This window comes from Aminobacter sp. 01T433 (assembly GCF_056398585.1).
Genome location: NZ_JBFTPR010000011.1, coordinates 1 through 54,747 on the forward strand (window position 1 = coordinate 1; position 54,747 = coordinate 54,747).

The 54,747-nt window shown below is 62.3% G+C and carries 55 protein-coding genes, 1 tRNA gene and 2 riboswitches (1 of these 58 only partly in view); of the genes, 39 read left to right on the forward strand and 17 right to left on the reverse strand.

All coding sequences use genetic code 11. From position 1 onward, the window contains the following. A partial coding sequence (locus AC1DLV_RS19060; RefSeq protein ID WP_476799832.1) for a formate--tetrahydrofolate ligase occupies positions 1 to 149 on the forward strand: 149 nt, incomplete at its 5' end. Between the two features lie 71 nt (positions 150 to 220). Here the strand turns inward: AC1DLV_RS19060 and AC1DLV_RS19065 are convergent. Further along, positions 221 to 1,342: an acyl-CoA dehydrogenase family protein gene (locus AC1DLV_RS19065; protein ID WP_476801662.1), complete on the reverse strand. Its 1,122-nt coding sequence runs from the start codon at positions 1,340 to 1,342 to the stop codon at positions 221 to 223. A gap of 187 nt (positions 1,343 to 1,529) precedes the next feature. On the opposite strand from AC1DLV_RS19065, the gene AC1DLV_RS19070 reads away from it, so the two are divergent. Continuing rightward, positions 1,530 to 2,222: a winged helix-turn-helix transcriptional regulator gene (locus AC1DLV_RS19070; RefSeq protein ID WP_476801497.1), complete on the forward strand. Its 693-nt coding sequence runs from the start codon at positions 1,530 to 1,532 to the stop codon at positions 2,220 to 2,222. Here AC1DLV_RS19070 and AC1DLV_RS19075 read toward each other — a convergent pair. The 3 genes from AC1DLV_RS19075 to AC1DLV_RS19085 all read right to left on the reverse strand — a co-directional run bounded on the left by AC1DLV_RS19075 (position 2,219) and on the right by AC1DLV_RS19085 (position 4,150). After that, positions 2,219 to 2,686, reverse strand: a complete 468-nt coding sequence (locus AC1DLV_RS19075) for a GFA family protein (protein ID WP_476801498.1) — start codon at positions 2,684 to 2,686, stop codon at positions 2,219 to 2,221. The two genes, AC1DLV_RS19070 and AC1DLV_RS19075, sit on opposite strands and share 4 nt — an antisense overlap. A 154-nt stretch (positions 2,687 to 2,840) precedes the next feature. After that, positions 2,841 to 3,314 (reverse strand): 6,7-dimethyl-8-ribityllumazine synthase, encoded by a 474-nt coding sequence (locus AC1DLV_RS19080; protein WP_476801499.1) that lies wholly within the window; start codon positions 3,312 to 3,314, stop codon positions 2,841 to 2,843. A gap of 76 nt (positions 3,315 to 3,390) precedes the next feature. After that, positions 3,391 to 3,537, reverse strand: a riboswitch (FMN riboswitch). Between the two features lie 58 nt (positions 3,538 to 3,595). Continuing rightward, positions 3,596 to 4,150: a sugar O-acetyltransferase gene (locus AC1DLV_RS19085; protein WP_476801500.1), complete on the reverse strand. Its 555-nt coding sequence runs from the start codon at positions 4,148 to 4,150 to the stop codon at positions 3,596 to 3,598. A 179-nt stretch (positions 4,151 to 4,329) separates the two neighbouring features. On the opposite strand from AC1DLV_RS19085, the gene AC1DLV_RS19090 reads away from it, so the two are divergent. Both AC1DLV_RS19090 and AC1DLV_RS19095 read left to right on the forward strand, forming a co-directional pair. Then, a complete protein-coding gene (locus AC1DLV_RS19090) occupies positions 4,330 to 4,791 on the forward strand; it encodes a DUF4126 domain-containing protein (protein ID WP_476801501.1) in 462 nt (153 codons plus the stop codon). Next, positions 4,788 to 6,173 carry an FAD-containing oxidoreductase gene (locus AC1DLV_RS19095; protein WP_476801502.1) on the forward strand — a complete coding sequence of 462 codons (1,386 nt, stop codon included), beginning with the start codon at positions 4,788 to 4,790 and terminating at the stop codon, positions 6,171 to 6,173. Before AC1DLV_RS19090 ends, AC1DLV_RS19095 begins: the two co-directional genes overlap by 4 nt. 47 nt (positions 6,174 to 6,220) lie before the next feature. Here AC1DLV_RS19095 and AC1DLV_RS19100 read toward each other — a convergent pair whose 3' ends face one another. Together AC1DLV_RS19100 and AC1DLV_RS19105 are read right to left on the reverse strand one after the other, a co-directional pair. Continuing rightward, the gene (locus AC1DLV_RS19100; protein WP_476801503.1) at positions 6,221 to 6,988 is read right to left on the reverse strand and encodes an isocitrate lyase/PEP mutase family protein; all 768 of its coding nucleotides are present in this window, start codon (positions 6,986 to 6,988) and stop codon (positions 6,221 to 6,223) included. A gap of 104 nt (positions 6,989 to 7,092) precedes the next feature. After that, positions 7,093 to 7,548 carry a MarR family winged helix-turn-helix transcriptional regulator gene (locus AC1DLV_RS19105; protein ID WP_476801504.1) on the reverse strand — a complete coding sequence of 152 codons (456 nt, stop codon included), beginning with the start codon at positions 7,546 to 7,548 and terminating at the stop codon, positions 7,093 to 7,095. 232 nt (positions 7,549 to 7,780) lie between these two features. Here AC1DLV_RS19105 and AC1DLV_RS19110 point away from each other — a divergent pair, with 232 nt between their 5' ends. Further along, positions 7,781 to 10,222: a membrane-bound PQQ-dependent dehydrogenase, glucose/quinate/shikimate family gene (locus AC1DLV_RS19110; RefSeq protein ID WP_476801505.1), complete on the forward strand. Its 2,442-nt coding sequence runs from the start codon at positions 7,781 to 7,783 to the stop codon at positions 10,220 to 10,222. Between the two features lie 59 nt (positions 10,223 to 10,281). Here AC1DLV_RS19110 and AC1DLV_RS19115 read toward each other — a convergent pair whose 3' ends face one another. Continuing rightward, on the reverse strand, positions 10,282 to 11,172 hold the full coding sequence (locus AC1DLV_RS19115) for a DMT family transporter (protein WP_476801506.1): 891 nt from the start codon (positions 11,170 to 11,172) through the stop codon (positions 10,282 to 10,284). A gap of 101 nt (positions 11,173 to 11,273) precedes the next feature. Here AC1DLV_RS19115 and AC1DLV_RS19120 point away from each other — a divergent pair, with 101 nt between their 5' ends. The 8 genes from AC1DLV_RS19120 (at position 11,274) to AC1DLV_RS19155 (ending at position 20,404) form a co-directional block, all read left to right on the forward strand. Beyond that, positions 11,274 to 12,131: a LysR substrate-binding domain-containing protein gene (locus tag AC1DLV_RS19120; protein WP_476801507.1), complete on the forward strand. Its 858-nt coding sequence runs from the start codon at positions 11,274 to 11,276 to the stop codon at positions 12,129 to 12,131. A gap of 128 nt (positions 12,132 to 12,259) precedes the next feature. Beyond that, on the forward strand, positions 12,260 to 13,426 hold the full coding sequence (locus AC1DLV_RS19125; protein WP_476801508.1) for an MFS transporter: 1,167 nt from the start codon (positions 12,260 to 12,262) through the stop codon (positions 13,424 to 13,426). Between the two features lie 32 nt (positions 13,427 to 13,458). After that, a riboswitch (cobalamin riboswitch) is annotated at positions 13,459 to 13,670 on the forward strand. A gap of 111 nt (positions 13,671 to 13,781) precedes the next feature. Next, positions 13,782 to 14,597 (forward strand): ABC transporter ATP-binding protein, encoded by an 816-nt coding sequence (locus AC1DLV_RS19130; RefSeq protein ID WP_476801509.1) that lies wholly within the window; start codon positions 13,782 to 13,784, stop codon positions 14,595 to 14,597. A gap of 27 nt (positions 14,598 to 14,624) precedes the next feature. After that, positions 14,625 to 15,572, forward strand: coding sequence for an ABC transporter substrate-binding protein (locus AC1DLV_RS19135; RefSeq protein WP_476801510.1), 948 nt, complete (start codon positions 14,625 to 14,627; stop codon positions 15,570 to 15,572). A 53-nt stretch (positions 15,573 to 15,625) separates the two neighbouring features. Then, entirely contained in the window at positions 15,626 to 16,633 is a 1,008-nt protein-coding gene (locus tag AC1DLV_RS19140; protein ID WP_476801663.1) for a FecCD family ABC transporter permease, read from the forward strand. A 242-nt stretch (positions 16,634 to 16,875) separates the two neighbouring features. Next, a complete protein-coding gene (locus tag AC1DLV_RS19145; protein ID WP_476801511.1) occupies positions 16,876 to 19,065 on the forward strand; it encodes an anthranilate synthase in 2,190 nt (729 codons plus the stop codon). Positions 19,066 to 19,112: 47 nt separating this feature from the next. Next, positions 19,113 to 20,066 (forward strand): cation diffusion facilitator family transporter, encoded by a 954-nt coding sequence (locus tag AC1DLV_RS19150; RefSeq protein ID WP_476801512.1) that lies wholly within the window; start codon positions 19,113 to 19,115, stop codon positions 20,064 to 20,066. Positions 20,067 to 20,104: 38 nt separating this feature from the next. Continuing rightward, positions 20,105 to 20,404 carry a putative quinol monooxygenase gene (locus tag AC1DLV_RS19155; protein ID WP_476801513.1) on the forward strand — a complete coding sequence of 100 codons (300 nt, stop codon included), beginning with the start codon at positions 20,105 to 20,107 and terminating at the stop codon, positions 20,402 to 20,404. A 51-nt stretch (positions 20,405 to 20,455) separates the two neighbouring features. Here AC1DLV_RS19155 and AC1DLV_RS19160 read toward each other — a convergent pair whose 3' ends face one another. Further along, positions 20,456 to 21,445, reverse strand: a complete 990-nt coding sequence (locus AC1DLV_RS19160; protein WP_476801514.1) for a Bug family tripartite tricarboxylate transporter substrate binding protein — start codon at positions 21,443 to 21,445, stop codon at positions 20,456 to 20,458. Positions 21,446 to 21,670: 225 nt separating this feature from the next. Here AC1DLV_RS19160 and AC1DLV_RS19165 point away from each other — a divergent pair, with 225 nt between their 5' ends. Continuing rightward, positions 21,671 to 22,753, forward strand: a complete 1,083-nt coding sequence (locus AC1DLV_RS19165) for an AbrB family transcriptional regulator (RefSeq protein ID WP_476801515.1) — start codon at positions 21,671 to 21,673, stop codon at positions 22,751 to 22,753. Positions 22,754 to 22,761: 8 nt separating this feature from the next. On the opposite strand, the gene AC1DLV_RS19170 is transcribed toward AC1DLV_RS19165, so the two are convergent. After that, positions 22,762 to 23,805: a helix-turn-helix domain-containing protein gene (locus AC1DLV_RS19170; protein WP_476801516.1), complete on the reverse strand. Its 1,044-nt coding sequence runs from the start codon at positions 23,803 to 23,805 to the stop codon at positions 22,762 to 22,764. A 155-nt stretch (positions 23,806 to 23,960) separates the two neighbouring features. On the opposite strand from AC1DLV_RS19170, the gene AC1DLV_RS19175 reads away from it, so the two are divergent. From AC1DLV_RS19175 to AC1DLV_RS19195, 5 genes are all read left to right on the forward strand, one after another. Further along, positions 23,961 to 24,668: a hypothetical protein gene (locus AC1DLV_RS19175; protein ID WP_476801517.1), complete on the forward strand. Its 708-nt coding sequence runs from the start codon at positions 23,961 to 23,963 to the stop codon at positions 24,666 to 24,668. A 320-nt stretch (positions 24,669 to 24,988) separates the two neighbouring features. Then, on the forward strand, positions 24,989 to 26,701 hold the full coding sequence (gene leuA / locus AC1DLV_RS19180) for a 2-isopropylmalate synthase (protein ID WP_476801518.1): 1,713 nt from the start codon (positions 24,989 to 24,991) through the stop codon (positions 26,699 to 26,701). Positions 26,702 to 26,836: 135 nt separating this feature from the next. Beyond that, the gene (locus tag AC1DLV_RS19185; RefSeq protein ID WP_476801519.1) at positions 26,837 to 28,597 is read left to right on the forward strand and encodes a tetratricopeptide repeat protein; all 1,761 of its coding nucleotides are present in this window, start codon (positions 26,837 to 26,839) and stop codon (positions 28,595 to 28,597) included. A 131-nt stretch (positions 28,598 to 28,728) separates the two neighbouring features. Next, entirely contained in the window at positions 28,729 to 29,529 is an 801-nt protein-coding gene (locus AC1DLV_RS19190; RefSeq protein WP_476801520.1) for an alpha/beta fold hydrolase, read from the forward strand. Between the two features lie 154 nt (positions 29,530 to 29,683). Next, on the forward strand, positions 29,684 to 30,292 hold the full coding sequence (locus tag AC1DLV_RS19195) for a hypothetical protein (protein WP_476801521.1): 609 nt from the start codon (positions 29,684 to 29,686) through the stop codon (positions 30,290 to 30,292). On the opposite strand, the gene AC1DLV_RS19200 is transcribed toward AC1DLV_RS19195, so the two are convergent. After that, entirely contained in the window at positions 30,282 to 31,214 is a 933-nt protein-coding gene (locus AC1DLV_RS19200; protein WP_476801522.1) for a metallophosphoesterase family protein, read from the reverse strand. The two genes, AC1DLV_RS19195 and AC1DLV_RS19200, sit on opposite strands and share 11 nt — an antisense overlap. A 38-nt stretch (positions 31,215 to 31,252) precedes the next feature. On the opposite strand from AC1DLV_RS19200, the gene AC1DLV_RS19205 reads away from it, so the two are divergent. After that, the gene (locus AC1DLV_RS19205) at positions 31,253 to 31,768 is read left to right on the forward strand and encodes an NUDIX domain-containing protein (RefSeq protein ID WP_476836209.1); all 516 of its coding nucleotides are present in this window, start codon (positions 31,253 to 31,255) and stop codon (positions 31,766 to 31,768) included. A gap of 230 nt (positions 31,769 to 31,998) precedes the next feature. Here AC1DLV_RS19205 and AC1DLV_RS19210 read toward each other — a convergent pair whose 3' ends face one another. Further along, on the reverse strand, positions 31,999 to 32,988 hold the full coding sequence (locus AC1DLV_RS19210; protein WP_476801524.1) for a glutathione S-transferase family protein: 990 nt from the start codon (positions 32,986 to 32,988) through the stop codon (positions 31,999 to 32,001). A gap of 273 nt (positions 32,989 to 33,261) precedes the next feature. Here AC1DLV_RS19210 and AC1DLV_RS19215 point away from each other — a divergent pair, with 273 nt between their 5' ends. The 5 genes from AC1DLV_RS19215 to AC1DLV_RS19235 all read left to right on the forward strand — a co-directional run bounded on the left by AC1DLV_RS19215 (position 33,262) and on the right by AC1DLV_RS19235 (position 36,853). Next, positions 33,262 to 33,798 (forward strand): GNAT family N-acetyltransferase, encoded by a 537-nt coding sequence (locus AC1DLV_RS19215; RefSeq protein WP_476801525.1) that lies wholly within the window; start codon positions 33,262 to 33,264, stop codon positions 33,796 to 33,798. A gap of 93 nt (positions 33,799 to 33,891) precedes the next feature. After that, entirely contained in the window at positions 33,892 to 34,653 is a 762-nt protein-coding gene (locus AC1DLV_RS19220) for a 3-hydroxyacyl-CoA dehydrogenase (RefSeq protein ID WP_476801526.1), read from the forward strand. A 146-nt stretch (positions 34,654 to 34,799) separates the two neighbouring features. Continuing rightward, a complete protein-coding gene (locus tag AC1DLV_RS19225) occupies positions 34,800 to 35,564 on the forward strand; it encodes a HugZ family pyridoxamine 5'-phosphate oxidase (protein ID WP_476801527.1) in 765 nt (254 codons plus the stop codon). A 131-nt stretch (positions 35,565 to 35,695) separates the two neighbouring features. Further along, positions 35,696 to 35,992 carry an ArsR/SmtB family transcription factor gene (locus AC1DLV_RS19230; RefSeq protein ID WP_476781522.1) on the forward strand — a complete coding sequence of 99 codons (297 nt, stop codon included), beginning with the start codon at positions 35,696 to 35,698 and terminating at the stop codon, positions 35,990 to 35,992. 57 nt (positions 35,993 to 36,049) lie between these two features. Beyond that, the gene (locus AC1DLV_RS19235; protein WP_476801528.1) at positions 36,050 to 36,853 is read left to right on the forward strand and encodes a TrmH family RNA methyltransferase; all 804 of its coding nucleotides are present in this window, start codon (positions 36,050 to 36,052) and stop codon (positions 36,851 to 36,853) included. Between the two features lie 6 nt (positions 36,854 to 36,859). Here the strand turns inward: AC1DLV_RS19235 and AC1DLV_RS19240 are convergent, their stop codons facing one another. Beyond that, entirely contained in the window at positions 36,860 to 37,987 is a 1,128-nt protein-coding gene (locus tag AC1DLV_RS19240) for a coiled-coil domain-containing protein (protein WP_476801529.1), read from the reverse strand. Between the two features lie 207 nt (positions 37,988 to 38,194). Further along, a complete protein-coding gene (locus tag AC1DLV_RS19245; protein ID WP_476801530.1) occupies positions 38,195 to 38,776 on the reverse strand; it encodes a DUF1134 domain-containing protein in 582 nt (193 codons plus the stop codon). A 343-nt stretch (positions 38,777 to 39,119) separates the two neighbouring features. Between AC1DLV_RS19245 and chpT the strand changes: the two genes are divergently transcribed. Beyond that, entirely contained in the window at positions 39,120 to 39,749 is a 630-nt protein-coding gene (chpT, locus tag AC1DLV_RS19250) for a histidine phosphotransferase ChpT (RefSeq protein WP_476836210.1), read from the forward strand. Between the two features lie 321 nt (positions 39,750 to 40,070). Continuing rightward, positions 40,071 to 40,439 (forward strand): response regulator, encoded by a 369-nt coding sequence (locus tag AC1DLV_RS19255; protein WP_476801532.1) that lies wholly within the window; start codon positions 40,071 to 40,073, stop codon positions 40,437 to 40,439. 133 nt (positions 40,440 to 40,572) lie between these two features. Here the strand turns inward: AC1DLV_RS19255 and ctrA are convergent, their stop codons facing one another. Beyond that, positions 40,573 to 41,268, reverse strand: coding sequence for a response regulator transcription factor CtrA (gene ctrA, locus AC1DLV_RS19260; protein ID WP_476787921.1), 696 nt, complete (start codon positions 41,266 to 41,268; stop codon positions 40,573 to 40,575). 451 nt (positions 41,269 to 41,719) lie between these two features. On the opposite strand from ctrA, the gene AC1DLV_RS19265 reads away from it, so the two are divergent. Next, positions 41,720 to 42,097, forward strand: coding sequence for a flagellar export protein FliJ (locus AC1DLV_RS19265; RefSeq protein ID WP_476801533.1), 378 nt, complete (start codon positions 41,720 to 41,722; stop codon positions 42,095 to 42,097). Between the two features lie 87 nt (positions 42,098 to 42,184). Here AC1DLV_RS19265 and AC1DLV_RS19270 read toward each other — a convergent pair whose 3' ends face one another. Next, a complete protein-coding gene (locus AC1DLV_RS19270; protein ID WP_476836211.1) occupies positions 42,185 to 42,595 on the reverse strand; it encodes a winged helix-turn-helix transcriptional regulator in 411 nt (136 codons plus the stop codon). Positions 42,596 to 42,691: 96 nt separating this feature from the next. Between AC1DLV_RS19270 and AC1DLV_RS19275 the strand changes: the two genes are divergently transcribed. Then, entirely contained in the window at positions 42,692 to 43,618 is a 927-nt protein-coding gene (locus tag AC1DLV_RS19275; RefSeq protein ID WP_476801535.1) for an NADP-dependent oxidoreductase, read from the forward strand. Positions 43,619 to 43,698: 80 nt separating this feature from the next. Here AC1DLV_RS19275 and sciP read toward each other — a convergent pair whose 3' ends face one another. Then, positions 43,699 to 43,974: a CtrA inhibitor SciP gene (gene sciP / locus AC1DLV_RS19280; RefSeq protein WP_013529904.1), complete on the reverse strand. Its 276-nt coding sequence runs from the start codon at positions 43,972 to 43,974 to the stop codon at positions 43,699 to 43,701. Between the two features lie 268 nt (positions 43,975 to 44,242). On the opposite strand from sciP, the gene mnmA reads away from it, so the two are divergent. Beyond that, complete coding sequence (mnmA, locus tag AC1DLV_RS19285; protein WP_476801536.1) at positions 44,243 to 45,433, forward strand: tRNA 2-thiouridine(34) synthase MnmA; 1,191 nt, start codon at positions 44,243 to 44,245, stop codon at positions 45,431 to 45,433. Between the two features lie 11 nt (positions 45,434 to 45,444). Beyond that, the gene (locus AC1DLV_RS19290) at positions 45,445 to 45,828 is read left to right on the forward strand and encodes a YkvA family protein (protein WP_476801537.1); all 384 of its coding nucleotides are present in this window, start codon (positions 45,445 to 45,447) and stop codon (positions 45,826 to 45,828) included. A 48-nt stretch (positions 45,829 to 45,876) separates the two neighbouring features. Here AC1DLV_RS19290 and AC1DLV_RS19295 read toward each other — a convergent pair whose 3' ends face one another. Beyond that, positions 45,877 to 46,830 (reverse strand): Gfo/Idh/MocA family protein, encoded by a 954-nt coding sequence (locus AC1DLV_RS19295; protein ID WP_476801538.1) that lies wholly within the window; start codon positions 46,828 to 46,830, stop codon positions 45,877 to 45,879. 383 nt (positions 46,831 to 47,213) lie between these two features. Between AC1DLV_RS19295 and AC1DLV_RS19300 the strand changes: the two genes are divergently transcribed. The 8 genes from AC1DLV_RS19300 to AC1DLV_RS19335 form a co-directional block, all read left to right on the forward strand. Beyond that, positions 47,214 to 47,290, forward strand: a tRNA-Met gene (locus tag AC1DLV_RS19300). A 169-nt stretch (positions 47,291 to 47,459) separates the two neighbouring features. After that, positions 47,460 to 48,410 (forward strand): sugar-binding transcriptional regulator, encoded by a 951-nt coding sequence (locus tag AC1DLV_RS19305; RefSeq protein WP_476836212.1) that lies wholly within the window; start codon positions 47,460 to 47,462, stop codon positions 48,408 to 48,410. 235 nt (positions 48,411 to 48,645) lie between these two features. Continuing rightward, on the forward strand, positions 48,646 to 49,956 hold the full coding sequence (locus tag AC1DLV_RS19310; RefSeq protein WP_476801540.1) for an ABC transporter substrate-binding protein: 1,311 nt from the start codon (positions 48,646 to 48,648) through the stop codon (positions 49,954 to 49,956). A gap of 89 nt (positions 49,957 to 50,045) precedes the next feature. Beyond that, positions 50,046 to 50,918: a carbohydrate ABC transporter permease gene (locus tag AC1DLV_RS19315; RefSeq protein ID WP_476801541.1), complete on the forward strand. Its 873-nt coding sequence runs from the start codon at positions 50,046 to 50,048 to the stop codon at positions 50,916 to 50,918. 10 nt (positions 50,919 to 50,928) lie between these two features. Further along, positions 50,929 to 51,753 carry a carbohydrate ABC transporter permease gene (locus AC1DLV_RS19320; protein WP_476784587.1) on the forward strand — a complete coding sequence of 275 codons (825 nt, stop codon included), beginning with the start codon at positions 50,929 to 50,931 and terminating at the stop codon, positions 51,751 to 51,753. Between the two features lie 21 nt (positions 51,754 to 51,774). Continuing rightward, positions 51,775 to 52,773, forward strand: coding sequence for an ABC transporter ATP-binding protein (locus AC1DLV_RS19325; RefSeq protein ID WP_476801542.1), 999 nt, complete (start codon positions 51,775 to 51,777; stop codon positions 52,771 to 52,773). Next, positions 52,770 to 53,546 carry an L-iditol 2-dehydrogenase gene (locus tag AC1DLV_RS19330; protein ID WP_476801543.1) on the forward strand — a complete coding sequence of 259 codons (777 nt, stop codon included), beginning with the start codon at positions 52,770 to 52,772 and terminating at the stop codon, positions 53,544 to 53,546. Before AC1DLV_RS19325 ends, AC1DLV_RS19330 begins: the two co-directional genes overlap by 4 nt. Before the next feature lie 179 nt (positions 53,547 to 53,725). Further along, positions 53,726 to 54,747 carry the 5' portion of a mannitol dehydrogenase family protein gene (locus AC1DLV_RS19335; protein ID WP_476801544.1) on the forward strand. The gene runs 457 nt beyond the window's last position, so 1,022 of the gene's 1,479 nt are visible here — the first part of the coding sequence; its start codon is at positions 53,726 to 53,728; its stop codon lies beyond the right edge, outside the window.

Genomic DNA, 54,747 nt, shown 5'->3' on the forward strand with positions numbered 1-54,747 from the left:
TGTCGGTACGCGAGGTCAGGCTTTCGGCGGGTGCCGGCTTCATCGTCGCCATCTGCGGTGAGATCATGACCATGCCCGGCCTGCCCAGGGCACCCTCGTCGGAAAAGATCTTCCTCAACGAACAGGGCCAGATCGAAGGCCTGTTCTAGGCTCTTCGGGGATTTGCCATGAACAGCTTCGGCCGCCGCGACATCGCGGCGGCCGATTTCGTTTGCGGGGCTCAGAAGATCGCGTTCACCGGCAGTCCCAGCGCCATGGCGCCGGCATAAAGCGCCTGCGGGCCGGCCTGGAGCGGGTGGAAACGTGCGCCCTGCATGTCGCGGAAGCGGCGTTCGAGCCCCTTTTCGCGGTAGAAGGACGTACCACCAGCAAGCTCCATCGCAAGATCAACGACCTCGAGCCCATGACGCGCGACCAGCGAACGGCCCATCATCACGTCGTTGACGCTTTCGGCCGAGGGCGTGTTGCGCTCGACCGTCTCGACCATCGAACGGTGTGCCAGCTGCGCGGCACGCAAGGCCGTGTCCATCCGTCCGGCGAGGTTGAGCACGCCCTCGCTTTCAGGCTTCTTCTTCGCGATCTCGATGGCGATGTCGCGCGCGCTTTCGGCGACGCCGAGATAGACGGCGTAGATCAGCGGGAAGGCAAGGGTTGCGATGATCTGGAAGACGGGGTGCCATAACCGCGGCTGCCGAGAGAAGCTGACTGCGGTATCGGGCACGAAAAGCCCGTCGATGACGACGTCGTTGGAGCCGGTGCCGCGCATGCCAAGCGTGCGCCAATTGTCCATGACGCTGACTTCCGGCGCCCGCATCGGCATGCCGAAATGGATGACATGCTCCTTGCCGTCGTCGCTTTGGTGGATGGCTCCCGTCATCAGGATGTCGCCCGCGACAGCGCCCGAGGTGAAGACCTTGCGCGCGGTGATGCGGTAGCCGCCATCGACCTTTTCGGCCTTGCCCGAACCGCCGATCCAGTCGGACCCGCCGCTGGACAAAAGGATCAGGTTTTCGGCAGCGACCCGCTTCAGCAGCGGCTCGACGGCAGCGACATTCTGATGCCGCCAGCGCCAGGCGGGTATCGCCACCTGATGCGTGTGCATGGCAAAGGCGAGTGCGGTCGAGCCGCAGGCCCGCGCCATGATACGCAGCATTTCGCAAAGTTCGGCGGTTTCAGCACCACCGCCGCCGATTTCAAGCGGAACGGCCGCCTTGGCGAGGCCGGCCTCTTTCAAAAGCACGTAGTTTTCAGCAACGAAGCGATCGCTTTCATCGAATTTCCGGGCCCGTTCGGCGAGAGCGGGCGCCAGGTCATGCGCGGCCGCTATGACGTCGGCCGGCATGACGCCTGTCACGTCGGCAGTTGCCAGCGCAGCGTTTTCAAGACTTCTCATCAAGTCGTCTCCTGGTTGACCGGCAGGTCGGGCGCAAACATCCTCCCAGGAAGCGCTGCGGTCCAGTTCAGGAAGTGAACCGGTGCGCAAAAGCAGCTTTTGCGCTATAAGAGCACAGTCCCAGCTGGTGATGCAGATGAGCGATCGCGGCGGATACAGCCAGTTTTGCCCTGTTTCGATGGCGTCCGAGGTGCTTTGCACGCGCTGGACGACGCTTGTCGTGCGCGAAATGCTGATGGGTTCGAGCCGTTTCAACGACTTGCGGCGCGGCGTGCCGAGAATGTCGCCGGCATTGCTGTCCAAGCGGCTGAAGGAACTGGAGCGCGCCGGCGTGGTGATCGCAGACCGGGGCGCCTCAGGCAGCGTCGAATATCACCTCACCGAAGCCGGTGAGGATCTGCGCCCGATCATCCTCGGCCTTGGCGACTGGGGCCATCGCTGGGTCGAATCCCAGCTAACCCTTAGAAATCTCGACCCTTCCCTGCTGATGTGGGACATGCGCAGGAACCTCAATCCGCAGCCGCTGCCACCAAGGCGCTGCACGATTCACTTTCTGTACCCCGAATTGCCGCAGGCTCAGCAGAACTGGTGGCTGGTGGTCGATGACGGCGCGGTTGACCTGTGCAATTCCGATCCGGGCTTCGATGTCGACCTCAGGGTCATGGGCTCCTTGCGCAGCATGACTTCGGTGTGGATGGGCCTGAGCGGCCTGCGCCAGGAAATCGATTCCGGGCAATTGGAACTCGATGGCGACGACAAGATCGCACGCGCGATGCAGGCCTGGCTCGGCCTCAGCACCTTCGCATCCATCGCGCGACGCGTGCCCTAATTCGAGGCTCCCGCCCAGGCTCGGTACTCGTTCATCAGCGGCTCGAGCTCTTCCATTTCAGGGAATTCGTGGAAGCTTCTGACCGCGCCCGTTTCGGCAAACGGCATCCTCGTCTTGGTGAAGGTTTCCATGAACGGCCGGAACCAGGCCGTTTGCTCCAGCATCGTCGGCCGCACGTTGACGAACCAGTCGACGCCCGCGATGCGCGTGAACATCCACGTCTTGCAGTGGTCGCAGAAATGGTGGTGCAGGTCCGCCCCATGCAACCCGCCAATGACAGTCTCGCCCTTGGTCACGGAAAAGCCGTCTGCCGGCACCATCGCCGTCAGGGAATAGGCCGAAGACGACATCTTCTTGCAGCCCGGGCAATGACAGGCAGCGGTGCAGATTGGCGGCTTGGACACCTCGATCTCAACCTGGCCGCAGCGGCACGCGCCTTTGAGCGGAAGCGGAATGGACGACATTGCTGGCTCCTTGTCTGACACGCCGCGATCATGCGATCCCGGCGCGTCGACGCATAGGGCCAAGACTAAATATCGACAAGGCGTGAAGGCCAGAAGCCGGCCGGTTGGGGGGGCGGCCCTCCCCTACGGGGAGAGCCAAGTTCGTCCGATGGCGTCAGGCAACGACCAATTCGCGTGCCCTGAGCAGCTCGACGCAGGCATGGGCCGCTTCCTTGCCCTTGACCTTGAAGTGGTCGAAGAAGAAGCGGTGATGCTCGGCGCTGTCGTGATAATTATGCGGTGTCAGCACCGCCGACAGAACCGGCACGCCTGACGAAAGCTGCACGTTCATCATGCCGTCGAGCACCGCCTGCGCCACGAATTCATGGCGGTAGATGCCACCATTGACGACGAAGGCAGCGCCGAGGATCGCGGCATAACGACCGGTCTCGGCAAGTGTCTTGGCAAATAGCGGGATTTCGTAGGCGCCAGGCACGTCGAAGATGTCGACAGCGATGCGGCCGCCGCCCAGCGTCTCGATGTCGGCGACGAAGGCGTTGACGCATTGGTCGACGATGTCGGCATGCCAGCGTGCACGGATCACGGCAACGCGGCGGGTAGAAAAGTCTTTCGGGGATTGCTGATTCATGGGTCCATCCTTCCGTTTCGAACCAGAATCAGGACGCACGAGACGGAATCCCGGCAGCTCGCGCCACCGCTTTCCCGTTCGTTCTCTTCCATCCGGACTATGACCGTCGGCTCCGGAGTTACACCGGATCTGCTGACCCTCCCGTTGCCGGGAAGCGCTCGCGGGCTTGGATCCGAGGACCCTTACCGCCGGTGGGGACTTTCACCCCGCCCTGAGAACATTAACACCTTCGATATGGCGGTGGCGAAGCGGCCTGTCAATCACAGGAATAATAGTTTCCGCTATCTGGCAATCGGCCGGGCCGGGTTGCCGACCACGGTTGCATTGGCCGGCACATCTTTCGTGACCACCGAACCCGCGCCGACTATGGCGTTGTCGCCAATGGTGATGCCACCGAGCAGGATGGCACCGCCGCCGATCCAGACATTTTCGCCAATGATCACCGGCCGGCCGATCTCAAGGCCGGCGCGCCGTTCGGCAGCACCCTTGTGATGCTCCGGGCAGTAGATCTGCACATTGGGTCCGAGCATCGCCGCTTTGCCGATGCGCACCGGCGCGGTGTCGAGAATGGTGCAGCCGGCATTGATGAACACGCCCTCGCCGAGATGAATGTTGAAGCCATAGGCACAGTGGAACGGCGCTTCGATGCGAGCGCCATCACCTGCCGATCCGAGCAATGCCCTGATGTTGGGAGCCATGTCGCCGCGCTCAGCCGGCGAAAGCGCGCGGTGCTCGAACACGGCATCGGCCGCCACCGCACGCATGGCGTCGAGTTCCGAGTCGACGCAATTGTACCACTCGCCCGCCGCCATCTTTTCGCGTTCGCTCGAAGCCATGACCCGATCCTCTATGTTGGCTTAAAGCCAAATCACAAAACAGGACATGCTGCAAAGGTCGGAGAGCCAGACACTGGCCAAACAGGCTGGCTGTGCTAGCCTGACGATCTGGCGGCGAGCCGGCGACTGGCGGACCACAAGAGCACTTTCGGACCAGCTTCATCCAAGGGGGACAACGGATGATCTACCTGCTCGCGCTTCTCATCGGACTTGTTGCTGGCTTGAGAGCCATGACAGCACCCGCGGCGGTTGCCTGGGGCGCGTATCTCGGCTGGCTGCCGCTCGCGGGCACCTGGGCCAGTTTCATGGGCCACTGGATAACGGTCGCGATCTTCACGGCACTGGCGCTCGTCGAACTCGTCACCGATCAATTGCCGTCGACGCCAAGCCGCAAGGTGCCGCAGCAGTTCGGCGCCCGCATCCTCATGGGTGCCTTCTGCGGCGCGATCCTCGGCACCGCCGGCGGCGCGATGATCGGCGGGCTGGCTGCCGGCGTGATCGGCGCGATCCTCGGCACGCTTGGAGGCGCTGAAGTGCGGGGCCAACTCGCGGCTGCCTTTGGCAAGGACCTGCCGGCTGCGCTCATCGAGGACGTGGTCGCCATCCTTGGCGCGCTGCTGATCGTGAGCGCTGTGACATGACGGCGGCTAAAAAATTCGACGCCATCATCATCGGTGCCGGACAGGCCGGACCGCCCCTGGCCGGGCGGCTGACGGCGGCGGGGCTGACGGTGGCGCTGATCGAGCGCAAGCTGGTCGGCGGCACATGCGTCAACACCGGCTGCAAGCCGACAAAGACAATGGTGGCAAGTGCTTATGCCGCCCACCTCGCCCGCACCGGCGCCGACTATGGCGTCATGTCGGGTGGGCCCATCACCGTCGACATGAAGATTGTGAAGGCGCGCAAGGACAAGGTGACCATCGACTCCCGAAGCAGCCTCGAAAGCTGGATCGCCGGTATGAAGGGCTGCACGCTCTATCGCGGCCACGCCCGTTTCGAGGGACCGCACCAGGTGCGGGTCGGCGACGAGGTGCTGTATGGCGAACGCATTTTCCTCAATGTTGGCGGTCGCGCCAACATCCCCGACATGCCGGGCGTCAACGACATCGACTATCTGACCAACACCTCGATGATGGAGGTCGATTTCCTGCCCAAACATCTCGTCGTCGTCGGCGGCAGCTATATCGGGCTCGAATTCGCCCAGATGTTCCGCCGCTTCGGCTCAAAGGTGACGGTCGTGGAAAAAGGCCCACGGCTGGTCTCGCGCGAGGACGAAGACGTGTCCGAGGCGGTGAAGGGCATTTTGGAGAATGAGGGCATTGGGCTCAGGCTGAACGCCGAATGCATCAGCTTCGCCCCTCACTCCGACGGCGTGCAGGTGGGCGTCGATTGCACCAGCGGCGACCGCGCGGTCGTTGGCTCACATGTGCTTTTGGCCATCGGCCGCAAGCCCAACACCGACGACCTCGATCTCGACAAGGCCGGCGTCGAACTGGACAAGCGCGGTTATGTCGTGGTCGACGATCAGCTCAGGACCAGCGTGCCGCATATCTGGGCGATGGGCGACTGCAACGGCAAGGGCGCCTTCACACACACCTCCTACAACGACTTCGAAATCGTTGCCGCAAACCTGCTCGACAATGACAAGCGCAAGGTTTCCGACCGCATCGAGGCCTATGCTCTCTACATCGACCCGCCGCTCGGCCGCGCCGGCATGACGGAGACTGCGGCACGCAAATCGGGCCGCAAGGTGCTGGCGGGCGAACGTCCGATGACGAGAGTGGGACGCGCCGTCGAGAAAGGCGAGACCCAGGGCTTCATGAAGATACTTGTCGACGCCGACACCAGGGAGATCCTCGGTGCAGCTGTGCTCGGCACCGGCGGCGATGAGGCAATCCACGCCGTGCTTGACCTGATGTATGCCAAGGCGCCGATCGAAACGCTGCAGCGCGCCGTGCATATCCATCCAACGGTGTCGGAACTTTTGCCGACAATCGCCATCGAGCTGAAACCGCTGGCATAGGATCGCCCATCCCGATGGCGCCGGGATGGGTCTGTTTGCTTGCGAGGCTACTCGAAGGCTGCCCTCGCCTTGGCCTCGAGCCATTCGGCCATCTGGCGGTACGGCACTGGACCATAGCTGATGCGGCCGACGCCAAGCTCAGCCAGCCTGGCTTTCGCAGGTACATAGGCAAACGCCATGATGTTGACCGGCAGCTCCACCTCCCTGCACAGCCGACCGATCAGCGCCTCGCTGCCGAGACCGGGTGCGAAGAACCCATGCGCACCGGCCTTGGCATAGGCCCGGGCGCGCTCGACGGCGTCGTCGAGATGCTTGTCGGTATGGGTGTCAGGCTTGTTCTTGAGGAAGATGTCGGTGCGGGCGTTGATAAAGGCTGGAATGCCCGACGCCTTGACCGCAGCAGCAGCTGCTGCCACGCGTTCGGCCTGAAATGCGATATCGTGCAGCCCCTCGCCGCCAACGACCTGATCTTCGAAGTTGAAGCCGATGGCGCCAGCCTCGATGGCCCGCGCCACCGTCTTTGCGACCTTTTCGGGTTCGACGCCATAACCGCTTTCAATATCCATGGTGACTGGAAGTTCGACGGTGGCGACGATGCGGCGGATGTTGTCGAGAGCAACATCAAACGGGATCTTTTCCCCATCCGCAAAGCCGAAGGCTGCGGCCACCGGCCAGCTTCCCGTAGCGATGGCCTTGGCGCCGGCCTTGGCGATGATCGCCGCACTGCCGGGATCCCAGGCGTTGTACAGCACCACCGGATTGCCCTTCACATGCAGGGCGTGGAAGGCTTTCGCCTTTTCGATCTGGCTGGTCATGAGCTTGTCCTCGTGGATGGGAAATAGGCAAGCAGCCTAGCAGCGCTTCGCCGGTTCACCATGGCGCACAGTGCGATTTCAGAGCAGCCAGCAACTCTGCGCCCTCACTCCCCGTCGGGATCGGCCGCCAGCAGGCGTTCTTCGAGCCGCGCCAGCAGTCCGACAGCGGCCGTCACTTCGACAGCATCCTCGTCGGCCAGAAGCTCGGTGCGCAAACGCTCGAGGATGCGCTCGATTTCATCGACACGGGCGCGGCCGGCATCGGTCAAGGACAGTATCTTGGCCCGCCGGTCGCCTGGATCGCCAGTGCGGATGATAAGGCCGTCGGCAACGAGCAGATCGACGATCCTCACCAATGACGGCCCCTCGAAACCGAGGTGATCGGCGATCAGGCCCTGGCGGATATTGTCGCCAAGTCGCGACAGCGCGACGAGCGGCATGGCGGTGGCGTGCGACAGGCCGCAATCGTCGAGCGCGCGATCAGCTGCACGCCGCCACAGCCGCGCGACGGACAGCAGGCTCTTTCCGAAATTCGCTTGAACGACGGCCCTATTGGACATTCGGGAAAGATAACATACTATCTATTAGGATGCGATCAGATTCTTGGAACGTGCATCGTGCCGCCGAAGGTCGAATTCCGACGTTCGGGCCGATGCCTAGGCCGCCAAGGGCGGCGCCGGTTCTGTGCGGACGTAGGGCGAGGAGACGCCCGCAGAGCACCGGCATGACGGTCGCAACTGCCGACGTCCACAAGGGCGGCGGTGACATGTTCAATCTTCGCAGGTAATCAAAATGGCAGCACAACGGACAAGCGGAGGCAGCGGCGGCTGGCTCCTGGTTCTATTTGGCCTGCTCATGGTCATCATCGGCGCGCCGCTCGTTTACGGCGGCGTCCAGCTGATTGGCCTGGGCGGCTCCTGGTATTACGCACTCGCCGGCCTCGGCGTCATCGTCTCCGGCATTCTTTACGCGATGCGCCGCAAGTCGGGTCTTTGGCTCTATGCCATCGTTTTCCTGGCGACCGTCGCATGGGCCCTGTGGGAATCCGGCTTTGAGTTTTGGCCGCTCGTGCCGCGCCTCGTGGCACCCACGGTCATTGCGATCCCTGCGCTGCTTTTGGCGCCGCTGTTTGGCTCGGGCAAGCGTACGCCGTTCGCGCTCGCTGGCCTTTTGGTGGCGGCACTTGCTGCTACCGGCATCTATGCCTTCACGCCACATGGCGTGACGCGCAACGAATTTGCCAAGGCTGACCCCGCGCCTTCGGTCCCTCCAGCCGCTGCAAGCGCCACCGATTGGCGCTACTACGGCCGCACACCGTCGGGCACGCGTTATGCACCGATCGACCAGATCAACACTGCCAACGTCGACAAGCTCGAGGTCGCCTGGACGTTCCGTTCCGGCGACACGCCGCAAGGTTCCGGCCAGGACCAGAGCACGCCACTCTTTGTCGACGACACGCTCTACACCTGCTCGCCGACCAACATCGTGCATGCGCTGAACCCCGATACGGGCGAGGTGAAGTGGAAGTTCGACGCCAAGGCCAAATCGCCGCTATGGCAGCGCTGCCGCGGTGTCAGCTACTACGAGCCGGGTCCGGCTCCGGTTCAGGCTGAAGCTGCGGCTGACGCTGCAGCAACCGCAGCCGTGCCGGCGGCTCCCGCCGATGGCGCAGCCGCACCTGTCGCCCCGGTTGTCGCAACTTCGAACGCCTGTGCTGCTCGCATCGTCATGACCACCATCGACGCGCGCCTGATCCAGCTCGACGCCAAGACCGGCGAGCTGTGCCAGGATTTCGGCGATGGCGGCATCGTCGATCTCAAGCAGGGCATGGGCGAGATCAAGGACGGCTTCTACTTCCAGACCTCCGCCCCCACCGTCATGCGCGACCTGATCATGGTCGGCGGCTGGGTGTGGGACAACGTCGAAACGGGCGAGCCTTCGGGTGCCGTCCGTGCCTTCTCGGCCCGCACCGGCGAACTGGTCTGGGCCTGGGATCTCGGCAATCCCGCGATCACCAAACTGCCGCCGGAAGGCGAAAGCTACACGCGCGGCACGCCAAACGTCTGGTCGACGCCGGCCTATGACGACGCGCTCGGCCTCGTCTATCTGCCGACCGGCAACGCGACACCTGACTTCTGGGGCGCGCATCGCAGCAAGGCGGCCGAGGAATACAGCGCTTCGGTCGTGGCTCTGGACATGGAAACCGGCAAGGAACGGTGGAAATTCCAGACCGTGCATCACGACATCTGGGACTATGACGTTCCTGCGCAGCCGGCACTCTATGACGTGCCGGACGGCAAGGGCGGCAACACCCCTGCCCTGATCCAGCTGACCAAACGCGGCCAGATCTTCATGCTCGACCGCCGCGACGGCAAGCCGATCGCCGAGGTCGAGGAAAAGGCCGTGCCGCAAGGTGCCATGGAAGGCGACTTCACTGCACCAACCCAACCCTACTCGGTCGGCATGCCTTCGATCGGCACCGAGCCGCTCAGCGAGGTCAAGATGTGGGGTGCCACACCCTATGACCAGCTCTACTGCCGCATCGAGTTCAAGAAGCTGCGTTACGATGGCGAGTTCACCCCGCCGAGGACCGACCGCAGCCTGCTCTATCCGGGCTACTATGGTGGCATGAACTGGGGCAGTGCGGCGATCGACGAGGCGCGTGGCCTTTTGATCGTCAACGACATCCGCATGCCGCAGTTCGTCCAGCTCGTTCCCCGCGAAGAGGCCGACAACTATGGCGGCTCGGCGGCGCATGACGGCCTGTCTCAGCAGAAGGGCACGCCTTATGGCGCACTCAAGAACGGCTTCATGTCGCCGCTCGGCGTGCCGTGCCATGAGCCGCCTTACGGTACCATCAGTGCGGTCGACCTGAAATCGCGCACGCTCGTCTGGCAGGTGCCGGCCGGCACGCTGCAGGATACAGGCCCGATGGGCATGAAGACCGGACTGCAGATTCCGATCGGCATGCCGACGCTGGGTGGGCCAATGGCGACATCGGGCGGCGTCGTCTTCTACGCCGGCACGCAGGACTATTATCTGCGCGCGCTCGACGTGGAAACCGGCCAGGAACTGTGGAAGGGCCGCCTGCCCGTGGGCGCCCAGTCAACGCCGATGACCTTCGTTTCACACGAAAGCGGAACGCAGTATGTGGTGATTTCCGCCGGCGGTGCGCGCCAGTCGCCCGACCGCGGCGACTACGTCGTCGCCTACAAGCTGCCCAAGCAGAACTGAGTTCTGCTCAGGAAGATCGGACGGGGCGCCTTAGGGCGCCCCTTTCTTTTGAAGGCGGCTCAGGCGGCGGAAACACGCCTTATCGGCAAGCGCCAGCCAAGCCTGACGCCCAGCGTTGCCACCGCGATCAGCGCCATGCCCACGCCTTGAGCCATGCCGATTGGATGGTCGTAGATCGCCCAGTCGATGATGATGGCAACGACCGGATAGATGAAGGTGAGCACGCCGATGACCGGCGTCGACAGGCGCGGATAGGCCGAAAACATCATCACATAGGCAATGCCGGTGTGCAGCACGCCGATGCCGACGAGCCAGCCCCATGACGCCAAGGAGACATCGCCGGAGATGTTGGCGAAGGGCGCCAGCATGACGACGCCGACCACAGTCTGGCACAGCACGGTGATCTCCGGCCGCTGCTCGCCGAGCCCCTTGGCGAGGATCGTCACCACCGCGTAGAGGAATGCCCCGCCGATCGCCATGGCGATGCCGACTGCCCAGGCTGACGTGACCGGGGTGGCGGAGACGACAAGGCCGCTCGCCAGCACCACACCGATGAAAGCCGCGGCCATCCAGACAATTTGGTCGGCGGTGATGCGCTCCTTGAGGAACAGCACGCCGATCAGCACGACGAAAAACGGCTGGATGTGGTAGACGATGGTCATCACGGCGATCGAGGTCTTGGCGAAACCAGCGAAGAACGCCGTCCAGCTCAGCACCATGCAGACGCCGCAAAGCGCAGCGCGCGCGAGCCGGGCTTTCGAAAGGCCGCGATCCGGCAGATAGCCGCGCAGCAGGCACCAGGCCCCGAGAAACAGCGCGCCGAAGACGCAACGCCAGAACACTGTCGTGATCGGGTCGAGCCCAGCTTCGGTGACAAACGCACCGACGGTGCCGGCGATCGCCATGGCAACGGCAAGGCTCAAGGCGGGAAAGCGGGGCGCGTCGGTCATGCAAATATTCCGGGATGCTGCGGTGCCCCAGCAAGCCAGCATTGACTGCTTCATTCAAACGAATAGATTTGGCAAACCCTATTCGAAATGCTGATACCTACATGGCCATGCCGCTCGATCTCGACCTGCTCAGAACCTTTGTCGCGGTTGCCGACAGCGGCAGCTTCTCCCATGCCGCATCGCGCGTCGGGCGCAGCCAGTCGGCCATCAGCATGCAGATGCAGCGGCTGGAGCAAAGCGTCGGTAAACAGCTGCTGGTCCGCGGTTCGCGGGCGGTGACCACCAACGCGATCGGCGAAGAACTGCTGGCCTATGCGCGCAGGCTCTTGAAACTCTCCGACGAGGCATGGGCCAGCGTCACCCGGCCCGAAGAAGCCGGAAGCGTGCGCCTTGGCGTGCCGGACGACTATGCGGCGTTCCTTTTGCCGCCTGTGCTGTCGCGCTTTGCCGCCGCCCACCCGTTGGTGAATGTTGAACTGATCTGCGAGCAGTCGACCTCGCTTGTGAAGACCTTCGCCGACGGCAAGCTCGATCTCGCCATCATCACGCGCGGCCCGGAGCAGGCAATCGAAGTGCTGCAGCGCGAACGCCTTGTCTGGGTCGCCTCGCCCAACCATGTCGCCTGGGAGATCGATCCCCTGCCCGTGGCGCTGTTCGAACCCGGCTGCGTGGCGCGCCGCAGTGTGCTGCAGGTGCTGGGTGCGGCCGACAGGTCGTTCCGCAGCACCTATTCCAGCGCCAGCCTGCTCGGCCTCATCGCCGTCGTGCAGGCGGGACTGGCGGTCGCCGGCCTCGCCCAGCGCAGCGTGCCGCCGTCGCTGCGCATCATTGGCGAAAACGAAGGGCTGCCGGCACTGCCGGAGATGGAAATCGGCATCCTGCGCAATCCCCAATCGGCCAATGCCGCAGTCGAACGGCTGTACGATTTTCTTCGCCGCGACCTGACACAGCAGTCCTGACCGGCTGCACTGCCGCATGACTGCCATGCAGCCAGCGCATCGCTGCATTGCAGCAACGTCGCTTGCGTGAGGCGTGCCGAAAGGAAAATGTAGATCTAAATCGTTTCAGCTCTCCTTCGAGTCCGCCCATGCCCTTGCCGATCTTCGCACTGGCCGTCGCATCCTTTTGCATCGGCACCACCGAATTCGTCATCATGGGGCTGTTGCCCGAGGTGGCAGCCGACCTGGGCGTGTCGATCCCGGCGGCGGGACTGCTTGTTACTGGCTATGCGCTTGGAGTCGTGATCGGGGCACCGATCATCGCCATCGGCACGGCGCGATTGCCGCGCAAGCCGGTGCTGATCGGGCTTGCGATGCTGTTCGTGCTCGGCAACCTGCTCTGCGCCATCGCCCCCACCTACTGGACGCTGATGGTGGCCCGCGTCATCACCGCCTTCGGCCACGGCGCCTTTTTCGGCATCGGCTCGGTGGTGGCAGCGAGCCTTGTGCCCAAGAACCAGCGCGCCAGCGCCATCGCCCTGATGTTCGCCGGACTGACGCTGGCCAACATTCTGGGCGTGCCCGGCGGCACCGCCCTTGGCGAAGCCTATGGCTGGCGCATGACCTTTTTCGCTGTCGTGGTCATCGGCCTGATCTCGGTCGCGGCAATCGCCTTTCTGGTGCCTGCAGGAGTTGCCCCTCCCGGCAAGGGTGGCATTGCGGGCGAGGTCAAGGTGCTGGGCAAACTGCAGGTGTGGCTGGCGATGATCATCTCCGCACTCGCCTCGGGCAGCCTGTTTGCCGTCTTCACCTACATCAAGCCGATCCTCACCGACGTCACCGGCGTCTCGGTCGATTCGGTGACCTGGATCCTGCTTTTGTTCGGCGGCGGCATGACCATCGGCAACATCATCGGCGGCAAGCTCGCAGACTGGAAGCTGATGCCGACGGCCCTAGGCGCGCTGATCATCATGGCTGCGATCCATGTCGCATTCGCTGCGGGTAGCACGAGCGCCCCACTGGCGATCCTGCTCATCTTCCTGTGGGGCGTCATCACTTTCGTCATCGTGCCGCCCATGCAGATGCGCGTCGTCGAAACGGCATCAGACGCGCCCAACCTTGCAGCGACGCTCAACCAGGGCGCTTTCAATGCCGGCAACGCCGCCGGCGCCTGGATTGGCGGTGCCGCCATTTCCTGGGGCGTGAGCTATGCCGACCTGCCGCTTGTCGGCGCGGCCATCGCGCTTTGCGCCTTTGGCGTGGCGCTGTTGTCCTTCACACTCGACAGGCGTGACGCAATCGAGCAAGCCGCATGACGCTTTAGCGATTGTCAGCACTTCGCTGCTGCTGTAGCCACGGCGGTGATGGTTCCTGATGCCTGACTCGGGCAACGGGATTAAATGGGAACACGGTGAGACGTCGCTCGACGCGAAACCGTGGCTGCCCCCGCAACTGTGAGCGGATAGCAATTCGGAGACATGCCACTGGCCGCAAGGCCGGGAAGGTTCCGAGGCGCGATCACCCGCAAGCCAGGAGACCTGCCATCATCCGATTAATTCAACCGGCCGGGGTGTGCCGTGGAGATGATGATGATGGCGATTGCCTATTCGATAGGTTTCGGTTCGCTGATCGGATCGTTCCCCCTGCTCCGTGCTTTCACGGAGAAAAGGCATGCTCGACCGTGTTCATGCGGCTAGCCGTCTCGTTGGCGACACTCCAGCCGAGCTTGAAATCGATGCCGTATGCTGGGGACCTCGTCCCTCGCACCAGATTCTCGCGCCCGTAAGCATCCGCATAGCACCGGGCGAACTTCTGGCGATCGTGGGACCGAACGGTGCGGGCAAATCGAGCCTGCTGCGCTGCCTCTATCGCTATCACCGTCCGACCGGTGGCACAGTCAGGCTCGACGGCACCGACATCTGGAAGATGAAGCCGCGCGACTGCGCCCGCCGCATCGCAACGGTATTGCAGGAACCGGCATCGGATTTCGGCCTGACGGTGGCCGAGATTGCCGAGCTTGGCCTGACGCCCCATGCGACAGGCATGCGGACGCGCGACGATGATTATGCGCAAGTCGAGGCCGCACTGGCGCTGCTCGGCCTGACCAAGCTTGCCGCGCGCGATTTCGGTTCGCTGTCCGGCGGCGAAAAGCAGCGCGTGATGATTGCGCGTGCGCTGGTGCAGCGGCCCGACCTTTTGATCCTCGACGAGCCAACCAACCATCTCGACATTCGCCACCAACTCGAAGTGCTCGAACTGCTGCGCACGCTCGGCTGCACGGTCATCGTGTCGCTGCACGACCTCGCACTTGCCTCGGCCCACGCCGACCGCGTGCTGGTGATGGATGGTGGCCAGGCCGTTGCCGCGGGCAGCCCTACCGACATCCTGACGCCCGAACGCATCCGCGAGAGCTTTTCGGTCGGAACCACGCTCGATAGCCATCCCGTCACCGGGCGGCCCCGCTTTTCCTTCCATCTCGAACGCTGAATCCAACAAACCACTCAAGGAGCCACCATGCGTCGAATTCCCCTTATCGCCGCCGCACTTCTCGCCGGCTGCGCCGCAGCTGCTGCAAGCGCCTTCCCGGCCACGGTCAAAAGCTGCAATCGCGACCTGACCTTCGAGGCAGCCCCCAAGCGCGCCGTCTCGCATGACGTCAACCTGACCGAGATGATGCTGGTGCTCGGCCTCGCCGACAACATGGCGGGCTATTCCGGCATTTCGGGCTGGAAGACGCTGGATGAGAACGTGCGCAAGGGCGTTGGAGAGTTGCCCGAACTCGCGCCGAAATACGTCACCAAGGAAGTGCTGCTCGGCGCCGACGCCGATCTGTTCTTCGCCGGCTGGAACTACGGCATGAAGGTCGGCGGCGACGTCACCCCCGACACGCTTTCCCCCTTCAAGATCCCGGTCTACGAGCTGACCGAAAGCTGCATCTTCATCATGAAGAAAGACAAGTCTTCGCTGCAGGACATGTACACCGACCTGCTCAATCTCGGCGCAATCTTTGGCGTGCGCGAGAAGGCGGAAGCGCTGGTGGCAGGCTATGAGAAGGAGCTCGCCGACTTCCAGGCAACGCTGCCCAAGCTGGAAAAGCCCGTCAGCGTGTTCCTCTACGATTCCGGCGAGCAGAAGCCCTTCACCGCTGGGCGCTATGCCATGCCTACGGCGATCATCGAGGCAGCCGGCGGCACCAACATCGTCGACGACGTCGAAGCGAGCTGGACCGAGATCGGCTGGGAGCCGGTGATCGAACGCAATCCCGACGTCATCGTCATCGTCAATTACGGCGAGGTCACCGCCGAGCAGAAGATCGCCTTCATGCGCTCGAACCCGGCGTTCAAGGACATTGTGGCGGTCAAGAACAACCGCTTCGTCGTGCTCGAATACATCGATGCAACGCCCGGCCCGCGCAACATCGCCGCAATCAAGCGGCTCGCTGCAGCCTTCAGGGCCAACTGAGCATGTCGCACCGCCATCTTGTCACCGGGCAGCGCCACGCCCTGATCCACGCCATGCCGGCCCTGGTCGCTGGGCTGGCGGTGCTGCTGCTCCTCACCATGGTCGTTGCCGTCGGCGTCGGCGCAGTGGCGATCCCGCTCGAAACGGTGTGGGGCGTCATTGCCAGCAAACTCGTGCCTGGCAGCGTCGAGGTCGCCTGGTCGAGCGGGCGCGAAAACATCGTCTGGGACGTGCGCGCGCCGAGGGTCCTCCTCGGCGCCGCTGTCGGCGCCTCGCTGGCGATTGTCGGTGCCGCACTGCAGTCGGTGACGCGCAACCCGCTGGCCGACCCGCATCTGCTCGGCGTCTCCTCCGGTGCCGCCTTTGGCGCGATATTGGCGCTGTTGCATGCCGGCATGGTCTTCGGTGCGATCACCGTGCCGCTGTTTGCCTTCATCGGCGCGCTCGCCGCCACCTTCATGGTGCTGGCGGTGGCCAATCTGGCCCGCGCCCAGTCGGCCGGCCAACTCGTCCTTGCCGGTGTCGCCGTCAGCTTCATCATCTCGGCCGCCGGCAACATGTTGATCTTCATCGGCGATGCACGCGCGGCCCATGTCGCCATCTTCTGGATGCTCGGCGGCCTCGGCCTCGCCGAATGGAAACAACTGCCCTATCCCCTCATCGCCCTGGCCGCTGGTGGAGCCTATCTGCTGACGCAGACCCGCAACCTCAACGCCATGACGCTCGGCGACGAGAGCGCAACAGCTCTTGGCATCCCGGCGCGGCGTTTCCGCCTCATCGTCTTTGTCGTCTGCGCACTGCTGACCGGCTGCGCGGTCGCCTATTCCGGCGTGATCGCCTTTGTCGGGCTGATGATCCCGCATGTCGTGCGCTTCGTCGTTGGCGGCGACTATCGCCGTGTCCTGCCGCTTTCAGCACTGGTCGGCGCCATTTTCCTCGTCGTCATCGACATGGCGGCGCGCACCGTAATGCCGCCGCAGGACATGCCGCTGGGCATCCTGACCGGGCTGATCGGCGGTGTCGCTTTTGTCGTGCTGATGCGGCGGCGCGTGGCTAGTTGAAGGGTACTTAGGAATGCGAAGCAACACGGCGCAAATCCAGTTGCGCCACCTCTTTTTCGCCGCTATGGATTTGCCATGAACACGACTTCGCTCCAGAACATTTGGTGGCGGGCCAGCTGACAGCGGCCTCTTGAAGCGCGTGCGCGTGAAAATTGTGATGGCCGCAACGGGAACTCCGGGCGGCCATTTGCTTTTTTCGAACCAGGCTCCGGAACCTCCCACGGCAAGAGATGGAGACGGGAATGACGTTGGAATTGCTTGAAAACGGTGCCGAGCGCTACGTGACCTCTGGTGGTGTCGCCATCACCCGGCAACGCCACGAAACCGCCTATGCCGGGGCGATCGAGACCTATCTCGACGGGCTGAACAGCCGCCGTGGCGCGGTGTTTTCCTCCAACTACGAATATCCCGGCCGCTACACGCGCTGGGACACCGCCATCATCGACCCGCCTGTGGTGATTTCGGCGCGCGGGCGCTCGATGAAGATCGAAGCGCTCAACGCGCGCGGCGAAGTGCTGCTGCCGGTCATCCACGCAGCCCTTGCACCGCTGACCGAACTGGCCATCGGCGAAACGACAAAGCGCCTGATCAAGCTCGAAGTGGCAAAACCTGGCCGCGTGTTCACCGAAGAGGAACGCTCGCGCGTGCCTTCGGTGTTTACCGTCCTGCGTGCCATCACGGCCTTGTTCAAGTCGGACCAAGACAGCAATCTCGGCCTTTACGGCACCTTCGGCTACGACCTCGCCTTCCAGTTCGATCCGGTCGAACACAAGCTCGAGCGCAAAGAGAGCCAGCGCGACCTGGTGCTGTTTTTGCCCGACGAGATCCTTGTCGTCGACCACTATTCGGCCAAGGCCTGGCACGACCGCTACGACTATTCGGGCGCCGGTTTTTCGACCGAAGGCATCGCCCGCGACAGCGTCGAGGAGCCGTTCAAGCCTTCCGACCGGATTCCGCCGCGCGCCGACCACGAGCCGGGCGAATATGCCCAGCTGGTGCGCCGCGCAATGGACAGCTTCAAGCGCGGCGACCTGTTTGAGGTCGTGCCCGGCCAGATGTTCTACGAGCGCTGCGAGACAGCGCCCTCGGAGATTTCGCGGCGGCTCAAGGCTATCAACCCCTCGCCCTATTCGTTCTTCATCAATCTCGGCGAAGGCGAATACCTCATCGGCGCGTCGCCCGAAATGTTCGTGCGCGTCAACGGCCGCCGCGTCGAGACCTGCCCGATCTCCGGCACCATCAAGCGCGGCGACGACGCCATCTCCGACAGCGAGCAGATATTGAAGCTGCTCAACTCGAAGAAGGACGAGTCGGAGCTGACCATGTGCTCAGACGTCGACCGCAACGACAAATCCCGCGTCTGCGAGCCCGGATCGGTGCGCGTCATCGGCCGCCGCCAGATCGAGATGTATTCGCGGCTGATCCACACCGTCGATCATATCGAGGGTCGCCTGCGCGAAGGCATGGACGCCTTCGACGCCTTCTTGAGCCACGCCTGGGCAGTGACCGTCACCGGCGCGCCGAAATTGTGGGCCATGCGCTTCATCGAGCAGAACGAAAAGAGCCCGCGCGCATGGTATGGCGGGGCGATCGGCATGGTGCATTTCAACGGCGACCTGAACACAGGCATGACCCTGCGCACCATCCGCATCCAGGACGGCATCGGCGAAGTGCGGGCAGGCGCCACGCTGCTCTACGATTCCGTTCCCGAAGAAGAAGAAGCCGAAACCGAACTGAAGGCCTCAGCCATGCTTTCCGCCATCCGCGACGCCAAGACCGGCAATGCCCCCGGCACCGAGCGCACCACCGCCCGCGTCGGCGAAGGGGTGAAGATCCTGCTCGTCGACCACGAGGATTCTTTCGTCCATACGCTCGCCAACTACTTCCGCCAGACCGGCGCCGATGTCTCGACCGTGCGCTCGCCGGTGCCCGAAGAGATCTTCGACCGGGTCAAGCCCGACCTTGTCGTGCTCTCGCCGGGACCCGGCACGCCAAAGGATTTCGACACCGCCGCGACCATCAAGAAGGCGCGGGCGCGCGACCTGCCGATCTTCGGCGTCTGCCTTGGCCTGCAGGCGCTGGCCGAAGCCTATGGCGGCGAACTGCGTCAGCTTGCGGTACCGATGCACGGCAAGCCCTCGCGTATCCGCATCTCCAAGCCGGGCATCATCTTCTCTGGCCTGCCCAAGGAAGTGACCGTCGGCCGCTACCACTCGATCTTCGCCGATCCGGTGCGCCTGCCCTCCGATTTCGTCGTCACCGCCGAGACAGAGGACGGCGTGATCATGGCGTTTGAACACAAGAAAGAGCCGATCGCAGCGGTGCAATTCCATCCCGAATCGATCATGACGCTCGGCCACGACGCGGGCATGCGCATGATCGAAAATGTGGTTGCGCACATGCCGCGCAAGGCCAAGGACAAGGCGGCCTAACAGGCCGCCCACATCGTCCGAGCCGACAGGAGCCAAAACGAGAAATGATGACGCAGACCCAAACGCAGGGCTCAGCCACGCGCAGCCAGCCGTCCTCGGCCAAGCGGCGCGTTGCCAAGATCGCCTTCTGGTCGATCATCGTCGGCTCGGCGGTGATGGGACTGAAATTCGTCGCCTGGTGGTTGACCGGCTCGGTCGCACTCTATTCGGACGCGCTGGAATCGATCGTCAACGTCGTCGCCGCGCTGGCCGCGTTCTGGGCAATCAAGATCAGCCACAAGCCGGCCGACCTCGACCACCAGCACGGGCACCACAAGGCTGAATATTTCTCGGCGGTGCTCGAAGGCGTGCTGATCATCGTTGCCGCCCTTCTGATCCTGTTCGAAGTCTGGCGCAGCTGGGGCGTGCCGATGAATGCCGACGAGCCATGGCTCGGCCTTGGCATCAACGGCTTCGCCGCCGTCATCAACGCGTTCTGGGCCGGCATGCTGATCCGCGTCGGACGCGCCGAACGCTCACCCGCCATGGTCGCCGACGGTCACCACATCATGACCGACGTGGTGACCTCCGCCGGCGTGCTGATCGGCCTTGTCGGGGCCATCGTCACCGGCTGGTCGATCCTCGACCCGGTGTTGGCGGTGATCGTGGCCCTCAACATCCTGTGGCAGGGCTGGCACGTCATCAGCGCGTCGATGGACGGGCTGATGGACCGCGCCGTCGAACTCGACGAGCATATGCGCATCCGCGACATCATCTCGGCCAACTCCAAGGGCGCGATCGAGGTGCACGACCTCAAGACCCGCATCGCCGGCCGCGCCACCTTCATCGAGTTCCATCTGGTCGTCGACGCCGACATGAGCGTCGGTGAAAGCCATGTCATCTGCGACCGCATCGAAGATGCGCTGCGGGAAGAAATCCCATCGGTTCGTGTCATCATCCATGTGGAACCGGATGACGAAGCCAAGCTGCCCAAGGGCACGGTCGCTGTGCCCTTCGCTTGAACTGACGGCGCTAAAGCGCCCTATTCGAGGGGAAAAATATGTTCGGCCTGATCGGGAAAATGCGTGCGCAGCCCGGCAAACGCGACGAGCTTTTGCGGATATTGTTGGGCAGCACCGGCGCCATGCCGGGCTGCCTGAGCTACGTCATCGCCAAGGACCCCGCCGACGCCGACGCGATCTGGATCACCGAAGTGTGGGACGACAGCCTAAGCCACAAGGCCTCGCTGCAGCTGCCGGAAGTACAGGCCGCGATCAAGCAAGCGATGCCGCTCATCGCGAGCTTCGACTCCAGCACCGAGATCGAGCCGGTCGGCGGCTTCGGGCTGCCAACTGCCTGAATTGCATTCGGACGGCGAGTCGTCGAAACGACACGCCGCCCCCTGAAAAGGTCAGTCGATCTGGATGTTGGCATCCTTGACCACCGGGGCCCATTTGGCGAGTTCGGCCTTGACGTGCGCGCCGAGTTCCTCGGGCGTGGAACCGACGATCTTGGCGCTGAAGCCGTTCATCTTTTCGATCACAGCCGGGTCGGTCATGGCTTTGTTGGCCGACGCGTTGAGGCGGTCGACGGCCTCCTTGGGCGTGCCGGCCGGCGCAAACAGCGCGTTCCAGGTGTAGGTTTCATAGCCGGGAACGCCTGCCTCGGCGATCGTCGGCACATCGGGGAAGGACGGCGCGCGCTCGGCCGTCGTCACGCCCAGCGCCCGCAATGTGCCGCCCTTGATGTGCGATGACGAGGACGGCAAATTGTCGAACATGATCGGCACCTGGTTGCCGACGACATCGTTCAGCGCCGGCCCGGCCCCCTTGTAGGGAATGTGCTGGATATTGACGCCGGCCATAGCCTTGAACAGCTCGCCGGAGAGGTGTAGCGGCGTGCCGTTGCCCGACGACGCATAGGAATATTTGTCGGGCTCGGCTTTCAGCAGGGCGATCAGTTCCTGCACGTTCTTGACCGGCAGTTGCGGATTGACGACGAGCACATTGGGAACGATCACCAGCAGCGAAACCGGCGTGAAATCCTTCTCCGGGTCATAGGGCTTGGTCTTGAGGATGAGCGGATTGAGCGCATGCGTGGCAACTGTGCCCATCAGGATCGTGTAGCCATCCGGATCGGCCCGGGCGACGCGATCGGCACCAATATTGCCGCCGGCACCGGCGATATTTTCGACGACGACCTGCTGGCCAAGATCGTCCGACATCTTCTGCGCGATGATGCGGGCGACAACGTCGGTCGATCCGCCGGCGGCAAACGGCACCACCAGTGTCACGGTCCGGTCGGGGAATTGCTGCGCGACAGCCTGCGGCGCCAGCGCCAACAGGGAAACAGCGGAAAGCCCCAGCGCCAGCGTCGCGCGGCGCGTGAATTTCGAGATCATCAGTGCACTCCTCCACATCTGTGCGGCAGTGCCTCCTCGCCTGCCATCGAGACCGGTGAACGTATGAGCTTTGCATACGCTGTCAATGCGACGTTCGAGGTAGAAGATGCGCAGCGCCCCTCGTTTGGTCCGCAGAGGCGATGGCATCACATCCAGGCCTTGGCCCTTGCATTTTGCGTGCCTGCAAGACTGACATCATCTGCCAAAAGCGTCTAAGACGGCGCCATGAAGCCAGCCTCGCAGCCCGCTGCCCCCCTCACCAATACAAAGCCCTGGCTGCAATGGCTCATGCTGCTGGTCTGTTCGGTGCTGCTGGCTGGGGTGCTCGAAATCGCCCATTTGCCCGCCGCCCTTCTGGTCGGGCCGATGCTGGTAGCCATCTTGCTCGGCAGCAACGGCGCGACTGTGCGCGTGCCCAAGCCGCTTTTCGTCTCGGCGCAGGCGCTGATCGGCTGCCTCGTCGCCAGTTCGATCTCGACCGGCATCTTCAGCACATTCGCCGCCGAATGGCCGTTGTTCTTGGGCGCTGCCATCGCCACCGTCGCCGCCAGCAGCTTCCTCGGCTGGTTCATCTCGCGGCTGAAAGTCCTGCCGGGCACGACCGCAGTATGGGGCTCAGCACCAGGTGCTGCCACCGCCATGGTGCTGATGGCCGACGCCTTCGGCGCCGACGCGCGGCTTGTCGCCTTCATGCAATATCTGCGCGTCATCATGGTCTCGATTGCCGCCGCAGTCGTCGCCCGGCTCTGGGTCGACACATCAGGCGTCGAAGCGCCCACGCTCGAATGGTTTCCAACGATCGTCTGGCCAGCCTTCGGTGCGATGATCGGCGTCGCCGTCGTGGGCGGTACGCTCGGCTATCTCCTGCGTATCCCCTCGCCCTACTTCGTCGGTGCGATGATCGTCGGTGCCGTCGTGCATCTCGGCTTCGGTGTCGAGCTGCAGCTGCCGGAATGGCTGCTCGCGCTTGGCTACACGCTGATCGGCTGGTCGATCGGGCTCAACTTCACCCGACCGATCCTGCGTCATGCCGCACGCGCCTTGCCGCAGGTGGTAGGCTCAATCGCAGCGCTCATGGCCTTTTGCGGTATGCTGGCCTTCGGGCTGCACACCATCCTTGGCGTCGATCCGCTGACTGCCTATCTCGCGACGAGCCCTGGCGGCATGGATTCCATCGCCATCATCGCCGCCGCCTCCAAGGACGTCGACCTGTCCTTCGTGCTGACCTTGCAGATGTTGCGCTTCATGATCGTGCTGACGTTCGGCCCGGCGCTGGCCAGGCTGGTGGCCAAGGCGATCAAGGATTGAGGCGCTTGTCAGCTTGGCAGGGATTCGGCGATGCAGTTGTTCTGTCGCCACGCCGTCGGGCTTAGGCCGGTCACCCGTAGAAACTCTCGATTGAAATTCGACTTGGTGAGAAATCCGGCGTCGAACATGATCCGCGTCACCGGCTCGTCGGTCGACGTCAGCAGCCGGCGAGCCTCCTCAATGCGGTGGTTGTTGACGTATTGCGACACGCTCATGCCGTGGATGCGGTTGATGGCAAGCGAGACCCGCCGCGCCGGCAGGTTGAGTTTCCTGGCGATGCGCCCAAGATTGAGGTCGACATCCCTGTAGAGGTGTTTTTCGCGCATCAGCGCATCGACAGACGCGGCCACCGCTGAATCCTCTTCGGTCGCCTGAGGCTCGTTGCCGCCTGACAAAGTGGGCCCCACCTCGTCGTCGGACTGGTTCTGGCTCGCCATCGACGCTGCTCCGCCAAGGACCAGCAGAGCGATGACATTCGCGTAGCCGACAACGGCGCCCGAATACGCCCCACCAGTCCACTGCAGATCGAGGGTGATGATCACGTCGGTAACCGCAGAGCCAATGATCCAGAATGCCGTTACCAGCAGTGAGCGGTAGGAAACGACCGAGCCGTCGAGGCGCGAGGCGATGAGACCGTCGGGCCCCTGCCGTGCTAGCCACAGCAGTGCTGTGCCGTAGGACAAAAAGACCAAAGTGATCAGCGGTCCGACCGGCTCGCGCCAGACGACCAGCAGCACGAGCACAAGGCCGGCGGGCAGAAAATGCGGCCAGATCAGCGGTTTAGACGCTCCTGTTTGCTCGACGGCGAGGTTGCGGAAACTGATCCAGGCCAAGGCTGCGATGATGACCGCGAGCACGGACTGAACCGGCAGGATCTCGCGCAGGTCGTAACCCCAACGCAGCCCAATCAACATGGACTGCAATGCATAGGCTGCCATCAGCAGGATAAAATAGCGATTCTGCTCAAGGCCCGCCTCGCCCTGGCGCACCATCCGGACAAGCATGATGACAAGCAGCAGCGCCACGACGAAAGGCAGGGGAACAAAAATCATCGGGCACGCGGTCCATGCAAAGCAATTGCGGGTGAGAATGTCCTTTATCGCAATTGCGGTCGACCCGGATCGTGTTTGAGGTCGAGATAATCAGCATCTGGGAGCACCGATCAACGGCCGCCACTTCAGGCCGCAAGAACGATCGGAGTTTCAAAATGAAAAGCCAACTGCTCACACTGTTGCTTGTTGCATGCGCCGCCACCTTGCCGGCCAATGCTGCGGAATCGGCAAAGAAAACGCTCGACGTCTCCGCTATCACCGCAATTTCCATCATTGGCGACGCAAGCTCGGTACACATCACCACCGGCGAGGCGCCATATCAGGCGAGCCTCGGCAGCCGCAGGTCCGGGTGGTTGACGCAGTGGTATTCGAGCTGGTTCTTCTCCGACTGCCGCAATGCCGGCGAGATGCGCATCGAAGGCACGACGCTTTACGTCAATGTGTTTGCGCCTTCATGGATCGACCTGTCCGATTGCGTCGCCGACATCAGCGCCAATGTGCCAAAAGACAGCGCCGTCAGCATCGATCATGCCGCATTGGAGGCCAATCTCGCGGGTGAATTTGGCGCGGTTCGCATCGCAAGCAAGGCCGCAGATGTTTCGCTCGACGGCCGCGCCGAAAGCGTCGATTTGAAAGGTGAAGCGGTCCAGGCTCGCCTCGACTTCGCAAACCTCAGGCAGGATGGAACCATCGACATCGATGCCAAGGCGCTCGATGTCTATCTTGGCTTCGGCAAGGGCGTGCCGATCAGCTATTCCGTCACCGCCGGGGCAGCGCTCGTCGACAGCGCCGTCGTCAACACTCCGGGTGCCAAACCGGAAGTGCGCATCAAGGGCGACTTTGTCCGCGCAACGATACGTTGAGGTCTGAACGCGCTTGGTGCGCGCTGCCCTTGCGCGCCCAAGACGGCTCCTGTAAGAGAGCGACCATGACTTCGCGCAAGATCAATGAAATCTCCCGTCCGGCCGCTTTTGCGGGCGAGACGCTGCGCGCGCTTTCTTCGGCTCTGCTTCTTCTCGGCCTTATCGGCGATCGCCGGGCTCGTTAAGGGAGCGTCCGGCGGTCGAATTGCCGCCGAGGCATTAGCTCCTTTGCTCTTCACAACAGAACCCAAATTCTGATTTAAAACCGCTGAAGCGTGCGCGCTATGTCGTGCATGGCGGCCAAGAGAACGAGACCGACAATGAGCAAGACCACCTCCGCAGCCGATGCCGGCCGCAGCGCCGGCATGCCGACCGCCGCAGTGAAGTACCAAGCCTATCAGAAGATCGACCTGCCCAACCGGACCTGGCCGTCCAAGACCATCGACAAGGCACCGATCTGGTGCTCGGTCGATCTGCGCGACGGCAACCAGTCGCTCGTCGACCCGATGGGCCACGACCGCAAGGCGCGGATGTTCCAGTTGCTGCTCGACATGGGTTTCAAGGAAATCGAGATCGGCTTTCCGTCGGCCTCGCAGACCGATTTCGATTTCGCCCGCTGGTGCATCGAAGAGGGCAATATCGCCCAAGACGTGTCGCTGCAGGTGCTCGTGCAGTGCCGCCCCGAATTGATCACCCGCACCTTCGAGGCGCTGCAGGGCGCGCATAAGCCGATCGTGCATTTCTACAATTCGACCAGCGAGTTGCAGCGTCGCGTGGTGTTTGCCAAGGACGTCGCCGGCATCAAGCAGATCGCCACCGACGCCGCCAAGATGATCACCGACATGGCGGCCAAGGCCGGCGGCGGCTATCGCTTCGAGTATTCGCCTGAAAGCTTCACCGGCACCGAACTCGAAGTCGCGCTCGAAATCTGCAACGCCGTCACCGAGATCATCAAGCCGACGGCTGACAACAAGCTCATCCTCAACCTGCCCTCGACGGTCGAGATGGCGACGCCCAACATCTATGCCGATCAGATCGAATGGATGTGCCGCAACCTCGACAACCGCGAGAACCTGATCATCTCGCTGCACCCTCACAACGATCGCGGCACCGGGATCGCTGCCACCGAGCTCGGTCTGATGGCGGGTGCCGACCGCGTCGAAGGCACGCTGTTTGGCAATGGCGAGCGCACCGGCAACGTCGATGTCGTGACGCTGGCACTCAACATGTTCACGCAAGGGGTCGATCCCCAGCTCGACTGTTCGGACATCGAGCGGATCAAGGAAGTCTACGAATATTCGAACCAGATGGTCATTCCCGAACGCCACCCCTATGTCGGCGAACTGGTCTACACGGCCTTCTCCGGCTCGCATCAGGACGCGATCAACAAGGGCATGAAGGCAATCAAGGTCGCCAACAAGCCATTGTGGGAAGTGCCCTACCTGCCGATCGACCCGGCAGATGTCGGCCGCAGCTACGAGGCGATCATCCGCATCAACTCGCAGTCTGGCAAAGGCGGCATCGCTTATGTGCTCCAGGCCGATTACGGTCTCAACCTGCCGCGTTCGCTGCAGGTCGAGTTCAGCCAGGACATCCAGGCGATAACCGACAGCGAAGGCAAGGAAGTCTCGCCCAAGCGCATCCATGAGCGCTTCCTCGAGGTCTATGTCGACCAGCCGGCCGCGCGCCTCAAGTTCGTCGACCACCAGACCTTCCCTGATCCGGTGATGAAGGGCCGCCGCGTCGTCGAAGCAACCATTGTCGACAATGGCAAGGAAGTGACGATCTCAGGCATAGGCAACGGCCCGATCGACGGTTTTGTCGACGCTCTTTCGCGTCACATCGGCATCGACCTTTCCGTGCTCGACTATTCCGAGCATTCGATCCAGCGCGGTTCGAACGCCTCGGCCATCTGCTACATGGAAGTGGAATATCCCGGCGGCCGCCTGTTTGGCGCCGGCATCAACACCAATATCGTGGCTGCCTCGCTTGAAGCGGTGGTTTCAGCGGCCAACCGCATCCTGTCGCGTTAAGGTTAACTCGACTTCGCATACGCCTCGCCCGTGGATAACGGCGAGGCGTTTGCCCATCGTTGTTCAGCGCGCTTGTGCGCCGACGCCAGCTGTCTATGATCGGGCCATTCGTACCGGTTCGAAAAGGGTCGATACTTGGTTGCCTCCACGCCTGCTGCCCCCGCAGTGCGCGAAGCGCTTGAGCGGCTTGTTGCCAGCGAGACCTTCGGCCGATCCGACCGGGCACGAAAATTGTTGCGCTATCTTGTCGAGCGCGAGCTCGCCGGCGATGCCGAGCGGCTGAAGGGTTTTGCCATCGCGGTGGATGTGTTCGGCAAGGACGCCGAGTTCGATTCCGCGACCGACGCGGTTGTCCGCGTCCAGGCCGGACGCCTGAGAGAACTGCTTGCCCACTATTATGCAGCCGAAGGCAGCACCGATCCGATCCGCGTCGTCATTCCGCGCGGCAGCTATGTCCCGACATATGAGGCAGTGGCCGAGGCCCTGCCTGACGCGCCCTCCTCCGGTGACATCCAAGGCGACACAGCTGTCGCGGCAACTGACGCCGTCCATGCCGGGAACCACCAGCATCAGAGCGAAGAGGCCCAGGCAGATCCCGCTTATTCCGGCACCAGCGTCAAGCGGCAGCTGCGCTACTTCTGGGCGGCGATGGCGCTGGTCATCGTCATGCTCGGCATATTGGTTTTCCGCAATTTCGGCGGCCCCATCGGAATGGACATCGCCAGCCTGAGCGATTTCCGCGGCGCCACGTCAAGCATCGGCGATGCCGTCGACCAGCTGCCGGCCGTGCATATCCATTCGGCATCGGAGGGCGGAGAGACGGCGCGCGTGGCAACCGTGTTGCGGACGGCCCTGTCTGGCTTCGATACGATCGATCTCATCGCCCGCGACCGGTCCGAAGCCGCCAGGCGCGCCGACGCCACCGATTTCGACTTCACCGTCAATGCAGGTCCCAGCAGCGGATCGGTGCTGGTCGAGCTTCAGCACATGGCCAGTGGCAGGATCCTGCTGTCGCGCGTTCTGTCCGCGCAAGATGTCAGCCCTGACGCTATCGACGACCGCATCGCTGAGATCGTCACCTCGGCGATCCCCGCTTCGGGCACGGTCTATGGCTACATCGAGCAGAACGGGTTGCAGCGAGGGCTAACAGCCTGTCTGTTGCTCAGCGGCGACTACTACATGGATCAAAATGCCGCCAAGCATCGCGCCGCCTACCAGTGCATGGAACAGCTGTCCAAGCGCGGTGCAAAGTCGCCCGTGGTCTACGCCGAACTCGCCTCGCTGCAACAGGAGGCGGTGACCGACAACTATCCCTATCCGCCCAACGCCTCGACAGAGGGCGCATATGCCCTTGCCCACAGTGCGGTGCAGATGGGCTCCACCAGCCCCTACGCCCATCGCGCATTCGGCTATCTGCAATCGCGCGTCGGCGATGGCTCCGAGTCCATGCGCTGGATACGCAAGGCCTACGAACTCAACACCTACGACCTGACCATGGCCGCTTCATATGGCTACGCCCTGGTTCTTGCGGGCAGTTACAGCGACGGCGTGCCGATCATGAAGCGTGCCGTCGAAAGCGCCAGCGCGCACCCGGGCTGGTGGGACTACGGATTGTTCTTAGGCGAGTTCATGCTCGGCAACCGCTACGCGGCCGCGCGCGCCACCAACGCGCTTACGACCAACAAGAAACCGCACTATGTCGCAGCTCGCCTCATCGCCGCACATTTCGTCGGCGACGCCAAACTGGCATTGGAATTGTCCAAGGAGATTTCCGCGAACTACCCTGCTTTTGCCAACGATCCGGCAGCCGCCTTCGCCAAGGGCAAATACCCGGCGGAGCTGACAAAGTCGCTGACCAAGGCTCTGCGCGCCGCCGGTCTGGGCAGCCAGATTTGAGCTTCAGGGCCTTTTCCGGGCGCTTTACGCATAACTAATTTTGTATCGTTGGCACTCATACAATGTTTTACATTTCGTTGCTTTCAAATTAGAACTTTCTACGGATTTCGTTACAGGTCATTTGAGAAAAGATGAATTACTCCATCCATGCTGCCGTTCGGGGGAGCGGCAAAAACGTGGTGGTGTTGCTACACGGTTTCGGGGGTTGCGGCGGTGTCTGGGGAGATGTCGTCGATTGCCTGGACGGGGCATTCACTACTGTCGTCTACGATTTGCCGGGGCACGGCCACTCGCTCGACTATCCTAAGGCCGGTCCGGCCAAGATAGCAGCGAAAGCAGTGCTGGCCGATCTCGCCGCGCGTGGCATTGCCCGCGCGCATTTCGTCGGCCATTCCATGGGGGGCGCTGTAGCAACCCTTGCCGCCCTGCTGGAGCCAGAACGGGTAGCCTCGCTAACCCTGCTTGCGCCGGGCGGCTACGGCCCTGAAATCAATGGCCCCCTGCTCAGGCGTTACGCGGCAGCATCCTGCACCGACGAGATCCGCTCCTGCCTCGCCGAAATGTCGAGTCCAGACAGCACCGTGCCGGAACAGGCTGTTCGCGAACTGTCGGAAATGCGCGCCCGCCCCGGCCAAACCGAAAAGCTGATCGCCTTGGCCGAGGCAATGACCGCCAACGACAAGCAAGGCGTCATCCCACGCGACGACCTCGCGACTCTGGCTATGCCGGTGATGGTGGTGTGGGGCACCGACGATGCCGTTTTGCCTTACAGTCACGCAGACGACCTGCCGGCGGGCTTCCTCATCCACCATGTGCTGGAGATCGGCCACATGCTGCCGGAGGAAACACCCGCCCTTGTTGCCGACATCGTGCGCCGCATGAGCCGCCGGCGCCAGCGCCCCCAGCCTATGTTGGCTGCCTGCGACGCCTGATGAATCAAATCATGCGCAATGCCCGCTAAATGCTTGCGCAAAAATCCTTTTCGGGCTGCCGCGCGATCACGAATATGCATTTGGGTGGGATACAATTCCGCCGCGATCGTGACTATGTTGACTCTTGCTTAACTGAGATCCGAGGCAAGAGGCCATGAGCGACGACAATGTGAGCGCGATGAAGCCGGCGCGCGTGCTGTCGGACGCCATTCGCGACGTCAAGAATGCCACCGCCGACCGCACCGATGTGGTCGTCGATCTGCGCGATGCCCATCGGATGCGGCTCGAGCTGCTGGCTGCGGAACTCGAGCCAGTCTTTGCCGACGTGCCGAAGGACATCGACAATTTCGATTTCGTCATCTCCTCGGGTCTTCAGCCGCGGCTGTGGATCGACGCGGTGAGCCATGTCGGCCTTGGCCGCGACCGCCGCACATTCCGCTTTGTCCGCGACACCCGTATCGGCCGCATCGTGCTGGCTGAATCCACCGACCCCAAGCGCATCGCCGATCAAGTGACGCGCTACATTGCCGAACGCATTGTCGAGCGCCAGCAGATGATGGAAGGCGGGGCCGATCCGGCACTGCCGGGCTTTGCCAGGGAAGCGGTCAGCGAGGCCGAGCCACCATTGCGACGCATCGGCCAGCCGATCTGGCCCAGCTTCCTGTCCGGATTCGGCTTGCTTGTCGCCGGCGCAGTCGTCGGCATAGCAGTGATGGCGGCACTCTACTGGCTACGCCTCGCTGCCACCGGCGTCAGCTTCTGACGAGCACTGCCTTGTGTGGCGCTGCGGCCGTAAGGTCGAGTGTCACGACCGGCGGTGGCGTTGTCGACCCTGCAAGGCCGTGCCGGCTCAACTGCACGTTCCAGCTCCCAGGTTCGCCCGAAATGTCGAGCAGATTGAACTGTGCCGCTGGCTTGAGGCCACCCGCTGCCTGGCCGGCGGCTGCAACCCCCACCACCGGCACCGTGCCTGCGGGCCCGTCAATCCAATGAAGCGTCGGCAGATGCGAATGGCCATGCAGCACAAGCTCGGCGCCACTTTGCCTGATCACCTTCTGGAACTTGCCGATGCCGAGCAACCGCTTGTGCTGGCCAACCGCACCGCGCACCGGCGGGTGATGGATCATCACCACCCTGAACAGGTCGCGCTTGCCCGTTTCCTCAAGAATCCGTGCCAACCGTTCGGCCTGCCCGTCGCGAAAAAAGCCGCTGGCCATGAAGGGTGCTGTTGCCCGCGCCGTCGACACGCCAATCAGTGCCACGCCTTTGCGGACGCGAACATAAGGAAAGCTCGTGCGGCCAACCGGACCATGCGCGCCATCGCCATTCATCCACGGCGCCCAGGCGTGGCAGGCCTTGTCGAAGGCTCCAGGCACATAGGCGTCGTGATTGCCCGGCACGACCGAGATATCTGACGGCGCGCCAAGCGTTTCGAGCCACAGCCGCGCCAGTTCGATCTCGCCGTCGAGCGCCAGATTGACGAGATCGCCGGTCACCGCGAGGTGGTCGGGCACGTGTGCCTTGAGGTCGGCGACAATCGCATCGACGATGCCGTCATGATGATGACGGCGGCGGTTTCGCTGCCAGTTGACGTAGCCGACCACGCGCTTGGAGGCGAGGTCGCGATAGGTTACATCCGGAAGCGGACCAAGATGGACATCAGAAATATGGGCAAGCCTGAACATCATACCCTTTTAGGTCACGCGGTGACGGCTTTCCAGCCATGGCGACACTCCTGATGGGCATTGATGTCAAATCCCACCCGCTTCGCCAAAGCGCGTGGTCGCGGCTGCGCGGGCGCCTGTTTCATGTCTATTTCCTGCTGCGGAGGCCGATGACGCTTGGTGTTCGTGGGCTGGTCCACGACGCGGCGACCAACTCCGTCTTTCTGATCCGCCACACTTACGTGCCGGGCTGGCAGTTGCCAGGCGGCGGCGTCGAGATCGGTGAGACGTTTGTCGAGTCGCTGACGCGCGAATTGGAGGAAGAAGGCAACATCACGGTTTCCGCTCCTCCGGTGCTGAAATCGATCCACCTCAACAAGCAGGCGACGAAGCGCGACCATGTCGGCCTTTATCTGATCGAAGGCTTCAGGCAGGACAGTCCGAAGCTGCCCGACCACGAGATCGCCGAAGCAGGCTTCTTCCCGCTCGACGCGCTGCCGGAAAACACGACGCCGGCAACACGGCGACGGATCGCTGAGGTTTTTGAAGGTGTGACAGCGTCGCCCTATTGGTAGGCGAAACGGTGTTGAAGCCGCCAGGTCACGTTCCTTCGCGCCCCCTCTGGCCTGCCGGCCATCTCCCCCTCAGGTGGGGAGATCACGCCGGCACCACGACTTTCGCCAATCGTCTACGTTGCAAAAAAGGCAAGGCCCCGAAGCTGCCAATCTCCCCACCTGAGGGGGAGATGGCCGGCAGGCCAGAGGGGGCGCCGTGGAGCGCAACCTCAAGAATACTCAAAGAGTACTCACGCCGCCTTCAGCAGTTTTCCCCGGTTATGCGGCGCCGAAAAATCGACCTCTGGCCCCACCGGCACTATGCCGGTCGGATTGATGCCGGTGTGGCTGCCGTAATAATGCGCTTTGATGTGAAGCAGGTTCACGGTCTCGGCCACTCCGGGCACCTGATAAAGTTCGCGCAGATAGTTCGACAGGTTCGGATAATCGGCGATGCGGCGCAAATTGGTCTTGAAGTGCCCGACATAAACCGGGTCGAAACGGACAAGCGTCGTGAACAGCCGCCAGTCGGCTTCCGTCAGTTGGTTGCCGACGAGATAGCGCTGGCGCGACAACCGCTCTTCCAGCGTGTCGAGTGCCGCGAACAGCTCGTTGAAGGCTTCCTCATAGGCGGCCTGCGTGGTGGCGAAGCCGGCGCGATAGACGCCATTGTTGATCGAGGGGTAGACCAGATCGTTGACCGCATCGATCTCGCTACGCAGCTTTTCGGGATAGAAATCCACCGAGGCATCGCCCCATTCATCGAAAGCCGAGTTCAGCATGCGGATGATCTCGGACGATTCGTTGGAAACGATCGTCTTTTCCTTCTTGTCCCACAGCACCGGCACGGTGACGCGGCCCGAATAGGTCGGATCCGCCTTGGTGTAGATCTGGTGCAGGAAATCGAGGCCGTAGAGCGTGTCACCAGTGGCGCCATCGTCGGTGCGGAAGGTCCAGCCGTTCTCGCCCATGAAATGATGCACGACCGAAACCGAGATGATGTCTTCGAGCTTCTTCAGCGCGCGGAAGATCAGCGTCCGGTGGGCCCAGGGACAGGCGAGCGAGACATAGAGGTGGTAGCGCCCCGGCTCGGCCTTGAAGCCGCGCATGCGGCCCTCCGCCGGCTTGCCATCGACCGTGATCCAGTCACGCCATTGCGAATGCGAGCGCACGAATTTGCCGCCCGTCGACTTGGTGTCGTACCAGCGGTCCTGCCATTTGCCTTCGACCAGCAATCCCATCGTAAAATCCTTTCGTTTGCCACCATGTAGGACACGAAGGGCCCAATCCGAAGGGCGACTGTCTGAACGGATCGTCAACAGCAGACGCACATCACTCAAATGCACGATGGACGGGCGCTTCAAATGATGCTAGCGGGCATTTCGATGTCACATTGTTTTGCAAATATCCGGATCGACCGACGACGAATGAGCGCACGCGCTTGAAGCGCTGACTTGCGAATGCTGCGGTTTGGCTCGCGGCACCTCATCCCAGGACACCGGACTGCACAGAACATGACCCTCGCCGACGTGACTTATCTGCCGGAAACCCCGGCGCACGACCTCGAAATCGACGACATCAATGCCGAAGCCTTTGGGCCCGGCCGCTTCACCCGCGCCGCCTACAAGATCCGCGAAGGCGGCCCGCACGACCGCTCGCTGTCCTTTGTCGCCATGCAGGGCGGCCAGGTGATCGCCTCGGTCAGGATGACGCCGATTGCTGCCGGTGAAGGGCGCGCGCAGATGCTTGGTCCGCTTGCCGTGCGTCCCGACTTCAAGAACATGGGCATCGGCCGCAAACTCGTTGCCATGGCGCTTGCCGCGGCCGCGAAGGCAAACGAGCCCGCAGTGGTCCTGGTCGGCGACGAACCCTATTACGGGCCGCTCGGTTTCGCCCGCATTCCGCGTGGCCAGATTGAAATGCCGCGCCCCGTCGATCTCAACCGCCTGCTCGCACACGAGATCGTGCCGGGTGCGGTGGCGCTGCTTTCCGGCGAGGTCGTTCATGCCGATCTGGCCAAGACGCCGCAGCGCGCGCCCGAGGCTGCCTGAGCCAAGCGCGAGCCTGCGACAACCGAAACCGATTACGGTTTTCGGGCCGATGCGCTAGAGCATTCATTCACAGCAACAGAGGACTAGGCTGACATGAATCCAAATGGGCAGATCGCAGTGGTCACCGGCGCCGGCTCCGGCCTTGGCGAAGCCACCGCACGCGCACTCGCAGCCAAGGGCGCCAAGGTCGCGATCTTCGATCTCAGCCTTGAACGCGCCGAAAAGGTTGCCGCCGACATTGGCGGCATCGCCGTGCGTTGCGATGTCAGCAACGAAGAAAGTGCTGTTGCAGCTTTCGCCGAAGTCGAAGCCAAGCTCGGCACCGCGCGCATCCTCGTCAACTGCGCCGGCATCGCCGTCGGCGTGAAAACGGTGGGCAAGGACGGTGCCCATCCGCTCAGCGTGTTCCGCCAGGTGATCGAGGTCAATCTGATCGGTTCCTTCAACATGATCCGCCTGTTTGCCGACGCCGCATCGAAGCTCGAGCCGCTGCAGGGCGGCGAGCGCGGCGTCATCGTCAGCACAGCCTCGGTCGCAGCCTATGACGGCCAGATGGGCCAGGCCGCCTACTCCGCCTCCAAGGGCGGTGTCGTGGGCATGACGTTGCCGATCGCGCGCGACCTCGCCCGCTCGGGCATCCGTGTCGCAACCATTGCGCCCGGCATCTTCAAGACCCCGATGATGGCGGCGATGCCGCAAGAGGTGCAGGATTCCCTGGGAGCCGCAGTCCCCTTCCCGCCGCGCCTCGGCGAGCCATCGGAATATGCCGCCCTTGCCTTGCACATCGTTGAGAACCAGATGCTCAACGGCGAGACCATCCGTCTCGACGGCGCGATCCGCATGGCACCGAAATAGGCGCCGAACGCCCCGAAATCGAATATCCTCAGCCCCGGCAGCGCAAGCTTCCGGGGCTGTTTTCCATTTTGGCCTAGGGATGCCCTTGCCAAGCCTGCGCTGCTTTGGATAAGTAGATTAAATTAGTCATATTTAGTGGTGAAGCAGTGGAAGAGCGCAAGAAAGACGTCATTCGCGAGACCGATGCCCAGGCGATAGCGCTTGCCCGCTCACTGATGCGCACAGCCCGTCACGGCGCGCTTGCCGTCATCGAGCCGGAGACCGGTTCACCTCTCGCCAGCCGCGTCGGCACTGCCACCGACGTCGATGGCACGCCGCTGATCCTGATCTCAGGGCTGTCCGCCCACACCAAGGGCATCGTCGCCGATCCGCGCTGCTCGCTTCTGGTCGGCGAGATCGGCAAGGGTGACCCGCTCGCCTATCCACGTATCACCTTGTTTTGCCGGGCGGTTCGCCTGGAACGCGGCACACCCGAGCAGGCCCGCGCCGAGCGCCGCTACCTCAACCGCAACCCCAAGGCAAAGCTTTATGCCGGGCTCGGCGATTTTGCAGTCTTCCGGCTCGAGCTGGAGCGCGCCAACCTCAATGGCGGTTTTGGCAAGGCCTATCTGCTGACCCGCCACGACCTCCTTCTGGCGGGCGCTGCGGTGGAGGCGATTGCTGGGGCCGAGCAGTCAGCGCTCGATCACATGAACGCCGACCATCGCGAGGCAATCGCCATCTATGCCAGTCACTTCGGCAAGCTCGCCGACAAGGGCTGGGTGCTCAGCGGCTTTGATCCGGAGGGGATGGATCTGGCAGCGGGCGACGAGACCGGCCGCGTGCTGTTCCCGGAAATGCTTGGCGAGGCAGCGGATCTCAGACGAAGCCTTGTCGAAATGGCAAAGGAAGGTCGCGCAGCCAAGTCTTGATTTTTTGAGTGAAAGCTGATTTGTGCTGAAGAAGCTAGATTCGGCTATTGATTCCACTGACGAGCTGGCTTGGTAATTCGGCGTTGTTGCCCCCATGACGCCGGAAAGCATTGCGGATACACGGGGTACCCATGAAACCGAAAAAACTGACGGCCAATGCGGAAGCTGCGGCCTCCTTGCTCACGCTTATGGGCAACGAAAAACGACTGATGATCATGAGCCACCTGCTCGACACGGAGATGTCGGTGGGCGCTATCGCCGAAAAGGTATCGTTGAGCCAATCGGCACTGTCCCAGCATCTTGCGCGCCTGCGCAACGAAGAGCTGGTTGAAACGCGGCGCGATCGGCAGATGATCTATTACACCTGCAAGTCCGACGCCGTGCGCAAGCTTCTCGGCACGCTGGAAGGCATTTTCGAAGACGCCTGAAACTATCCAGCCCTTTCCAGGCTCCCATAGCGGCCTGCCCTCCGCTATGAAGCAGCCATGAACATCATCCGCATCGACGACCCCACCGACCCGAGTGTCGCTCCTTATCTCGACATACGCGAGCGCGACCTTGTCGGCCGCGAAGGACGCTTCGTCGCCGAAGGCAAGGTCGTGCTCAACGTGCTGTTTGGCGCGCGGCGCTTTGTGGCAGAGTCGGTGCTGGTTCTCGAAAATCGCCTCTCCGGCATGACTGAGACGCTGAGCCAAGCCCCCGAGGGCATGCCTGTCTATGTCGCATCGAGCACGGTCATCGACGCCATCGCCGGCTTTCACATGCATCGTGGCATTCTTGCCATCGGCCTCAAGGGCACCGCGATTTCGGTCGATGACATGTTGAGCGCCCTGCCCGAGCGTGCGCTGGTGGCTGTGCCGGTCGGCATTTCCAATCACGACAATATCGGCTCGATTTTCCGCAACGCCGCAGCCTTTGGCGCCGATGCGGTGTTGCTCGACGAAACCTGCTGCGATCCGCTCTACCGCAAGGCGATCAGGGTCTCGGTCGGCGCCGCGCTCAAGGTGCCGTTCACCGCAGGGGGAACGGCCAGCGAACTCGCCGATGCACTGTCTCGCCATGGTTTCGAGCAATTGGCGCTATCGCCTGCGGGCAAGGCCGACATCCGCGACTTGAAGCGCCCGAAGCGGCTGGCGCTCTATCTCGGCACCGAAGGCGAAGGCCTGCCCGAGCCGCTGCTGAAACGACTGACGACGGCACGCATACGGATGGCGCCGGGTTTCGACAGCCTCAATGTCGCGGCTGCCTCGGCGATCGCGCTGCATCACTTCACCGACGCCACGAACTGAACGAGCCTACTCGGCCGCTGGCGACTTCTGCAGCGCGCGGACACGGTCGGCAAGGCTGATCACCGCCGGCGCCTCGCCATTGCTCGGAGCACGGCTCTCGCCGACCTTGGCCAGCACGTCGGCAATCGGCGAATCTGGCCCTTCGAGCCGTGCCGTAAGTGCAACGACCTCAGCGGCCAGCTCGTGCATCTGTTCGCGCAATTGCGAATCCTGCCCCGGCGTCGAAGCGTTCCGCCCCGCCTGGGCAAGCTCACCCTTGAGCCGCTTGTTCTCGCGCATCAGGGTGGTCAGCCGACCTTCGAGGCGTTCGCGCTCGAGCGAGGGAGCGGCTCCGTTGGTCATGCTGTTGGTCTCCTGCGTGCCTTGCGGGCTTTTCAGTTGCTCACGCGCCTGGGCAAGTTCGCCCTCGCGCTGCTCGATCTTGTCGTCACGATCGTCCAGCGACGCCGCCATTTCCTGCAATTTCCTGTCGAGTTCGCCAGCACGCCTGGTCTCCGCCTTCAACGCTTCGCGCACCGCCTTGTTATCGGCTTCGAGTTCGCTCAGCCGTTGGTCGGTCTCATTGCGCTGATGGCGCAGCGTCGACATGTCGTCCGACAGCTTGCCTAACTCGCTTTCGCGGTTCACCAGTTCAATCTGGCGATTGCTCGAAGACAGGCTGGCCTCGTCATACAGGCCGCCGATTTCTTCGACCTCACGCGCACGCTGCTCCAGCACGCGCTCTGCTTCGGCGAGCTGGGCGACCAGCGCCTTGATCTGTTCGTCACGCTTGCCGAGTTCATTGCGCAGGTTGCCGCGCTTGGCATCGAGCTCGCTGACAACGCGCACCTCGTCGGCATGGTCGGTAACCACGATCTTCTGCGCCTCACGGATGCGGCTGAGGTCGACGGCCTGCGAGAGCACCTTTTCCTGCGACGCCTTGAGCTGGACCTCGACCTTGCGCAGCGCCATGGCGTGCTCGGCGCGCAGACTGTCCTTGTCCGCGCGGATTTCTTCCAGCGTCATTGGAAGTTTGGCCTCGACCCGCTGCCGGGTGACCGAGACGGCGCGACGCCACACCGCAGGCGCGATCAGCAGCACGAAAAACCCGGCGGTCAGAAAGCCAAGAACGAAAAACAGGATTGACTGGACCAAAGCACTTTACCCGTTACGGACAGGCGCGAGTTTGCCATGTTCCCATGGCAGGAATCCAGCACCGCTGCAAATGCTATGCATGACCCCGAAAATCGAAATCGATTTTCGCAAGGGATCATGCACAGATTTGACTGTTCAGCGTCCTTTGCGCGTCCATCAGGACGCGCGATACCGTTGTGGTACCCGTCCGATCCGCTCTGTACGCGATCAGAACGGATTCCAGGTCGGCTGCTGGGTCAATTTCAGGTAACCGAGATTAACGCCCAACCGGGCGCCAATGCCGGTGCGTACCGGTACCAGCAGGATATTGCCGCGCTTGAGAACGTTGAAGCCGACACCGGCAACCACATAGGCCGAACCCGCGACACCGCCATAACGATCGTAGAGATTGTTCACGTCATCGAGATTATAGACTAGGATCATGGTGCGCGAGCCCTGCCCGCCGAAATCCCAGCCCAGCGAAGGCCCCTGCCAGTAGACCTTATGGTCGCCGGCGTTCTTGGTGTAGAGCGTGCCTTCACCGTAGGTCAGGCCGCCGACAAAGGCGCCGGAACCCTCTTCGCCGAGGACATAGCCGTTCGGCAGTCCGTAAGACGCGAAGACCTTTTCGACGACGCTGGCGAGACCGCCCGAAGTCGAACCAAAAAAGCGATGGCCGGAATCAAGGATCTCCTGCGAGGTATATTGCTGCGCGCGCGACGCAGATGTCGAAAATGCCAGAACGCCGACAAGGACGAACACCGCGGCAACAAGCCGGGCAAACGTCCGGCCATAGAATCGGGAAATCATGCTTCCAAATCTCCGTCTGGGAGCACACTCTCTCCGACGCCCCGGACCCGCTGCTGCTCTTGATTGGCGGCTGGCTGGTCCAACTCCGGCAAACTATGCCGTAATCCTTTTTCAACCATTAAACTGGCCTACGAAGATGGCGGATCGAAGGCATGCCCATGAGTGGGAAAGTCTTGATTTGCGCAGAAAAGCCAGCATTTCGCGCACCCTTTGGCTGCTGTTTCTTGCCGCATGAGGCGGCGCTGTGTAACCAAGAGGACTGCAAGGCCAGCCCTGATTCGCCCAGCCGGGTGCCGTGGCCCCATTATTGTGGTTCAAGCCATTTGCCCGAGGGATGCCGTTCATGGCCGAATTGTTGACGCTTTCCGCTCCTGACCTTGCAGCACTGCTGTGCAGCCGGGTCTGCCACGACATCATCTCGCCGGTTGGCGCCATCAACAACGGACTTGAACTGCTCGACGAAGGCGGTGCCGACGAAGACGCCATGCGCCTCATCCGCACCAGCGCCCGCAATGCCTCGGCACGCTTGCAGTTCGCACGCATCGCCTTTGGCGCGGCCGGCTCGGCCGGTATGTTGATCGACACCGGCGACGCCGAAGCGGTCGCGACCGCCTTTTTCAAGAACGAAAAGCCGGAACTGATCTGGAGCGGCGGGCGCGCGCTTTTGCCCAAGAACAAGGTCAAGCTGCTGCTAAACCTGCTCCTGGTCGCCCATGCCGCGATCCCGCGCGGCGGCAAGCTCAACGTCCTGCTTGAAAACGTGGATACGGCGCCGAAATTCACCCTGTCGGCCAGTGGCCCGATGCTGCGCGTGCCACCGAAGTTCCTCGAACTGCATTCCGGCCAGAAGCCGGAAGAGCCGATCGACGCCCATTCGGTGCAGCCCTACTACGCGTTGCTTCTGGCGCGCGAGGCCGGCATGACGATCTCGATCCATGCAACGCCCGAAGAGATCCTGCTGACAGCCGAGTGATAGCACCAGGCTTTCTGTATAGCTAAAGACCAGCTTAGGACGATCGCCAGGTCATGCCTGGTGATCGCGCATAGCTTGGCTGATGTTTGCGAGCATATCAGCCAGACAATCGACGGCGATTTGCCGGCATCCCGCTGCCGAGCCTCAAAAACTTGAGACCAGCCAGCGAACGCTTGGCACGTGGCAGAAAACATCCCTTTCCGCCAATATTTCCAAGTTTTTTACCATCCGGGTTTTCCGCTTCTTTACGCACCAACGCTAGGGTCCAGGAAACACCCCGGCGCGTTTGGCGCGCTCGGCTCCCGAAAAGAGGAACGGGATATGAAGCGCTGCCTGTTCGTCGATGATTCGAGCGTCATTCGCAAAGTCGCCAAACGCATCCTGAATGGCCCGGACCTGGCCGTCGTCGAAGCCTCGACCGGTGCTGAGGGCCTCGACATGTGCGCCTATGACATGCCCGAAATCATCGTTGTCGACGGCGCATTGGAGGATATGACACCGGCCGAGTTCATCCGCCGTGTCCGCGCCATGGACGGCAGGGTCAAGCCGCAGATCGCGATCTGCCTGACAGAGGTCGACATTGGCGCCATCATGCGCGCGAAGCGGGCAGGCGCCCAAGGCTATCTGCTGAAGCCGTTCACCCGGCCGCAACTGCTCGACCGCTTCCGCGCCTTCGACGTAGCAGCCTGAACCCGGCTGGCGCAGAGGCCTGGACAAAGGGCGGCGAAGCGCAAATCGCAAGCGTTCATCCGCATGCAATGCGTTCTGGAAAAAAGAAAACCCGGCACGGAGGCCGGGTTTGACTGAAGGTAGTGCAAGAAAATCAGGCGATTTCGCGAAGCTCTTCCGGCTCACGCAGCACATAGCCGCGGCCCCAGACAGTTTCGATGAAGCTCTGGCCGCCGGAAGCAGCGTCGAGCTTCTTGCGAAGCTTGCAGATGAAGACGTCGATGATCTTCAGTTCCGGCTCGTCCATGCCACCATAGAGGTGGTTGAGGAACATTTCCTTGGTCAGCGTGGTGCCCTTGCGCAGCGAGAGCAGCTCCAGCATCTGGTATTCCTTGCCGGTCAAGTGCACGCGCTGGCCACCAACCTCGACCGTCTTGGCGTCGAGATTGACGATCAGCTCGCCGGTGATGATGACCGACTGGGCGTGGCCCTTCGAACGGCGGACGATCGCATGGATACGCGCCACCAGCTCGTCCTTGTGGAACGGCTTGGTCATGTAGTCGTCGGCGCCGAAGCCGAGGCCGCGCACCTTGTCCTCGATACCGGCCATGCCGGAGAGGATCAGGATCGGCGTCTTGACCTTGGACAGGCGCAAAGTGCGCAGAACCTCGTAGCCCGACATGTCAGGCAGGTTCAGGTCGAGAAGGATGATATCGTAGTCATAGAGCTTGCCGAGATCGACGCCTTCTTCGCCGAGATCGGTCGTATAGACGTTGAAGCTCTCCGATTTGAGCATCAATTCGATGCTCTGTGCGGTTGCACTGTCGTCTTCTATCAGCAGAACGCGCATTCATATCCCCTTTTCTGCTGCCGGAACCTCTTCGCGGTCCAATCCATACCGGCCCAGTGCTACTGAATCGGAGGCTGCCATCGAATGGTTAACAAAACCTAATTTCGTATGGAAGACCATATCAGAAATTTTAACCGGCGCATACACCCACTTGAATCTAAACATGAATCACACGGTCAACATCTTAACGCGACGCATTAACAAGGCTGACTAAGCGACTCCGGAGACAACCCGATCACATTCGCGGCGAAAACCAGAATCTTTACCGGGTCTTAAGTCTCGATGGATATGATTAACGATGCGCGTAAACGAATGGTTACCGGCGGAGAAAAACTTTAAAAGTTTGTTTTCCATATCCGGGAGTTCAAAACCGGTTCGGTTGCGGCGAGGTCCCTCGGGGCCGGAGTAGGCGAGTAGAAGTGCGTTTTTCGGTGTTCGGGAGTATCGGGTCATGAAATCACGTGAGAACCTGGTCAGACTCAAGCAGTTTCAGGTGAACGAAAAGCGCCGGCAGCTGATGCAGCTCGATTCGATGATCGCCGAATTCGACCGCATGGCCAACGATCTGGAACTGCAGATCGTCGCCGAAGAAAAGAAGGCGGGGATCACTGATCTCAATCATTTCGCCTATCCGACCTTCGCCAAAGCCGCGCGGCAACGACGTGACAATCTCAAAAACTCCCAGCATGACCTGGCGCAACAGCGCGCCGCAGCCGAATCCTTACTCGCCGAAGCTGAAGCGGAGCTGTCCAAGGCAGAGATGCTCGAATCGCGCGACCGCAGCACCCGCGACGCCGAGGCCGGCGGACGCAGCGCGATGATCGGCTAAAAGAAGATATTTTCCAGATAGTTAGTGCAGGATAACCGGCGCTAAGTAGCTCCCGAACTCAAGCGTCCATCGGGAAGCACCAGGGCCCTAGGCCACAAATTCAGCCGGCTCATTTTCGCCGGCCAGCGACTGGGCGCGCGAATCACGAATTTCAGGCGCATGGCGCTCGGCCCAGACCCTGATCTGGTTGAGCAGCTCGGCAAGGTTGTGTCCGAGTTCCGTCAGCTCATATTCGACGCGCGGCGGAATGACCGGGAAGATTTCGCGCCGCACCAGCCCGTCACGCTCCAGAATTCGTAGGGTCTGCGTCAGCATCTTGGGCGTGATGCCTTCGACCTTGCGGGCAAGCTCGCCATGGCGCCGCCTGCCCGGCTTCAAAGCTCCGACAACCAGATAGACCCATTTGCTCGCCAGCATCTCGAGCACGGTGTGCGACATGCATTCGCGCCTGAAGGCATCGTAGCCGAAGGGTGTGTCGGGTGCGCAATTACTATCCATAGGGTACCTATATATCATGCAGGTACATACTGGACAAGAGAATGATACTATCCAAATGATAGTGGCACATACATTCATCCCAAGGAGGCCATTCCCATGCGTGCCATTACCCAGAACACCGTCGGCGGACCTGAAGTGCTTGAGATCACTGAGCAGCCCGCACCGCAGCTCAAAGCAGGCGAAGTGCTGATCCGCGTCAAGGCAGCGGGCGTCAATCCCGTCGATGCCGCCGTGCGCGGCGGCTTTTACCCGCTTTTGGGTGAACCGCCTTTCGTGCTCGGCTGGGATTTGTCCGGCATCGTCGAAGCAGTCGGCCCGGCCGCCAACGGCTTTGCAACAGGCGACGAAGTCTTCGGCATGCCACGTTTCCCCGCGCAGGCGGCGGCCTATGCCGAGCTTGCATCAGTCCCGGCAAGCGAACTGGCGCACAAGCCTGAAGCGCTCGACCATGAAGCGGCGGCAGCCCTTCCCCTCGCCGGCCTGACCGCCTGGCAGGGCCTGGTGATTTCAGGGAAGCTCAAGGCCGGAGAGCGGGTGCTGATCCATGGGGCTGCGGGCGGTGTCGGCCATCTCGCGGTACAGATCGCCAAGGCGCGCGGCGCTTACGTCATTGCCACCGCAAGCCCGGGCAAGGTCGATTTCGTCCGCTCTTTGGGCGCCGACGAGGTGATCGACTACACCAAGGACGATTTTATTGCCAAGACGGGCCAGGTCGACATGGTGTTTGAGCCGCTGGGCGGCGACCATGCCGAAAAATCGCTGAAGGTGCTGCGCAAGGGCGGCGGGCTCATTGCCCTGCTCGACACCAGCGAAAAGGCGCAGTCAGACGCCAAGGCGCGCGGCATTCGCATCGAGCGGATTTTGGTGCGGCCCGACCGTGAGGGGCTGGAAGAACTCGCCAAGCTGGCGGCGTCCGGTAAGCTCAAGGTCCATGTCGCCAAAAGCTTCCCGCTCGCTGAGGCGGGCGCGGCGCATACCTACCTTGCCAGCAAGCCCAAGGGTAAGGTGGTGCTGACGCTCTAGAGCGCGGGAAATCCAGCTCCAAATGGAAAAGGGTGCGGCAAGCCGCACCCTTTCTTATTGGTTGGCCGCAACGGCCGGTGTCAATGACGGTATTGCTGGATGCGCGTGGTGCGCAGGCCTGCAAGCCCGTATTCGTCAATGGAAGCCTGCCAGGACAAGAACTCCTCAGTCGTCAACTTGTAGCGTTGGCACGCTTCGTCGAGACTGAGCAGCCCTCCCCTGACCGCTGCGACCACTTCCGCCTTTCGGCGGATGACCCACCGGCGCGTGTTGGTCGGGGGCAGATCGGCAATCGTAAGCGGGCTGCCGTCCGGCCCGATAACATATTTGACACGCGGTCTAACCAGATCGGTCATCGTACTCTCTACTAAAAACTCAAAGACCCAATCACCTGCCACACTAGCGCCACAGCTTTAAAAATTGCCTAAGCGAATACTAAGAGCTAAGTAACGAACGTGAACAGAACGTTAGACTCTCAATCCGCAATTTAACCATCTGCCCCGTTGGCTGGTTTCGCGTCGAAAAACGCCTATCGGCCCGGTGCGGGTGGCACTGCGAAGAGGCTTGACCTATATTGCAGCCATTGGCATGCAGCCGACCCTAAGACAGCGGAACGCAATCCCGATGAATAGCCTGGACCTGCCCGGACGCCCCGAAGACACCCGCGTGGTTGTTGCCATGTCGGGTGGTGTCGATTCTTCAGTCGTGGCGGGCCTGCTCAAACAAGAGGGTTATGACGTCGTTGGCGTCACGCTTCAGCTCTACGACCATGGTGCCGCGACCCATCGCGCCGGCTCTTGCTGTGCTGGCCAGGACATCGCCGACGCCCGTCGCGTGTCCGAAACGCTCGGCATTCCCCATTACGTGCTCGACTACGAGGAGCGGTTCCGCAAGGCGGTGATCGACCCGTTCGCCGAAAGCTACGTCGCGGGCGAGACGCCGATCCCCTGTGTGTCGTGCAACCAGACTGTCAAGTTTGCCGACCTGCTGGCCACCGCACGTGAGTTGGGCGCTGCCGCCCTCGCCACCGGCCACTATATCCGCTCCAAGCAGAACGGTGCCCACCGGTCGCTGTACCGGCCGGTCGACGCCGACCGCGACCAGAGCTATTTCTTGTTCGCCACGACCCAAGAGCAGATCGACTATCTGCGCTTTCCCTTGGGCGGCATGTCCAAGCCCGACGTTCGCGCCGCCGCCGAGCGCATGGGCCTGACGGTCGCCGCCAAGCAGGACAGCCAGGACATCTGCTTTGTGCCGCAGGGCAAATATTCCGACATCATCGCCAAGCTCAGGCCATCGGCAGCTAATCCTGGCGATATTGTCCATATCGACGGCCGCGTGCTCGGCCGCCATGAAGGCATCTTGCGCTACACCATCGGCCAGCGCCGCGGCATCGGCATCGCTTCGGGCGAGCCGCTTTATGTCGTGCATATCGACGCCGAGCATGCGCGTGTCGTCGTCGGCCCGCGCGAGGCGCTGGAGACGCACAAGATCTTCCTGCGTGGCATGAACTGGCTCGGCGACGACGCGCTATCCGCCGTGCCTGCTGGCGGGCTCGAGCTTTACGCCAAGGTACGCTCGTCGCGCCCGCCGCGTCCTGTCGTCTTGCACCACCGTGATGGCGCAACATGGGTCGAGCTGGTCGACGGCGAGTCGGGCATCGCTCCGGGACAGGCCTGCGTGCTCTATTCCGACGATGGCAACGAAGCGCGCGTCTTTGGCGGCGGCTTCATCGAGCGCTCCGAGCGCCACGCCGACGCCGAAGCGATGCTGTCGCGGCTGGCCGCAACGCCGGGACCGATAGCTGCAGAGTAATCACTGTCACCATGATGGAAGCAGCCAAACGCTGGGCGCGGCTCCTGAAGCGCGATGTCGTGGCGCTCTATCGTGCCGCGCGCAGCCCGCTGACGCCCTGGTACGCCCGGTTAGCCGCCGCGTGCGTCGCTGCATACGCATTGAGCCCGCTCGACCTCATCCCCGATTTCGTGCCCATTCTCGGCTATCTCGATGATCTTCTGATCGTGCCTCTGGGCATCTGGCTGGTTGTCCGCATGATCCCGACCGAACTGATGGCCAGCTTCCGCGCCGAGGCGGCCGAAATTGTCACCAAGCCCCGGAGCCTGGCCGGCCTCGCCTTCGTTGTGGTGGTGTGGCTTGCCGCCCTGGCCCTTGCCGGCTGGTGGCTTCTGGGCCGAGCCCAAGGGGAATAAGGCAGCAGGGCAGCAGCAATAGCCCTATTGCCCTACCCCCCTTTCAGCTCAATCGTGCGTGACCGTTCCCGCGGTGAGAATCCTGAGCACGCCGAGCGCTTCTTCAGCGCCAGTGCGCGGCTCTTCCCGCGTTTGGATGCAATGGATGAAATGCTCGAGCTCGCGCGTCAGCGGCATGGCATTTTCGAGCGGAATGTAAGTCGGCTCGTTCATGGTCGACGTCCACTGCCCGCCATCTTGCCAGACATTGTGGCGATAGACGGCTAGCTTGCGCTCCTGCGGCTCGACATCGTCGAACACCGCCATGCCCTTGGTTCCGACCACCGTCAGCCGACGCTCACGATAGGGATTGAGCCTGGACGCAAACAAGTGCCCGCGCAGACCGTTGGGGAAACGCATGTGCAGGTGAGCGAAATCGCTAAGGTGATCGAGCACCGCAGCACCCTCGCCACGCACCTCGATGGGAGAAGTGCCGGTGATCGCCAGGATCATCGACAGATCATGCGGTGCCAGATCCCACAACGCATCGTTTTCGGCGTGGAATTTGCCGAGGCCGAGACGGTGCGAATGGATGTAGCCGATTTCTCCAAGTTCGCCCTTGTCGACAAGCGCCTTGAGCCCTTCGAAGGCCGGGTGGAAACGCAGCACGTGACCGGTCATGAATACGCGGCCATTGTCGCGCGCGGCCTTCACGGCGCGTTCGGCGTCGGGCACGGTCAGCGCGATCGGCTTTTCGACCAGCACGTCCTTGCCGGCCTCGACAGCACGAATCGCAAAATCGGCGTGAAACTGCGGCGGCAGCGCCATGACCACGGCATCAATGTCGTCGCGGGCAAAGAGTTCGTCAGGGGTTACTGCCAGGCAGCCCTGCTCGGCGGCAAAGCGCTCGGCACGAGCCGGGTCGATGTCGGAGACGGCATGAAGGGCACCAAGCGACTTCAGGGTGCGGATATGATTGCCGCCCCAATATCCGCATCCAAGGACTGCAATACGCGGTTTCATCAGGCTCTTTCCAAGGGGATTTATGTCGGCAGACATAGTGGCCGCGCCTTGTGAACTCAACCCCGCAGCCTGCGCCAAAATCACCTGGCGCGCATGCATTTGAGCATACACGCAACAGCCAAGCTCGCTTGCAGCGAACTCTGCGGCCAAAACGCTGTCATGGCCGAACGTCGTTTGCGCGCTCCAGCGCTGCAGGAATGCCGTGTGAAAACCCGCCAGCAACACGCTGAACAACCACCTGACGAAGCGTCATGGGAATAATCCGGAATTGCCCGATGTGACTGCTTGACAGGTTCGTCATCCAGACATTATATCCGCCCGACCTTGGCGAACGCATCGACGCCTGCCTCTTGCGAGACAGTTTTTCGAGCCTTCTCCACCCTGGCGGGATAGCTCAGTTGGTTAGAGCACGGGAATCATAATCCTGGGGTCGGTGGTTCGAGTCCACTTCCCGCTACCACTTCTTCCAATAAGACATGTGAGCAGTTCACCGCGTTTCGTAGCTCGACGATGCGCGATTTCGACGTGTGCGCACCAATCGCCATGTCGAACAAATGACACATCAGCGAGCAATTGCGCATTTCTGAAAACCCTGCGAAACTGCCAGGCCTGAGCATGAGGCGCGACGCATGAGTTCCCGGACAGAAAACGCAAGGCTTGATGAGGCTGCCCGCGCGGGCTGGCTCTATTACGTCGCGGGCAACACCCAGGACCAGATCGCAACCAAGCTTGGCGTCTCGCGCCAGACAGCACAGCGCCTGGTCTCGCTGGCCATGTCGGAGGGACTGATCAAGGTCCGGGTCGACCATCCGATCGCCAACTGCCTCGACCTTGCCGCGCGGCTGCGCTCGCGTTTTGCGCTCGACCTTGTCGAGGTCACGCCCAGCGATCCGGATTCGTCGTCGACCACCATCGGTATCGCCCAGGCAGCAGCCACCGAGATCGAGAAATGGCTGCGCTCGGCCGAGCCTATCGTCATGGCAATCGGCACAGGCCGCACGCTGAAAGCGGCGATCGAGCAGCTGCCGCCGATGGAATGCCCCCACCACAAGGTGGTTTCGCTGACCGGCAACATCTCGCCCGACGGCTCGGCAGCGTTCTACAATGTCATCTTCAACATGGCCGACACCATCAAGGCGCGCAGTTTTCCCATGCCTTTGCCGGCCATTGCCTCGTCGCCGGACGAACGCCGCATGCTGCACAGCCAGCCGCTCATCCAGCCGACGCTGGCGCTGGCAGCGCAAGCCGACGTCACCTTTGTCGGCGTCGGCGACATGGGCCCCAGGGCCCCGCTCTATGAGGACGGCTTCATCACCGAAGCCGAACTCAAGGCGCTGCAGAAGGCAGGCGCGGTCGGTGAGATCGTCGGCTGGGCCTTCGACCGCGACGGCAGGCTGATCGACGGCATCACCAACGATCGTGTCGCTTCCGCACCCCTGCCCTCACGCGAACGCTCGCTGGTCGTGGCGCTCGCCATGGGCGAACGCAAGCTGCCGGGCATCCTGGCTGCGGTCACCCGCCGCCTCGTCAACGGCCTCATCACCGATGAGCGCACCGCCGCTGCCTTGCTGGCCAGCTGAGCTAAATCTCCAACCCGCTGCGCAACGACAGGCAGCCGCCTGCCGTTGAGGCATGGCGCGTCCGCATCTGGGCGACCGCTCGAACCGCCCTATTGTTCATGGCGTGAGCAATTGGCGTGGTTTTGGGCAGTCGCGGATTGGCAGCGCCCAGATTCCTGCTTGACATAAATCAGTTCGGGTGAATAATTGCTCACAGCCAAGGCAAATGCTCATCTTGGTCTTTGGGAGGAATTCGATGAAACTGAACACGCTCTTCCTGGGCTTGTGCGGAGCGAGTGCGCTTGCTTTTGCCGCTCACGCCGAAACAATCACCATCGCCACCGTCAACAATGGCGATATGGTCCGCATGCAGAAGCTGACGGACGACTTCACCACCAAAAATCCGGATATCCAGCTCGAATGGGTCACGCTCGAAGAGAACGTGCTGCGCGAGCGCGTCACCACCGACATCGCCACCAAGGGCGGCCAATATGATGTGATGACCATCGGCACCTATGAGGTTCCGATCTGGGCCAAGCAGGGCTGGCTGCTGCCGCTCGACAAGCTCGGCGCCGACTATGACACCGCCGACATCATTCCAGCCATCGCCGGCGGCCTGTCCGCCGACGGCAAGCTCTACGCAGCACCCTTCTATGGCGAGAGCTCGTTTGTCATGTATCGCAAGGACCTGATGGAGAAGGCCGGGCTCAAAATGCCCGACGCGCCGACCTGGGAATTCATCGCTGACGCTGCCCGCAAGATGACCGACCGGGCCAATGACATCAACGGCATCTGCCTGCGCGGCAAGGCCGGATGGGGCGAGAACATGGCCTTTCTGACCGCCATGTCGAACTCCTTTGGCGCGCGCTGGTTCGACGAAAAATGGCAACCGCAGTTCGACCAGCCCGAATGGAAAAAGACGCTGCAGTTCTATGTCGACCTGATGAAGGACGCCGGCCCCTCTGGCGCGTCTTCCAACGGCTTCAACGAAAACCTGGCGCTTTTCCAGCAGGGCAAGTGCGGCATGTGGATCGACGCCACGGTTGCGGCTTCCTTCGTGTCGAACCCCAAGGACTCCACCGTTGCCGACAAGGTTGGCTATGCGCTGGCGCCCGACAATGGTCTCGGCAAGCGCGGCAACTGGCTGTGGGCATGGTCGCTCGGCATTCCAGCCGGCACGCAGAAGGCAGAAGCGGCTGAAAAGTTCGTCTCCTGGGCGACCAGCAAGGGGTACCTCGACCTCGTCGCTTCCAAGGAAGGCTGGGCCAACGTTCCTCCGGGAACGCGCAGCTCGCTCTACGCCAACCCCGAGTACCAGAAGGCAGCCCCCTTCGCCAAAATGACGCTGGACTCGATCAACTCGGCCGACCCGACCAAGCCCACCGTCAAGCCGGTGCCTTATGTCGGCGTGCAGTTTGTCGCCATTCCCGAGTTCCAGGGTCTTGGAACGACGGTTGGACAGCTGTTTTCGGCGGCACTCGCCGGACAGTCGAGCGTCGATGACGCGCTGGCTGGTGCACAGACCGCCTCGCTCCGCGAAATGACCCGCGCCGGCTACATCAAATAGGCATCCTCCCGGTGCCTGGCCGTCCGGTCTCCCAGTCCGGACGGCCCCTTTCCGCTCGAAGCATCTTTTGATCTTACGCGGTGACAGCCATGGCTACTCGACAGACCCGTACGCTCGCGCGCTTCATGATGGCGCCGTCGGTGATCCTGCTCTTTATCTGGATGATCGTGCCATTGGCGATGACGCTGTGGTTTTCGTTCCTGAACTACAATCTGCTCAATCCGGGCAATGTCAGCTTCGCCGGCCTCTTTAATTACAAGTATTTCTACACCGACCCGGCCTTCTTCCAGTCGATCTGGAACACGCTGGTCCTGGTTGTCGGCGTGCTGCTGATCACCGTCATCGGCGGCATCGCGCTGGCGCTGCTGCTCGACCAGCCGATGTTTGGCCAGGGCATCGTGCGCATCCTGGTGATCTCGCCGTTCTTCGTCATGCCCCCGGTGGCGGCACTGGTGTGGAAGAACATGATCATGCACCCTGGCTACGGCGTCTTCGCCGACATCGCCAGGTTCTTCGGCGCCCAGCCAGTCGACTGGTTCGCGCAATACCCGCTGTTTTCGATCATCATCATCGTCGCCTGGCAGTGGCTGCCATTTGCCACGCTGATCCTTTTGACCGCGCTCCAGTCACTCGACGGCGAGCAGAAAGAGGCGGCCGAAATGGACGGCGCGGGCTTTGTCAGCCGCTTCATCTATCTGACGATCCCGCATATCTCGCGCGCCATCACGGTGGTCATCCTGATCCAGACCATCTTCCTGCTCGGTGTCTATGCGGAGATCCTCGTCACCACCAATGGCGGCCCGGGCTACGCTTCGACCAACCTGCCCTTCCTGATCTACCGCACGGCACTTCTTGGCTACGACGTCGGCGGCGCATCGGCCGGCGGCATCATCGCGGTCATCCTTGCCAACATCGTCGCCTTCTTCCTGATGCGCGCCGTCGGCAAGAACCTGGACAAGTGAGGAGCAACCCATGGCACGCGCAGTCTCGACCAATCGCAAGATCGGGTTCACCGTGGCCGCCTGGGTGGTGGCCCTGCTGATCTTCTTTCCGATTCTTTATACGATCATCACCAGCTTCAAGTCGGAGACCGAGGCGATCGCCGGCTTCAGCCTGATCCCGTCGGGCACGCTGGAGAGCTATGCCGAGGTCCAGGCACAGAGCAACTATTTCAAGTTCTTCCTGAACTCGGTGATCATCGCAGTCGGTTCGACGATCCTGGCGCTGCTGATTGCCATTCCTGCCGCCTGGTCGATGGCGTTTTCGCCGACCAAGCGCACCAAGGACATCCTGATGTGGATGCTCTCCACCAAGATGATGCCGGCGGTTGCCGTGTTGGTGCCGATCTACCTGATCTTCCGCGACACCCATCTTCTCGACACCCATATCGGCCTGACCGTCATGCTGATGCTGATCAACCTGCCGATCGTGGTGTGGATGCTCTACACCTACTTCCGCGAAATCCCCGGCGAAATCCTTGAAGCCGCGCGCATGGATGGCGCCTCGCTGTGGGGTGAGATCGTCTACGTGCTGACGCCGATGGCGGTACCCGGCATCGCCTCGACCATGCTGCTCAACATCATCCTGGCCTGGAACGAGTCGTTCTGGACCATCCGCCTGACCACCACCAACGCCGCACCGCTGACCGCCTTCATCGCGTCGTTCTCCAGTCCGCAAGGCCTGTTTTGGGCGAAGCTTTCGGCGGCATCGACACTGGCCATCGCACCGATCCTGATCATGGGCTGGTTCTCCCAGCGCCAGCTCGTCCGCGGCCTGACTTTCGGCGCCGTGAAGTAGTCGAACCCGCGGGAGGAAACCATGGGAAACATCAAGCTCAAGAAAGTGTCGAAATCCTTCGGCGCGACCGTCATCATCCCCAATATCGACCTGGAGATCGAGGACGGCGAGTTCGTCGTCTTCGTCGGGCCTTCGGGCTGCGGCAAGTCGACCTTGCTCAGGCTGATCGCCGGCCTGGAGGACACGACCTCCGGCAGCATCGACATCGACGGCCGCGACGTCACCGGCGAGGCTCCCGCCAAGCGGCGCCTGGCGATGGTGTTCCAGTCCTATGCGCTCTACCCGCATATGAGCGTTTACAAGAACATCGCCTTTCCGCTGAAGATGGCTGGCGACGACCCGGCCGTCATCGACAAGAAGGTCAAGGACGCGGCCCGCGTCTTGAACCTGACCAACTATCTCGAGCGCCGGCCAGGCCAGCTTTCGGGCGGCCAGCGCCAGCGCGTCGCCATCGGCCGGGCCATCGTGCGGCAGCCTTCGGCATTCCTGTTCGACGAGCCGCTGTCCAACCTGGACGCCGCCCTGCGCGGCACGATGCGCCTGGAAATCAGCGAGCTACACCACCAGCTCAAGACGACGATGATCTACGTCACCCACGACCAGGTCGAGGCAATGACCATGGCCGACAAGATCGTGGTGCTGAATGCCGGCAACATCGAGCAGGTCGGCTCGCCGATGGACCTCTACAAGACGCCCAAAAACCTGTTTGTCGCCGGCTTCATCGGTTCGCCCAAGATGAACCTGATCAACGGTGCGGCCGCTGCCAAGCATGGTGCGACGACCATCGGCGTCAGGCCCGAGCATCTTGGCATCTCGACCACATCAGGCGAATGGAAGGCAACAGTCGGGGTCGCCGAACATCTCGGCTCCGACACCTTCCTTCACGTTCAGGCGGACCAGGTTGGCCCGCTGACGGTCCGTGCCGACGGCGAGATCGGCGTGCGCCATGGCGAAACGATCTACCTCACCCCCAGCCCGGCCAAGATCCACCGCTTTGGCACCGACGGGAGGGCGATGTGAGCGGCAGGCTCAAGGGCAAGTCGGCACTGATCACAGGTGCCGCGCGCGGCATCGGCCGTAGCTTCGCCGAGGCTTATGTCCGCGAAGGGGCGACAGTTGCCATCGGCGACATCAATCTTGAGGCCGCCGAAAAGACAGCCGCCGAGATCGGAGCGTCGGCCTATGCGGTCAAGCTCGATGTCACCGACATGGCCTCGATCGAGGCAGCGGTGAAAGCGGTCGAAGCCAAGGCTGGCGGGATCGATATCTTGATCAACAATGCCGCCCTGTTTGACCTCGCACCCATCGTCGAGATTTCGAAGGCGAGCTACGACAGACTGTTTGCCGTCAACGTCGCCGGCACGCTGTTCACCATGCAGGCCGCGGCCCGCTCGATGATCGCCGCTGGCCGGGGCGGAAAAATCATCAACATGGCGAGCCAGGCCGGCCGGCGCGGCGAAGCGCTCGTCGGTGTCTATTGCGCCACCAAGGCCGCCGTCATCAGCCTGACCCAATCAGCCGGGCTCGACCTGATCAAGCATGGCATCAACGTCAACGCCATCGCCCCTGGCGTCGTCGATGGGGAACATTGGGACCACGTCGACGAGCTGTTCGCCGAATACGAAAACCTGCCCCGAGGCGAAAAGAAGCGCCTTGTCGGCGAGGCCGTCCCATTTGGGCGAATGGGGACCGCGCAAGACCTCGTCGGAATGGCGATTTTCCTCGCCGGGCCGGAGAGCCAATACATCATCGCCCAGACCTACAACGTCGATGGCGGCAACTGGATGAGCTGAAGACAGCGCTCCTCGCCCCGTTCACGGGGAGAGGATGCCGGCAGGCGGGTGCGGGGCAGAACCGACCTCCACGGTCAGTGCCGCTCCTCATCCGACCCTTAGGGCCAGCTTCTCCCCTAAACGGGGCGAAGGGGTCGGAGACATCTGCGCTTGAACCGCAAAAAGGAAAGCGTCGAACCATGACCGTGAAACTCTCCCAAGCGAATCTCGGCCAGCTTCCCGGAAACGTCGCGCGGCCCACTTACGACCGCTCGTCGCTCACAGCCGGCATCGTGCATTTCGGCGTCGGCAATTTCCATCGCTCGCACCAGGGCGTCTATCTCGACGAGCTGTTCAATTCCGGTCTGGGCCATGATTGGGCGATCGTTGGCGCCGGCGTCTTCGATGGCGAAAAGGTCGGCCGCGCGAAACTGGCCGAGCAGGACTGGCTGACGACCGTGGTGGAGCAGGACAGCGGCCATATGAGCGCCCGCGTGACCTCAGTCATGACCGATTTCCTGATGCCTGGCGACGCCGCAGCCATCATCGAGCAACTGGCCGATCCGGCGATCCGCATCGTTTCGCTGACCATCACCGAAGGCGGCTATTTCATCGATCCGGCATCCGGGGTGTTCAATCCGGCTCATCTCGAAATTGTGGCGGACGCTGAAAATATCGCAACGCCGAAGACCGTGTTCGGCATCATCCTCGCCGGTCTCATGCGGCGCCGCGAAGACGGCATCGTGCCCTTCACCGTCATGTCTTGCGACAACATCCCGGGCAACGGCCACGTCACATCAGATGCGATGGTCGGGCTTGCCCGGCTGGTTGATGAAACGCTGGCTGGCTGGGTCAGCGAAAACGTCGCCTTTCCCAACAGCATGGTCGACCGCATCACGCCTGCCACCACCGACCGCGAGCGCGCTATCCTGAGCAGCGATTTCGGTGTCGACGACAATTGGCCGGTGTTCTGCGAACCGTTCAAGCAATGGGTGATGGAGGATCATTTCACCGATGGGCGCCCGGCGCTGGAAAAGGTCGGCGTGCAATTCGTCCATGACGTCGCCCCCTTCGAGCTGATGAAGATCAGAATCCTCAATGGCGGCCATGCCACCATTGCCTATCCCGCAGGGCTGATGGACATCCATTTCGTCCACGAGGCAATGGACAATCCGCTGGTGCGCGCCTTCCTCGCCAAGCTAGAGCGCGAGGAGATCATCCC

What these genes read in the sequence shown, in the direction of transcription:
- AC1DLV_RS19065 (WP_476801662.1), bottom strand. Translation starts at nt 1,342, where the DNA reads ATGCCGGCCGACGTCATAGCGGCCGCGCATGACCTGGCGCCCGCTCTC.
- AC1DLV_RS19070 (WP_476801497.1), top strand. Translation starts at nt 1,530, where the DNA reads ATGAGCGATCGCGGCGGATACAGCCAGTTTTGCCCTGTTTCGATGGCG.
- AC1DLV_RS19075 (WP_476801498.1), bottom strand. Translation starts at nt 2,686, where the DNA reads ATGTCGTCCATTCCGCTTCCGCTCAAAGGCGCGTGCCGCTGCGGCCAG.
- AC1DLV_RS19080 (WP_476801499.1), bottom strand. Translation starts at nt 3,314, where the DNA reads ATGAATCAGCAATCCCCGAAAGACTTTTCTACCCGCCGCGTTGCCGTG.
- AC1DLV_RS19085 (WP_476801500.1), bottom strand. Translation starts at nt 4,150, where the DNA reads ATGGCTTCGAGCGAACGCGAAAAGATGGCGGCGGGCGAGTGGTACAAT.
- AC1DLV_RS19090 (WP_476801501.1), top strand. Translation starts at nt 4,330, where the DNA reads ATGATCTACCTGCTCGCGCTTCTCATCGGACTTGTTGCTGGCTTGAGA.
- AC1DLV_RS19095 (WP_476801502.1), top strand. Translation starts at nt 4,788, where the DNA reads ATGACGGCGGCTAAAAAATTCGACGCCATCATCATCGGTGCCGGACAG.
- AC1DLV_RS19100 (WP_476801503.1), bottom strand. Translation starts at nt 6,988, where the DNA reads ATGACCAGCCAGATCGAAAAGGCGAAAGCCTTCCACGCCCTGCATGTG.
- AC1DLV_RS19105 (WP_476801504.1), bottom strand. Translation starts at nt 7,548, where the DNA reads ATGTCCAATAGGGCCGTCGTTCAAGCGAATTTCGGAAAGAGCCTGCTG.
- AC1DLV_RS19110 (WP_476801505.1), top strand. Translation starts at nt 7,781, where the DNA reads ATGGCAGCACAACGGACAAGCGGAGGCAGCGGCGGCTGGCTCCTGGTT.
- AC1DLV_RS19115 (WP_476801506.1), bottom strand. Translation starts at nt 11,172, where the DNA reads ATGACCGACGCGCCCCGCTTTCCCGCCTTGAGCCTTGCCGTTGCCATG.
- AC1DLV_RS19120 (WP_476801507.1), top strand. Translation starts at nt 11,274, where the DNA reads ATGGCCATGCCGCTCGATCTCGACCTGCTCAGAACCTTTGTCGCGGTT.
- AC1DLV_RS19125 (WP_476801508.1), top strand. Translation starts at nt 12,260, where the DNA reads ATGCCCTTGCCGATCTTCGCACTGGCCGTCGCATCCTTTTGCATCGGC.
- AC1DLV_RS19130 (WP_476801509.1), top strand. Translation starts at nt 13,782, where the DNA reads ATGCTCGACCGTGTTCATGCGGCTAGCCGTCTCGTTGGCGACACTCCA.
- AC1DLV_RS19135 (WP_476801510.1), top strand. Translation starts at nt 14,625, where the DNA reads ATGCGTCGAATTCCCCTTATCGCCGCCGCACTTCTCGCCGGCTGCGCC.
- AC1DLV_RS19140 (WP_476801663.1), top strand. Translation starts at nt 15,626, where the DNA reads ATGCCGGCCCTGGTCGCTGGGCTGGCGGTGCTGCTGCTCCTCACCATG.
- AC1DLV_RS19145 (WP_476801511.1), top strand. Translation starts at nt 16,876, where the DNA reads ATGACGTTGGAATTGCTTGAAAACGGTGCCGAGCGCTACGTGACCTCT.
- AC1DLV_RS19150 (WP_476801512.1), top strand. Translation starts at nt 19,113, where the DNA reads ATGACGCAGACCCAAACGCAGGGCTCAGCCACGCGCAGCCAGCCGTCC.
- AC1DLV_RS19155 (WP_476801513.1), top strand. Translation starts at nt 20,105, where the DNA reads ATGTTCGGCCTGATCGGGAAAATGCGTGCGCAGCCCGGCAAACGCGAC.
- AC1DLV_RS19160 (WP_476801514.1), bottom strand. Translation starts at nt 21,445, where the DNA reads ATGATCTCGAAATTCACGCGCCGCGCGACGCTGGCGCTGGGGCTTTCC.
- AC1DLV_RS19165 (WP_476801515.1), top strand. Translation starts at nt 21,671, where the DNA reads ATGAAGCCAGCCTCGCAGCCCGCTGCCCCCCTCACCAATACAAAGCCC.
- AC1DLV_RS19170 (WP_476801516.1), bottom strand. Translation starts at nt 23,805, where the DNA reads ATGATTTTTGTTCCCCTGCCTTTCGTCGTGGCGCTGCTGCTTGTCATC.
- AC1DLV_RS19175 (WP_476801517.1), top strand. Translation starts at nt 23,961, where the DNA reads ATGAAAAGCCAACTGCTCACACTGTTGCTTGTTGCATGCGCCGCCACC.
- leuA (WP_476801518.1), top strand. Translation starts at nt 24,989, where the DNA reads ATGAGCAAGACCACCTCCGCAGCCGATGCCGGCCGCAGCGCCGGCATG.
- AC1DLV_RS19190 (WP_476801520.1), top strand. Translation starts at nt 28,729, where the DNA reads ATGAATTACTCCATCCATGCTGCCGTTCGGGGGAGCGGCAAAAACGTG.
- AC1DLV_RS19195 (WP_476801521.1), top strand. Translation starts at nt 29,684, where the DNA reads ATGAGCGACGACAATGTGAGCGCGATGAAGCCGGCGCGCGTGCTGTCG.
- AC1DLV_RS19200 (WP_476801522.1), bottom strand. Translation starts at nt 31,214, where the DNA reads ATGTTCAGGCTTGCCCATATTTCTGATGTCCATCTTGGTCCGCTTCCG.
- AC1DLV_RS19205 (WP_476836209.1), top strand. Translation starts at nt 31,253, where the DNA reads ATGGCGACACTCCTGATGGGCATTGATGTCAAATCCCACCCGCTTCGC.
- AC1DLV_RS19210 (WP_476801524.1), bottom strand. Translation starts at nt 32,988, where the DNA reads ATGGGATTGCTGGTCGAAGGCAAATGGCAGGACCGCTGGTACGACACC.
- AC1DLV_RS19215 (WP_476801525.1), top strand. Translation starts at nt 33,262, where the DNA reads ATGACCCTCGCCGACGTGACTTATCTGCCGGAAACCCCGGCGCACGAC.
- AC1DLV_RS19220 (WP_476801526.1), top strand. Translation starts at nt 33,892, where the DNA reads ATGAATCCAAATGGGCAGATCGCAGTGGTCACCGGCGCCGGCTCCGGC.
- AC1DLV_RS19230 (WP_476781522.1), top strand. Translation starts at nt 35,696, where the DNA reads ATGAAACCGAAAAAACTGACGGCCAATGCGGAAGCTGCGGCCTCCTTG.
- AC1DLV_RS19235 (WP_476801528.1), top strand. Translation starts at nt 36,050, where the DNA reads ATGAACATCATCCGCATCGACGACCCCACCGACCCGAGTGTCGCTCCT.
- AC1DLV_RS19245 (WP_476801530.1), bottom strand. Translation starts at nt 38,776, where the DNA reads ATGATTTCCCGATTCTATGGCCGGACGTTTGCCCGGCTTGTTGCCGCG.
- chpT (WP_476836210.1), top strand. Translation starts at nt 39,120, where the DNA reads ATGGCCGAATTGTTGACGCTTTCCGCTCCTGACCTTGCAGCACTGCTG.
- AC1DLV_RS19255 (WP_476801532.1), top strand. Translation starts at nt 40,071, where the DNA reads ATGAAGCGCTGCCTGTTCGTCGATGATTCGAGCGTCATTCGCAAAGTC.
- ctrA (WP_476787921.1), bottom strand. Translation starts at nt 41,268, where the DNA reads ATGCGCGTTCTGCTGATAGAAGACGACAGTGCAACCGCACAGAGCATC.
- AC1DLV_RS19265 (WP_476801533.1), top strand. Translation starts at nt 41,720, where the DNA reads ATGAAATCACGTGAGAACCTGGTCAGACTCAAGCAGTTTCAGGTGAAC.
- AC1DLV_RS19270 (WP_476836211.1), bottom strand. Translation starts at nt 42,595, where the DNA reads ATGGATAGTAATTGCGCACCCGACACACCCTTCGGCTACGATGCCTTC.
- AC1DLV_RS19275 (WP_476801535.1), top strand. Translation starts at nt 42,692, where the DNA reads ATGCGTGCCATTACCCAGAACACCGTCGGCGGACCTGAAGTGCTTGAG.
- sciP (WP_013529904.1), bottom strand. Translation starts at nt 43,974, where the DNA reads ATGACCGATCTGGTTAGACCGCGTGTCAAATATGTTATCGGGCCGGAC.
- mnmA (WP_476801536.1), top strand. Translation starts at nt 44,243, where the DNA reads ATGAATAGCCTGGACCTGCCCGGACGCCCCGAAGACACCCGCGTGGTT.
- AC1DLV_RS19290 (WP_476801537.1), top strand. Translation starts at nt 45,445, where the DNA reads ATGATGGAAGCAGCCAAACGCTGGGCGCGGCTCCTGAAGCGCGATGTC.
- AC1DLV_RS19295 (WP_476801538.1), bottom strand. Translation starts at nt 46,830, where the DNA reads ATGAAACCGCGTATTGCAGTCCTTGGATGCGGATATTGGGGCGGCAAT.
- AC1DLV_RS19305 (WP_476836212.1), top strand. Translation starts at nt 47,460, where the DNA reads ATGAGTTCCCGGACAGAAAACGCAAGGCTTGATGAGGCTGCCCGCGCG.
- AC1DLV_RS19310 (WP_476801540.1), top strand. Translation starts at nt 48,646, where the DNA reads ATGAAACTGAACACGCTCTTCCTGGGCTTGTGCGGAGCGAGTGCGCTT.
- AC1DLV_RS19315 (WP_476801541.1), top strand. Translation starts at nt 50,046, where the DNA reads ATGGCTACTCGACAGACCCGTACGCTCGCGCGCTTCATGATGGCGCCG.
- AC1DLV_RS19320 (WP_476784587.1), top strand. Translation starts at nt 50,929, where the DNA reads ATGGCACGCGCAGTCTCGACCAATCGCAAGATCGGGTTCACCGTGGCC.
- AC1DLV_RS19325 (WP_476801542.1), top strand. Translation starts at nt 51,775, where the DNA reads ATGGGAAACATCAAGCTCAAGAAAGTGTCGAAATCCTTCGGCGCGACC.